Below are 47,052 nucleotides of genomic sequence, written 5' to 3' on the forward strand. Positions count from 1 at the left end.
CCTCCCCCCCTCCCCCCCCCCCCCCCCCCCCCACCGGCCCACAACCCCCCGCCCCCCCCCCCACCCCCGGCCGTCGCCGCGGCGGCCCCCCCCCCCCCCCCCCCTGCCGTTGCTGCTGTGGTGTTGCGCGGCTTGCCGCCGCGCGCTTTTGCAGACTTCGCTGAGGGGGAGCGCGTCACCACGTTAAGCCCGCGATTCCAGAACTGCGACAGCGGGTAGTGTCTTGCCCTCGAGGAACTCGAGGAAGGCGCCGCCGCCCGTCGAAATGTAGCTGACCTTGTCGTGGATGCCGTACTTGGCAATCGCCGCAAGCGTATCGCCGCCGCCTGCAATCGAGAACGCCGACGATTTGGCGATTGCGTCAGCCAGCGTCTTCGTACCGTTGCCGAACTGATCGAATTCGAACACGCCGACCGGACCGTTCCACACGATCGTGCCGGCTTTTTCCAGTTGCGCGGCGAGCACCTTGGCGGTTTCCGGTCCGATGTCGAGGATCATGTCGTCGTCTTCTACATCGGCGACAGCCTTCACTTCAGCCTTGGCAGTCGGCGAGAATTCTTTCGCCGTCACCACGTCGGTCGGGATCGGCACCGAGGCGCCGCGGGCTTTCGCTGCGTCGATGATGGCCTTGGCTTCGGCGACCAGATCGGCTTCGGCGAGCGACTTGCCGATCTTCAGGCCGGCCGCCAGCATGAACGTATTGGCGATGCCGCCGCCGACGATCAGCTGATCGACCTTGTCGGCCAGCGATTTCAGAATGGTCAGCTTGGTGGACACCTTCGAGCCGGCGACGATCGCCACCAGCGGACGCTTCGGCGCGCCCAGCGCCTTGCCGAGCGCTTCGAGCTCTGCCGCCAGCAGCGGGCCGGCGCAAGCGATCGGCGCGTATTTGGCGATGCCGTGCGTGGTGGCTTCGGCGCGGTGCGCAGTGCCGAATGCGTCGTTCACGTAGACGTCGCAGAGCTTCGCCATTTTCTGCGCGAGCTCGTCGGAATCCTTCTTTTCGCCCTTGTTGACGCGGCAGTTTTCCAGCAGCACGAACTGGCCCGGCGCGACGTTCACGCCGTTTTCGACCCAGTTGGCGACCAGCGGCACGTCACGGCCAAGCAGCTCGGCGAGGCGCTTCGCGACCGGCGCGAGCGAATCTTCCGGCTTGAACTCGCCTTCGGTCGGGCGGCCCAGGTGCGACGTGACCATCACGGCGGCGCCTGCGTCCAGCGCGGCCTTGATCGCCGGCACGGAAGCGCGGATGCGGGTGTCTTCGGTGATGTTGCCTTGATCGTCCTGCGGCACGTTCAGATCGGCGCGGATGAACACGCGTTTGCCGGACAGCTTGCCTTCGGCGATCAGATCGGAGAGACGCAATACCTTGTTCATGGGCGTGTATGTGCGAGTTGATGGGAAGGCGGTGGCGGACGACGCGCTGGACCTCAAGCGCGGCAAACTCCAGCGCTTCGGCACGGCAGCGGCTCCACTGAGTCGGGCGCCGGCGGCTAAGCCGCGGCGGTCGCGCCATGCAGCGGCGCGCTTATCCCGGAAACAGCCATTTTAACTTATCCACACGGCCTTCTGACCCGCAACCAGGCGAATGTCCCGTATTTGAAGAATGCGCCGCGCATGTCGCGGTGCAGCATTTTCGATCCAATCAATTACATGAAGAGGCGCAAGAGCGTGAACACGGCCATTCCCACCACAATCGTGCCAAGCATGGTGCGCCGCCACATAAACCACGCCAGACCGGACAGCGTCGCGTAAAACTCGTGATTCGAGGGCGCGAACGAGAGCCCCTCCGGCGTCGCCAGCACATCGGGCAGCACGACGGCGGCAAGCGCCGCAGCCGGCGCATAGCGCAGCATCCGCTGCACGCGCTCCGGCAAAACCGTGCGCTCGCCGCCGATTAGAAACATCGCGCGTGTCACCGCGGTGACGAAGGTCATGCCGATAATGGCCAGCCAGATCTGCGTGGATGTCATTGGGAATCTCCGGCGCTGTTACGGATGCGGCGCAAGTCGGCGCGCTCGACCATCAGGTCGGCCGCGCTGCCGGCGACAATCGCCGCAATTACCGCGAGCGGAAGTGCGAGCCGGTACGGCAGGTCGAAAGCGAGCAGCGACACCAGGCCGGCGATGCTGACCGCGACCAGCGTGGAGCGCGTGGCGATCGCCGACACCATGATGGGCAGCAGCGCCAGCGTGCCTGCCAGTGCGAGGCCCCAGTTGTCCGGAATCAGGCTCGCCAGCAGAATGCCGACGATCGACGAGACCTGCCACGACAACCAACTGCACACCGCCATGCCCCAGAAGTACGCCTCCTTGCCCGGCACGTAACCGGTCTGGAAGCTCTTCTTCTGGAACAGCAGATAGATCACGTCGCCGTTGAAGTAGCCGAGCACGATGCGGCGCCACATCGGCAGATAGGAAAAATGCGGCGCGAGACCGGCGCTGAAGATCACGAAACGCGTATTGACCATCGCGGCGGTGAGCAGCACGGTCCAGATCGGCAGCTTGGCAGCCAGCAACGGCAGCACGGCCAGTTGCGACGATCCGGCGTAGCAGAGCAGCGACATGGTGAGCGCCTGCGGCAGCGTGAGCACGGACTTGCTCATTGCGATGCCGGTGACGAGGCCCCAGGAGAAGATCGCCATCAGCGTGGGCGAATAGTCGCGCGCGCCCTCACGGAAGGAACGGCGATCGGTATCTGACAAGCGAGCGAGCATGAGGCGAAACGCGGGCGCCAAGCGGCGGCGCAACGAAGGGAGGTCGGCGCCAGGTCGTCAAGCACCCGCTGGCGCATCCGGATTTGAATTATGCGTGCGCCGAATTATAGCGCCCGGGATGCGGCCAAATGCCCGTTCCTTGTGCAAAAGACGCTAAAATAACGCTCTTTCACCGCACCGCTGGAGAATCGTATGTCAATGGCCGATCGCGACGGCAAGATCTGGATGGATGGCAAGCTCATCGACTGGCGCGACGCCAAGATCCACGTGCTTACCCACACGTTGCATTACGGCATGGGCGTTTTCGAAGGCGTACGCGCCTACAAGACGGCTGACGGCGGCACGGCGATTTTCCGCCTCCAGGAACACACCAAGCGCCTCTTGAATTCGGCCAAGATTTTCCAGATGGACGTGCCGTTCGACCACGAAACGCTGGCCGCGGCTCAGTGCGAAGTGGTCCGTGAAAACAAGCTGGAATCCTGCTACCTGCGCCCGATCATCTGGGTCGGCTCGGAAAAGCTCGGCGTGTCGGCCAAGGGCAACACGATCCACGTGGCGATCGCCGCCTGGCCGTGGGGCGCTTACCTCGGCGAAGACGGTATCGCCAAGGGCATCCGCGTGAAGACCTCGTCGTTCACGCGCCATCACGTGAACGTGTCGATGGTCCGCGCCAAGGCGTCGGGCTGGTACGTGAACTCGATCCTCGCCAACCAGGAAGCGATTGCCGACGGTTACGACGAAGCGCTGCTGCTGGACGTGGACGGCTATGTGTCGGAAGGCTCCGGCGAGAACTTCTTCCTCGTGAACAACGGCAAGCTGTACACACCGGACCTGGCGTCGTGCCTCGACGGCATCACCCGCGACACGGTCATCACGCTGGCGCGCGACGCGGGCATCCAGGTGATCGAAAAACGCATCACGCGCGACGAGGTCTATACCTGCGACGAAGCGTTCTTCACCGGCACCGCCGCGGAAGTCACGCCGATCCGCGAGCTCGACAACCGCACGATCGGCTCGGGCGCACGCGGCCCGATCACCGAGAAGCTGCAATCCGGCTTCTTCGATATCGTGAATGGCAAGAGCGACAAGTACGCGCACTGGCTCACCAAGATCTAACGCGCGCTGCGCCGGCCTTTGGCCCGAGCCTTTTGTCGGCGCAACGCATGCACCCTGCATACAACGAGAAAGTCCCCATGAGCGAAATCAAGGAAATGCCGCTGGTCGAATTGTCGGCGAAGGATCTGCCGGCGTACTGCCCGAACCCGGCCATGCCGCGCTGGAGCGCGCATCCGCGTGTCTTTATCGACGTCACGCACGGCGAAGCGAAATGCCCGTATTGCAGCACGCGTTACAAGCTGCGCGACGGCGAAGTGGTCAAGGGTCACTGATCTTGAGCACTGCGCACTGAGCGCTGATCGTTTGCGGCGCTGCTTGCGGCCCTCTTTGCTGGCGCGCCTGCTGCCTGATTCGGCATGTGACGGACCGGCTGAGCTTTTGCAGCAGGTGGCGGCAACGCAATCGCTTCGCAGCAACGCCGCAGCCGCGGCGGGACCAGTCATGCCGGATCCGCGCCGCAAGGCTCGCGGCTTTTCCCCTTTTACCCAATCGAACGCCACGCGCATGGTTCGCGCGGCGCTTCGTTTCGACACCGGACACCCACTCTGATGCGTCGCGCGTTGGTTATCGCACCGAACTGGATCGGTGACGCATTGATGGCGCAGCCGCTGTTTGCGCGCCTCGTGAAATTGCATCCGCGCATCGTGATCGACGCGGTCGCGCCCTCGTGGGTCGCGCCCGTGCTCGAACGCATGCCCGAGATCCGCGACGTCTACGCAACGGACCTCGCGCACGGCAAGCTGCAGATGCTGCGCCGCTGGCAGCTCGCGAGCGACTTGCGCGATGTCGGCTACGACGCGGCCTATGTCTTGCCGAATTCGCTCAAGTCGGCGCTGATTCCGTGGATGGCGGGCATTCCGCTGCGCATCGGCTACACCGGCGAGAGCCGCTACGGCTTGCTGAACGTGCGCCACGGGAATCCGCGCAAAGATGAACGCCCGCCGATGGTCGGCCACTACGCCGCCCTCGCCTACGCGCAAGGCGCCAAGGTCCCCGACGACCTGCCGATGCCGCGGCTCGACGCGGATCTGAACGAAGCGTCGCGGGTCTCGGCGCGCTTCAATCTGGATACGCGTGTGCCGCTGCTGGTGTTCTGCCCGGGTGCCGAGTACGGTCCGGCCAAGCGATGGCCGCCCGAGCATTTCGCATCGCTCGCGCAGATCGTCGGCCAGTCGTTCCCCTACACGCAGATCGTCGCGCTCGGCTCGCCGAAAGACGCGCCGCTTGCCCAGGCCATCGCCGAAAAAGCGCCGAACGTGCGTAACCTGTGCGGCCAGACCGCGCTGAGCGAGGCCTGCGCGCTGATCTCGCGGGCCAACGCCGTCGTCACCAACGATTCCGGCCTGATGCACGTGGCCGCCGCGCTGCGCCGGCCGCTGGTGGCCGTGTACGGTTCGACCGATCCGCGCCACACGCCGCCCTTGTCCGAGCTCGCGAAGGTACAATGGCTTCATCTCGAATGCAGCCCCTGTTTTCAGCGCGAGTGTCCGCTCGGGCATCTGAACTGCCTGAAGCAGTTGAGTGCCGAGCAGGTGTTCGGCGATTTGCGCGGCATGTTGCTTGCGCAACGTTGAACCAAACTGATTCGGCTGATACTTGCACGCAACACCGCACGCCCTGAGCGCGTCGCGTCATGTTCGCGCCTTGCGGCGCGGGCATCCTCGCGCTTGGGTGCGATTGTCCGGTGCTCCGGACTGTCCCGCTGACCGCTGCCCCGCAACCGCGCGCCGCGCACAAGAGACTGACGAGCCATGCCACGTTTTGCCCATATCTTCGAAGCCGCCGCCGATACGCTGAACGCCTACTACCAGGCCATCGCCGAGGTGAATATCGACAGCTTGATGGGCCTGTGGATCGACGAGGAATTCGTCAGTTGCATCTGCGCCGACGGCTCCCACCTGCACGGCCTCGACAGCATTCGCGCCGGCTTGCAAATCCAGCTCGAAACCTCGCCCGTTTCGATTGAACCTCTCGACATTCGCGTCTACGACAGCCTTGGCACCGTCGTCTACGCCATTGCCGAAGCGCACCGCCCGGCCGATCCGAAGGCGGCGCCCACGATGGTGTTCACCACTTACGTGATGGTCCACGAGCGCGGCGAATGGCGCATTGCGCATATTCACGCGAGTCCGATGCCGAACGAGGCCGCCAGTCAGTTCGCGACCAAGATGCGGCATGGCCAGGGGTCGCTGCACTGACGCCTGACGGGCGCATTTCGCTTGTTTCACCGGTTCTATCTTTTTGTTTTGACGCTGGCATGAGCACGCCCCGCAGGAAGTCATCCGTCCCGAACGATTCCCACATGGGGGATTGGGAGACGACGCACCATCAATCCGCCTCTGCCGGCGCAGCACGCGCCACGGCCGCCGTCGGGGCCACCGTCGAGCTGCTCTACCGCGCACCGCTCTGGCTGCCGAACCGGCATGTGCAGACCATTGTCCCGGCGCTGTTTGCGCGCCGCCCGGCGATCGCGTTCCGGCGCGAACGCTGGGATACGCCGGATGGCGATTTCATCGATCTCGATTGGGTGGTGCATGACGGCACGCCTGCCTCAGCGCTCGCCCCTGCCACGCCCGCCAGGATTCCTGCAGACGACGCGCCGCTGTTCGTGCTATTTCACGGCCTCGAAGGCAGTTCCATGTCGCACTACGCCGCCACGTTGATGGCGGCCGCGCGCGAGTACGGCTGGCACGGCGTGGTGCCGCACTTTCGTAGCTGCAGCGGGCCATTGAACCGCTTGCCGCGTTTCTATCATCTCGCCGACAGCAACGAAGTCGACTGGATCCTGCGGCGCTTGCGCGCCACGCATCGCGGGCCGATCGTGGCGGCGGGCGTGTCGCTCGGCGGCAATGTGCTGCTGCGCTGGCTCGGCGAGCGGCGCGAAGATGCGTCGCCGGTGCTCGCGGCCGCCGCGGCGATTTCGACGCCGATCGACGTGCACGCCGGCGGCCGCGCGTTGTCGCAGGGCTTCGGCATGATCTACACGCGCAGTTTCCTGAAGACGCTGAAGCAGAAGGCCGAGCAAAAGCTGGCGCAATTTCCGGGACTGTTCGACCGCGACACCATGCTGGCGAGCCGCACAATGTACGACTTCGACAACGTGGTGACAGCGCCGCTGCACGGCTTTCGCGATACTAACGACTACTGGAGCCGCGCGACCACACGACCGTTGCTGCCCGGGATCGCAGTGCCGACTCTGGTGCTGAATGCGCGCAACGACCCGTTCTTGCCGGCCGAAGCGTTACCGGCAAGGCACGAGGTGTCGGCGGCGGTAGAACTCGATCAACCCGAACACGGCGGTCACGCCGGCTTTATGACCGGGCCGTTTCCGGGCCGCATCGACTGGTTGTCGCGGCGCGTGCTCGGCTATCTGGAGCAGTACGTCGATCATGGATGACATCGTCAAGCAGGCCTTGGCCAAATGGCCGAACGTGCCGAGTTGCACGGGATGGTTGATGTTGGACCGGCGCGGTAACTGGCGCATGCGGGATGAGGCCGCCCAGGCCAGCGGTACGCCAGGTACGGCGATCCGGCACGAGGCGTTGCTCGGGTTTATCAACCGGAATTACGACGCCGACGAACGCGGGCAGTGGTTTTTCCAGAACGGCCCGCAACGGGTGTATATCGAGTTGGGCTATACGCCGTGGGTGGTGAGGTTGTCTGCCGATGCCGCTGGCGTGCTTTCCTTGACGGACCAGGCCGGCGGGGCCTTCGAGCCAACGGCCGTGTTTGTCGACGATGAAGGTGGGATTCTGTTCGTCGATGGCTCGACGCCGCCGAGAGTCGCGGTTTTGCACGATCATGACCTCGAGGTTTTTTCCGACCACGCAGCGTTGGGCGATGACTCGATGAGCGGGGCGTTTCGCTGGAACAATGGGGTTGTGTTGCCCTTGCAGGACGTGCAGCGAAGTGAGGTTGCCGCGCGGTTTGGGTTTGTCGATAGTCCGGCGGCACACGTCTAGGTCGTTTGCCTGCTTATTTATCGCCTGGTTCTTTTGCATACCTCGCGTTCCGATCGGATAGCGCAAGCCCGCAACCCCTAACTCTTCTCGTCAAGCCGCTCCTCTTTATAGCGGCTCTCCATTTCATGTAACCGGGCGTCGACGGTCGCAAGATCGTAGTAGCCGATCGTCTTCAGATCCCGCGCTTCCTTCAGTTGCCGGATGGCCGACGGCCACGCCCCCTCGAGCGCGAATTTTTCGGCGAGCGCCCGATGCTGTGTCAACGCATCGCCGCTGCCGGCGCTTGCCTGCGCGAGATACATCCACCAGGCAGGCTGATCGGGCTGTGCACGCGTTTCCTTCCGGGCCAAAGCCTGCGCGTCGGCGAATCGCTTCAAGGTCAGCAAGGTCTGGATATGCATGTCGATTGCGGCATTCGACTGCGGCCAGCGCTTCTGCGCAAACTCGGCCAGCCGTGCCGCCTCGTCATCACGCCCGGCGCGGCGTGCGACGTCGGCCGCCAGCACGTCGAGGCTCGGCGAACTGCGCATGGGCTCGCCTTCACCGCGTTCGCCCGCGACAAATGCCGCACGCGACGAAGCCAGCGACGCCACCGCATCGTCGTAACGCTCGAGCAGCATCTGCCCATACGCAATCCCGTACCAGTTCGCGGCGACGTTCACCGCGGTACGTTCCTCGATTTCGGAGCGCAGGCGCGAAACCTCGTCCGCGTATTCACTGCGCGAGCGGTCCTGCAGCAAGCGCGCCCGAGCCCGCACGAAGCCGTATTCGGAGGTCTGATGCGGTTGCCGGTAAGGCGCGCGGCGCGCACGGTCCTCCATGTCGGCGATCCGCTCGCCGGTCAGCGGGTGGGTACGCGCATAAGCCGGCATGCCGGTGTCGCTCATCGCCGCGCGATCGAGGCGGCCGAAAAACGTCGTCATCGCGTAGGGGTCGTAGCCGGCGCCGGCCAGCAGCAGAAAGCCGACGCGGTCCGCTTCATGCTCGGCGGAGCGCGAGAAACGCAACTGGTTGTCGACCGCATAGGCCTGGCCGCCGATCGCAATCGCGCTGCCAAGGTCGCCGCTGTGGGCGAGCACGCCCGCCAGAATGCCGAACAACAGGCCGGCGAGCGCGGCATAGCCGCTGCGCTCGCCGGTGGTGATCATCCGCGAAATGTGCCGCTGCAAGACGTGCCCCATCTCGTGACCGAGTACGGAGGCGAGTTCGGACTCGGTTTGCGTCGTCACGATCAAACCGGTGTTCACGCCGATAAAACCGCCTGGCAGCGAGAAGGCGTTGATTTGCGTGTCGCGGACCGCGAACAGCTCGAAGTCCGGACGATAGCCGCCGATGTAGAGCGCGCTCGCCGCCGCGGAGAGTTTCGCGGCGACCGAGTTCAGATAGTCGCGCACGAGCCAGTCCTCGAGATAGTCGGGGTCGCGACGCAACTCGCGCATCACGCGTTCGCCGAGCTTGCGCTCGGCTTGCGGCGTCAGCGAGCCGGAGCCGCCATTGCCGAGGTCGGGCAGTTGCTGCGTGACGATCGGGGTGCGCCAGTTGGTGGTCGCGCCTGGGTTGCCGGAGAAGCGGTTCTGCGCGCCGCCATAGACGCCAAATACGCCTTGGGCGATGTCGGGCGGCACGACGGGGTCGGCAAAAGTTTCGACCGGGCCGCTTTCCAACGGCGGTTCGGCGGGCTGTATGTTGAGCGCGAGGGTCGTGCCCGTGTTGGTGTTCGCATTCGATGCGCCACGCGATTGCGGGTACACACCCGGCGGTGCCGCGAGCGCGACAGACAACAACGCAGCAAGAAACCGTTTCGAACGCATCGCGAGCTCGATATGACGAAGTCGAAAAGCGGCGCCCGCCGCTCGGACTAAGATAGCGGGCATACGGTGATTGTAATCATCTCGACTCGCCCAATCACGCTGCTATGATAGGCGCCCTCTGAAGGAGCCCAACCATGCCTGAACTCACTCATTTCGACGCGGCCGGCCAGGCGCATATGGTGGACGTCGGCAGCAAGCAGGAGACCAAGCGCATCGCGATCGCGCGCGGCTCGATTCGCATGCTGCCGGAGACGTTCGCGCTGATCCGTGATGGCAACGCCAAAAAAGGCGACGTGATCGGAATCGCGCGCATCGCCGCGATTCAAGGCTCGAAGCGCACCGCCGATCTGATCCCGCTATGTCACCCGCTCGCGCTGACCCGCGTGAAAGTGGACTTCGAGCTCGATGAAACGTTGCCCGGCGTGCATTGCACGGTGCAAGTGGAAACGCTGGGACGCACGGGCGTGGAGATGGAAGCGCTAACCGCCGTGCAGGTCGGACTGCTGACCGTGTACGACATGTGCAAGGCGGTGGATCGTGGTATGACGATCACCGATGTGAAGGTGCTGGAGAAGCACGGCGGGAAGTCGGGGGATTGGGTGGCGGAGAGTTAAGACATTGTTTTTACAGTCTTAATTCGACGCTTCGCTTGATTCTGCAGCGCAACCATCGCCTGACAGAATCGCTACAAATCTGACTGCTGACATACGAAAACTCGATCTTGCTCCAATCCTGCTCCACTTAGGAACAGGAATGGCCGCTATACACCGCAGAAAAGACAAATGGCAGGTACGCATTCGCCGTAAGGGGTTTCCGGTCGAAGTAAAGACCTTCAACACCCGCGCCGATGCGGAACAGTGGGCGCGATCCGTCGAAACCGAGATGGATCGTGGGAGTTTCGTCAGTCGCAGTGAAGCCGAAGCGAACACGCTCGAAGACATCATTGAGCACTACATCACCGACGTTTGCCCCACAAGGCGCAGCGGTGCGGATGAAATATCGCGGCTTCGCGCTACCTGCCGCACCAAACTCGCGAAACTCAGCATGACCGCGTTGACCCCGAAGGCAGTTGCGGCTTATCGGGACGAACGGCTGAAAAAAGTGAAGCCAGCCACAGTAATTCGGGAACTGGCGTATCTATCGGCGATCATCAATCACGCCCGTCGTGAGTGGGACATCAACATTGCGAACCCGGTCACACTGGTTCGTAAACCGCCTTCGCCGCAAGGTCGAGATCGTGTGCTCACCACCGACGAAGAAACGCGCCTTCTTGTTGCAATGATTCCGACCGAAAGGCGGAGCGTATGGCTGCTTCCGGCAACAATCCTGAGCTTAGAAACGGCAATGAGACGCGGCGAATTGATTGAATTGCGGTGGTCGAACGTCAATCTCGACGCCCAGACCGCGTACTTGCCGATCACGAAGAACGGGACAGCGCGAACCGTCCCGTTGTCCAAGAAGGCAGTAAGCATCTTGGCCGACCTACCGCGTTCCATCGATGGCTGGGTAATTCCGGTCAAAGGCAACACGCTACACGCTGCCTTCAGGAAGGCGTGCAAACGTGCAGGCATCAAGGACTTCCACTGGCACGACCTTCGGCATACGGCCATCACACGATTGGCGCAGAAGTTGCCAAATTTGATTGAACTCGCGGCGGTGTCGGGACACCGGAACTTAGGGATGTTGAAGCGGTACTACCATCCATCCGCAGCCGACTTGGCACGAAAGCTAGGCTGATCCGTCAGTGCACCAGTTCGCCACTGGCTGGCCCTGATCCAGTGTCGGCAGCGGCGGACGCCACACTCGGCACGCCGAAATCGATCAAGCCGTCGTCGTTGTAGGTCTGGACGATGAATGCCAGCAGCGACGCGAACCGATTGACGACGGCGACGAAGTTTCCGGCAATCAGGCCGTGGGCGTAAGGCAGGACGTAGGCCACAGACAGGTCTTCGTCCTGATCGACAGTGAACACCGGCAGGAACACTTCTTCATTCAGCCGCCGCGCCAGTTCGTGCTTCTGGGTGATGGGTGCCTGCCGATTCAGCGGTAGGTACGTGCTGACCCGCACGAACTTCCGGTCCGCCATGAGTGAGATGCGATAGCCGATGCCGTTCTCGGTCCGCAATCAGATGCCGTCAGACTGCACCTTGTAGGGCACCAAGCCGCTATCTCGGAGATGTGAATCAAGGGTTTCGATGGTGATGTCGGATTCAGCGAAGGTTTTCGTCAAATAGGTTCTCCCGTTAGTTTGGAATCTCGTGAAGCGAAAGCACCATGCGGCATGCGCTCATGACATCGCCATGAATTGACGGATCAACGGTTCGCCGATGTCGAAACCCCGCAACTGTTCCAACCATCGCGCCGGAATGCCATCGATGCCGTATTTGTACCGGCCAGACCGCATTGAACGCATATGGAAGCATGGTTCGCGTGACCGATATGGTCAGGGAACTGTTGCAAAAAAGCGTCATCCTTCCGCCGAAAAGAGCCTATAAAACGCCGCTTTTCATCGCACACCGCCCCGGTAGCCTTGCAGAACGGGCGCATCGAAAAAATTACCGATTTCGCCTAAGTTAAGTAGCGTTTTCCCGATTTAAAAAGTCGGCACAATAGGAAGACAGTATCGGAATGGCAAGCGCAATAGTATGAAGAAATGAGCAAGGTGACGCGACCGGGAGAAGTAATTGGCTGAGCTTTTTACTGTTGTGGTTCGGCTCACCGTCGCGTTTGGTTTCGCGGTGGCCCTGATAACTTCATTCGTGCTAGGCGTTGAGGCGCTGCTGTGCATGCTGGGCCGTCGAAATGGGCGCCGCCGCAACCTGCGTCGCTATCGGCGCACCTGACCTTCAGATCGAGATGCCGACTCTCAAATAGACCGGGACGTAACAGACGGGGATGCGCCGCGAAAGCGAACCCGTGATTCTCAACGACAGACTTTATGAGCAGCGGCGTCTCGTCAGCGGAGCGTGACCCGAACCTGTTGTACATGAGCGCGATCCCGAACAATGGTGAATCAGGCGGTGTTCCGCAGCGCTAAAGTCGTGCTTATTGTGTGTGACAAACGCAAACCGCTGGCCAGCACCGCTCATCGTTCGTACACACTCGAAGTACGTTTCGATCTCGCCAGAAACGAAGCAATCAACGGCTCAACAAGGTCGAAGCCCCGAAGCTGTTCAAGCCAACGCTGCGGAACACCAGCTAGGCCAAATTTGATACCGGCCAGACCGCCAGCTACGGCAGCGGTTGTATCGGTATCGTTCCCAAACTGGATCGCAGCACGGATAGAATTTTCAAACGATCCTTCTTCTAGTGCCTTTCGCGCCGACCAGAGTGTATCGAGAACATAGCCGCTGCCACGCGGTGTGTCGGTCTTCGGGAACTGTCGCAGCACGTCCAGTTGCTTCAGGAACGCGGCTCTCTCCTGCTTGTCGGCCCATGTCTCATAAATGACTTCGAGACGACCGTCCGCATGTGACCAAGGGTCTGCGAGCTTCTGCAAATAACCCTTTGCGAGTAGAACATAGAACGCGGATGCGACAAGGGAACGCGGGTGAGCGTGCGTAGGTAACGACTGAAGATGGGCGTCTCGGACCAAGGCTTCGTCAGTCCCCGTGTGCCAAAGTGCTAGCGGGAGCGTTCTCATGATCCCACCATTCCCGTTTTCGAATTTACCCTTTCCGCCCGATTCACCCGGTGACACACCATCGCGAAGCCGGTTCAAACTGGCGGCGGTCTGAATCCCACAGTCGAAAACGTCGCCGTCAACAGCCATGTACCCATCGTCGAACCATCGCAGCAGTCGGTCAGCGAAGTCCGTCAGTGAGAATTTCCCACATCCGAGAAGGCTGGCGAGCAGGCAAAGTGCCTGCGCACCGTCGTCGGAATACGTACCGACCGGCACACCGGCATGTGACCGCCTAAAGCCGACTGGCGTGGTCATCTCAATCTGGTCGCGTGACGGAATCTGTTCCGGCTTCTTGAATTCAAATCCAACGCCAAGCGCATCCCCGACAAGCAGACCGACCAGCCCTGCAATTCGGGCATCAGTGCATCCGCGCAGCCCGATGAACCCCATTTCATTCCCCATTGATTCTCCCCTTCAACAAACGTAGCTACGGCACCGGCTGGCGCGATGGTACGGGCAACGTGCCGATAAAACGAAAAACGGACGACTCGGCATCACCTGCCAAGCAACAGCCGGTCATGCGCGAGTCGTCCGTCCATCACGCGACGGTCATTCAGTCAATGTACCGCCAGTTGTTGTCATACTCCGTTTCACCGACGCTCCACCGCAACTACACAAGGCGAGACGCACCGGTTTGTAGCGCAGGGAACGTACACGCTGTGCTGCATTCCTGCACGCCATATTGATCGATCCCGGCTGTCACTGATGATGTGTACTGCCCTGAAGAAGCAAACGAAGCGGGACCATTCCAAAATCCATTGACTTCGGTTTGCGGTGTAACGCCGGTGCCCGGATTGTCTTGAATCTGGGTAGCCAAGACTAGTGGCGCGATGTTCTGACCGTTAACGATGTTTGACCACGAAAGGCCAACTGACGATTGTCCACTCGCAAGTGCGCCGCTCGGAGTCAAAAAGTCATTTTGCACACTGGTCGCAAGGGTCTGCCATGCAACGCCAGCACCCGCCGCCGCGCTTATCGGTGGCGTGCTATTCACAACGCCGGTCGGCCGGCCGATCTGCGTCCCGGTCGAGTCATAGAACGTGACCGTGTACGTGGCGAACTGCGGCACCGTGGTCAAGTCAACCGGCGACTGCGCATAGAACCCGCGTCTACCGGTCGGCGGGCTGTAAGTGCCAGTCGCACCGGGCAATGCCTGCCATGACCATCGATAGGTGTTCGCATTCGAACTCGACGTGACACCGCCAGTGGGGACACCCGTCTGCACGTTTGTTGTCAGTGCGAGATTGCCGTTCCCCGAACCAGTACGCGGCACAAGATACAAAGTACCGTTGATGCCCCGACCCGTTACCGAAGCGGAAGCAAGGTTCGCAGGATTCGGCCCACCGACCGGAATGCTGATATTCAGGCCAGATTCGTACCGGCTGTACTGCGCGTCATTCGGATCAAGGAACTGCCAGCGGCTCAGATACGATGAGATGGTGACGTTGTATTGCTGCTGGTTTCCGATGATGTCCCAAGCCCCACCGGATGTTTGCTGGACGACGGTCAATTCCGTACCGGCGACGCCACCGGTTGTCGTGTATGGGATCGAAACCAGCGCTTCCTGAACGCCACCTGTACCAGTGAAGAATTCAAGGGTCTGCGGCGTCCCAATCGTCACGCCTGTCGCAGAAATCTTCGGGTGCGCGGTCGCGAAGGTGGTAAAGCCGTTTTCCTTGTAGTTGGCATCAACGGCTTGCGTGCAGGCCGAAGACGTTCCTGCAAGGCACTGCGTGAGCACCGTCATGACTTGCGACAGATACGCCGCTGATGCAGGTGGCGCGGCCAGCGGTGTCGATACCGATGTCGATTGGTTCAACGCAATACCGTTTGACGGTGCCGCCGACGAGATGATCTGTGTGCCGCCGTTCGGCGCAGGAACCACCTGTACAGCATCGATCACTGCATCGGCACCGGTCTGATTCGCCGTGAACATCGTGCCGACTGGATCGAACGAACCCGCCTTGATGCCATTCGCGGGCAGGATGTTGGACAGCGCGGTATTCAACTTGGCGACGGCAGCCGTGACCGAACCGGTCTGCGCCAGCGACGACAGACTGCCGCTGCCCGCCAATTCCAATGCGTTCCCGCTCGTCGTGAGAAGTGCTGCCACGGCTGTGGTCAGTGTCGTGACGTTCCCGATCACAGGCGCTGTCGTGCCCGTAGGGATGCTGGCAACAACTGACGCCAGCGCCGGATGCACACCGGTCGGATCGGACGCGACGATCAACAGCGGCGCGGTCAGCCCCGCCAGAGAGATTGTGTAATTGCCCGATGCGTCACTGGTCGTCGTGACGCTCTTGCCATTGGCGTCGATTACCGTGATGTTTGCACCAGAGATCGCGCCACCGACCGCAACGGTCCCGGCCAACGAACTTGGCGTCGCATTACTCGTAGTGGATGCGGTCGTGCTGGTTGAACCGCCACCACCGCATGCAGCCAAGACGGATACTGCGATAGCTGCCACTGCTGTGAGACGAAGCCCCGATTTCACCTGTCGTTCTGCTCTTTTTTGTTTCATGTAGACCTTTGCTCTCAAGTTGTCTTTATAGGAAACGGCTTACAAACTGAATGCCGACACAAGCAGTGTCGTTACGCACGCTAACGGCAAACATCGGGATTTCTATACCCCGTTGCGGCAGTTGGCGAGAGTTCATAGAATGAATGCTGTGGTGCGGCCATCACCCACAGCATTCGCGATAATCAGCGTGATGTGAAAGACATCTGCGCAGAGGATTCCGGGCACATCGTCGTGAAGCCGGTCCAAAGCACCCGAAATCTGACTTTCACATCGGAACACGTTGCTATCGAACGTAAGGCCGCAATCCCTCTTCGGATCAATGCCACCGAAGATATGCGACGCTGCGTGATGCCGAAATCGGCTCACCTTGCGTATCAATTTCGCCGGTGATGGTTAACCAGATTGGGTCGCCATCGAATGTTGGGCGGTACAGATAGCCTACGATGGACCCCGTAAAGAAAGTCCGGCCTCGATGTTTTGCAAAGTTCTCAGGTACTACCTGTTTCAGATAGGCAAGTTGGTCTTCCCAAGTCCATGCCGATATATCGTCAGGCAGTCCGATGTTGAATCGCTGATTCCCACCAGTGAAGCAAAACATCGTTATCTGGGTCGGGCGTGACAGTTCCGGGATGACCTCGACATGAGGGCGAAAGGACTGTCTTGCTTCATCCTCCTCGCGTCTGGCCACGACCTCACGCTCTCGCTGTAACAAGACATCGTTTTCGGCCATCGCCGCTGTCAGCCGATCTCTGTCTATGGCGAACCGGCTGGATTGAAGTCTTTCAATCAGAAGCTGGTTTCCTTCCCCATATGCAAGCCAGCAATCCAGTCGCTCAAGTGCCTTGGAAAAGTTATTGAAACCAAGTTCAGCAAAGAACTCCTTCGGGGACAATCCCGACTGATCGATCACATGCAGAAGCAGTTTGCCGATGGGATAGTTAGAGTAGCGTGGTTTCATTGCCCAAACCTCCCCTTGGATTCGAACCGTTCATGTTCGGCATACGGAACAAGGGCAGCGAAGAAACTGACGATGTGAGGCAAGTCGTTGGCATACACCGGAAGCAAATCTTCCTTCATCCAGTGCGCGGAGCGAATGATGCGGAACCCGCCTATGACACCGTTGGTGCAACGGGCGCGAATAGCTTCGCGCACTTCGGCACGCGGCTTCGCAAAGAGAAACGAACCGGGACGCACGGTGCCGGGAAGCCCCGTCAGCAGTACGTGGTTCTCAGGCGCATTCAGTTGGAATAGGAAGCCATGAAAAAGGCTGTCCAGTGAGGGCAGAACGCCCAGTAGTGGCTGTGTCATTGACATCTCCCGCCCCGATGGTTCCGGCGATCACCGGCCTTCGGGGTAGAGAGGCATGGCGACGCTTTAGCAGAATTTGTGAGTCGCGCTGCAAGTTGTGCTTTAAATCCGCGACGTGAAACAAAAAACCCGTTCAGCTTGCGCTAAAACGGGTTCTTGTCCGCGCTTTAGCTGTATTTTTAACGCCCCCGCAAGCTGATCTGTCAAATCGGGGCAGCGACAAAGTAGCAAGGCGGTGTGCGAATGTCAACTACTTATGGTGCAATCCGGCGACGGGTATCGTCGCATCGGCCCATCGAACTTTCAATGCCGCAACTACAGGCGAAGCGGTGTATGCGGTTCGCGGCGTCAGGCGGTCTCTTGCTTCACCTGACCGAGTCGTGACAGCGTCGAACGCGAGAAACCGGTCGCCGCGATGATTGAATCCAATTGCAAGGAGAGCGCATCACGTTCTTGACGGCGACGCATGCGGTGATTACCGGTTCGTCATTCAGGCGTGTTCGCTGCCTTCCTGCGCGATGCGCGAAGGTCCGACCAGTCGATCAACGCACAAGGCACACCATCCGGGCCAAGTCTGCCTTGCTCAACAGATTCGTTTTTCTGCGCTCGATGCGGAACGCCGACGCTGACATCCAACTCGGGACTTACCGTCAATCGATCTTCACGAACGCGCATGATGGTCTGACGGCTGGTTTTCATCTCGCGTGCAATCTGCGCAACGGGAAATCCGGCATTCAGCATCTCCACCACGACAGCACGCTGCACTTCCGTCAGCGCCGAAGGTCTGCCGAACGCCTTTCCTTCAGCCTTTGCACGGCGGATACCGGCATGTGTCCGTTCGATAAGCAAGTCACGCTCAAACTCGGCGACGGCGTTAATGACCTGCATCGTCATCTTCCCTGCTGGACTTGTTAGATCAACGCCGCCAAGCGCTAGGCAGTGGACGCGAACGCCGATGGCTTCCAGACGTTCGACAGTTGCGCGAACATCCATCGCGTTGCGCCCAAGACGATCCAGCTTTGTCACGATCAGAACATCGCCGTCTTCCAGTTTGTCGAGCAGCTTGGCAAAGCCCTTGCGTTCGAACGCTGCGACCGAACCGGAAACAGTTTCAGCAACGATGCGCTGCTTGGCGACCGAGAATCCCGCCGCTTCGATTTCTTTTACTTGATTGTCGGTCGTCTGGTCCGTGGTGGAGACGCGGCAATAGGCAAACAGTCGTGACATTCGCACCCCATGTGTCCGAAAGAGATGTACGAATGTTACCAGGTGTCCGATACGTATACAAGCAGAGATTCGGACACGCGAATCTAGGCTGTCCAAATGCGCTCCATTTTGGACACCTTCCGGTACCGACCAACGGTAACGAGGGGTTCCAACGTCCTTTTGCGTATCATGTGAGCTTTCCTGCTACAGACCAAATCACATTAGCAACGGGCACAATCGATGGACATCACCTCAGTCATGACGGTCGCAGAACCCACGCCTACTGAAGAGTTTAGTTTTCGACTGACGGCGTTGAAGTTCAACGATGGGACCAGCCTTCAGATCGGCGAAGACGATTTAGTGGTAATTGTCGGTGGCAACAACACCGGCAAGAGCCGCACCCTGAAGGACATACGTGCGTACTTCTCGACTGATATGTTCGGAAATGCCGAATACGAAGGACTGGTTGTGCGTTCAGTTGAAAATACGCATACGACCAACCTGCAAGCGGTCGAATCATGGCTGCTATCCGAAGACGCGATTACCGATGTTCCCGGAGCGTCTCCGCAACAACCGACCCGTGGTTCGCGGCATCCCCGGAGCACGGCGCTGAGTTGGTTCGCAAGTAACGTAGTATGGCGGAAGAAGATACTCGGCGCACATTGCATCGAACTGTTAGACACAGAGACGCGCCTCAATATAGCCAATCCAGCCACAGCCATTAGTTTTTCTCGCGGCGACGCAATCTCAAATCCGATCCAACAGCTTTATCGAGACGATGATTTAGAGAAGGAAATCTCCAATTACTTTCACGAAGCCTTCAACATGGATGTCGTCGTGAATCGCGGCGATGGCGGAGCCATTCCGCTTCACTGCGGCAACCGACCTGTCCCGCATGAAGGCGAAGACCGCGTGTCAAATGGCTATTTGGAAAGGCTCGTTAAGCTACCGCTGGCGCACGAACAAGGTGATGGGATGCGTAGCTTTCTCGGGTGCCTGTTGCGCGTATTTGTATGGAAGCCGTTCGTGACCTTGCTGGATGAACCCGAGGCATTTCTTCATCCGCCTCAGGCTCGATACCTTGGCGCATTGCTGGCGAACAAGAAGCCGAAAGGCCGTCAAGTCATCGTCTCGACGCACAGCGGCGATTTTCTTCGCGGCGTTTTGGACGCAAATTCGAAAAACGTAAAGATAGTAAGACTCACCCGCGAGGGCAACTCGAACCACGCGATTGAACTCAGCAGCACCGACCTCAATACGTTGTGGAGTGACCCGCTTTTGCGACACTCGAACCTGCTTGACGGGGTATTTCACGACGGAGTAGTGCTTTGCGAGGCCGACACTGATTGCCAGTTTTACTCGGCAGTGCTGGAATCGCTGGTGCGTAATCAACCTAAAGTCCGGCGGCCACACGTACTCTTTGCGCACGTCGGGGGGAAAGATCGCTTCCGCACAATTGTTCCAGCCCTCCGGTGTCTTGGCGTACCTGTTCGAGTAGTTGCTGACTTTGACATCCTCTCTTCGGACCACCCATTGCGAGGCATCGTTGAGGGTCTTGGCGGCGATTGGGTCCGGGTTGAGAAAGACTTCAACATACTGCACGCTGCGATGAAAGGTCAGAAAAAGGAGCTTTCCAAAGCAGATGTCGAGAAAGAGATCGCGGATGTCCTTGCGCAAGCCAAAGAAGTTATCTCCGAAGCCGACGCTGAAAAAATTCGCAATGTTGTAAAACGCGGTTCTCCATGGGCGCTCGCCAAGCTCTCCGGCAAATCGTTCGTCCCGGCAGGAGATGCGACCAAAGCGTATCAACGACTGCACGCATACCTTTTCCAAATCGGGATTCGTGTCGTAGAAGTCGGCGAGATGGAATGCTTCTGCAAGTCGATTGGCGGCCATGGAACGAAATGGGTCAATGAGGCAATGAAGCGAGATTTAGCTACGGACCCGGAGCTTCGTGATGCGCGCGATTTCGTTGCAGGCATCTGGCCCATCGGTTGAACGACTCAGTTGATCGACTGCCCCCTTTGCAAGCGAGCGAATTACCGCCATGCCGATACCCGATTACCAAACCCTGATGCTGCCCGTCCTTCGTGCTGTTGCCGATGGTCAGGAACATCGTTTTCGCAGCATAGTCGAGAAGCTCGCCGACGAATACCAGCTTACCGATGAAGAACGGAACACGCTTCTCCCAAGTGGCACTGCACCGTTATTTGACAATCGGGTGGGCTGGGCGCGAACGTACCTGAAACAAGCGGGCGTGGTTGAGTCCAAAAAGCGCGGCTACTTCAATATCACTGAACGCGGTAAAGCCTTGCTTGCGCAAGGTCCCGCCCGAATTGATAACAGCACACTGGATCGATACCCGGAATTCGCGACATTCCGGCAGAAGAAGACCGGTGACGCGCAAGCCACGGTAACGCCGGTGTCGCAGCCCGGCGTTACCGCGCCTGAAATTGACGGATCAACGCCCGAAGAATCGTTCGCACAGGCATACCAGCGATTACGGGCCAATCTCGAAGCCGAGTTGCTAGACCAAGTCAAATCTGCGACACCTAGCTTCTTCGAAAGATTAGTGATCGACCTGCTGGTCGCGATGGGCTACGGCGGTTCTCGGCAAGATGCGGGAAGCGTCATCGGGCGAAGCGGCGACGGCGGCATCGACGGAACGATCAAGGAAGATAAACTTGGCTTGGATGTTATCTACGTGCAAGCTAAGAAGTGGGAAGGTGCGGTTGGGCGCCCTGAAATCCAGAAATTTGCCGGGGCGCTGCAAGGACAGCGAGCGAACAAAGGCGTTTTCATCACTACGTCCACGTTCACCCGCGAAGCGAAAGAGTACGCGGGCGTCATCGCGTCAAAGATCATCCTTGTGGATGGCGATCAATTGGTCAAGCTTATGGTAGACCACAATGTCGGCGTTTCGACGGTCAGCACCTTCCAGGTGAAGAAGGTCGATTCCGATTACTTCGAAGGTGACGCCTTGTGACCAACTGCCGACCGGTCGCTCGCGCAATTCGCTAACGCATTCTCGGCATCTACGACGAAGAAGAAAAAATCAATGAGCAATCCACGCGCATGGTCCCTACTCGCCGTTGACGGCGCCCGACAATACGGCGGAAACACTGGCTATCAGGACGATCCGTCTCAGGTCTATCGATATGACAGTTTCGTCGCCAACCATCAACAGGTCGCCAAGGACGACGTGGTCATCATCCGTTCACCATCGGGGGTGCTTGGTGTCGCGCAGATCACCGGTATTGAACTCGGAAAGGGCGAGAAGGAGCGACAGCGTTGTCCAATCTGTGGAGTCAGCGACATCAAGCGACGGACGACAATCGAACCGCCGTGGGTCTGCCGAAACCGACATGAGTTCTCAGAACCAGTACGCGAGACGGTAACGGTCGATACGTTCGCGGCGCACTACGGTGAAACGTTCCGGTCAGCGCCGCCCGGTCTGACGCTGGATCGGTTGGCTGCCGCGGTAGTTCGCCCCAATGACCAAATGTCGATTAAAGAAATCGACTTGGCGCGGATCGAACCCTGGTTACGAGATGACCCCGATTGCAACGCGTTAGTGAAAAAATTCGTCATCGGCATCGACATCGATACCGTGAGCACCGCTACGAACGACGATCCTCCGCACTCAGTCATCGAAGCGCGGAGACGAGTGCTTCGGGAATTGAATCAGAGACGTGGGCAGGCGAAGTTTCGAAATCGGCTTATTGCCCGGTACGGTGCCGCCTGTCAGATAAGTCGTTGTGCTTTTCCGGGACTGGTGGAAGCCGCTCACATCCGGCCATACGCCGAGACGAATGACAACGGAGCGCACAACGGACTGCTACTTAGAAGTGACCTGCACACCCTCTTCGATCTCGATCTGTTGGCAATCGATCCGTCAACCCTGACCGTCAAGTTGCATCCCGACGTGTGTGCAGCGGGCTACGAAGCATTCGCCGGCACGCCCCTTTTCCTGAACGGCACGTCTGGCCCCGATCTGGCCGCGCTATCCGACCGATGGGAGTCTTTTCTACTGCGGCAAGCCCCCGAAGATGCATCTAGCCAATCGGTACCAGTGGCCATCCCTGTTTGAGTAGTTCTCGTGATCCGGTTCGGTTAAGGCCGGAAGATCGCGCTTTCCGAACCGGAACCCTACAGGTTCGCTTACGGCACACCCTATTGACCCTGCGAACCGGAACTGCGCGCCGTTGTATTCTTCAGCTTCTACGAATTGATGGGGGAGATTCGCGTGGCGGGGACGAAGCTGATAGCAGCACGGAAAGAACTGGCATTCGCCAAAACGGCGCTTGACAACCTGAAGGTCGCGAGCGGGCCGGACGACGAAGACACTCACTGGAAGGAGTTCATTGGCAGGCTTACCCGATTCTGGAACAAGACGGAATCCGCACTCAAGGGCGATCCCAAGTTCTATAACTCACCCCATGTGAAACGGGTGAAAGCCGCGTTGAAATCGGACGAGTTGATACGTTACTTATCTCAGGCACGCCATGCAGACGAACACCGGCACGATGACACCACGGGCGTGATGCCGGGCGGCTTCGAGAACGTGTCCACTACAGATAGTAGCTTTCGCGTTCGGAATCCGAGGATCACGATCGGCGGCGTGACCGTCGATGTCCCCCCGCCACCCGGTTATCGCAGACGAACAGTCAGGGCAGAGTTGCGCTTGAGAGCGGTGAAGAATCGGGAACAAACATACGATGTGCCGCGCTTACATGCTGGTCAAGACATCTCACTGGCGACGATCCAGATTTATGGCGAATTGGGGTTGGCGTTCTATAAGTCGATATTGGATGGTTTGGAACGAGATGGCTGGGACAGTTAATCGCATCACTCGTATCGTCAAAGAGAAGCGGAAGCCGTCCCTGTTACGGCGATACCGTGAGTCAATGCTCGGCATCTGGACCACGCAGCACCAATCGAACGTAATGTATTGCGCCCTTCGGTCGCGCCGCTTCGCGGTGAACAGGCGTGACCAACAGCACAGAAAAACGGACAGGACGGGCGCAACCATTTCTGTTAGGCCACAGAAGAAGAAAAATTATTTTCTATCCGCACCTATGGACGACGGGCACCCCTTTATAGGGGTGTGTCCTTGTCCGTCCTGATTAGGTCAACGACCAGATCGAAGGACAACTGGTTATTTTTGCCTGTCCGATTGTCCGCCGAAATCACTTCGCCCAAACGTAGTCGCCGTGGCTTCCGACAAGATTGGCCTCGTTCACCAACTGGTCAAAGGCACGATCAAACGCCCGGCGGTTGGCATCGTCGGTCGTACCTGCGCTGATGCCAGCACTGATTGATTCGTCTTTCCACTTCTCTTTCGGAACCACCAGTCCCGGAGCGCCAATGCCAACGGCCTTCTTCAATTCATCGCTTGGAACCAAACCACAGGCATCCGTCATTCTTTTCAGTACAGATAGGCACGTAATTGACGGTGCACGCAGTTTCACACCGGCAGCGTTCTTCGATGGCGTATCGAGCATAACAAGGGCAGCAGACGAAATATTCCCGTCAAGCGGTACGCGCTCGATCCGAAACTGACGATCTTCGCCTTCTTCACCTTCTTTGTTCTTTTTGCAGACCAAAGCACGGGCATCGCCCTTCCGGTCCACGCGATATTCATAGTCCACTGCGCCAGTGAGGCCGGATGCACCACGCAACCGATCTCTGTCACCGTTCCCTGAGTGATGGACGATGACGACCGATGCATTGAAAGGAAGGCGCAGGTGAGTATCAAGCAGATTCATGAGAAGCCCCATGTCCCGATTGCTGTTCTCGTCCGCGTTGCCGATGTTCCGCGCCAGTGTATCAATGACGATCATTCGCGGCGGATTATTCGGGGATGCGACCTTCGCAATCTCAGCAGCAAGCCACTTCACACTTTCGTCACTAGACAGCGGGATCGGAGCCTGCCATAGGTACAGCGGTGCTGTCTGCAACGACACGTTGTTCTTCGTCTGCCATGCCGTCAGCCGTCGTCCAAAGCCCTTCTGACCTTCACCGACGATGTAGAAAACGGCACCCGGCTCGACATCTTGACCATGCCAGTCAGTGCCGGTCACAATACAGCACGACCAGTCAATTGCAACGAAACTTTTGCCGCTGCCCGATGCACCGAACAGCATGCAGGACGTGCCTTGTTCCATGACGCCGTCGATCAGCCATTCAACGGTGTGCGTTTCGGCCATCGCATCGGCAGCGCGAACGAAACCACCAGTACGGACCGCAGCTTCAATTTGTTTCGTTGCGTTCTTGCCGGTCAGCGCCTTGGCGATGGTCATCTGGCCATAGGTCAGGCCGTCAGCCGTATGTGATTTGTCCCACTTCTCAGGCCGGAATAGCTCCGACACCCTAAACAGACGGTCCAGAGTCTCGCCGTCCTGCGTCGCACCGGCCAGCATGTTTGCCAGTGCGAGGTCTGCTTCGGACTGACTTGGGTAGTCGGAGAAATCACCGTAATCAAACAGTTTGCGGAAACGTTGGCCGTTACCGGCTTGAGCCGCATTCGCCAGAATGACTGCGTCATCCACTAATTTGGTGACGCCACCATCGGTAACGGTGGGCAGCTTCGCAGCCGCGGCCGTAGATTTACGGAAATGCGTCTCGTACAGCCAGTCAAGGGCTTCTGCCTGATGGACGATGCCAGCCGCGTTGCTTAACTCATGACCGGTGACGGTGAAGTAGCGACTGCTGCCTTCACGGTAGCATTCGATATTCTTGTGCTCAGTGCCCTTGCCGGATCGCGGAAATGTCCCGAGGGTAAGTATATGAAGACCGTCACCGCTCGGTGACTTCTCCATGTATGCATCACCGAAACGCTCGACGATCTCGGCGGCCAGTGGTGTGACTTCGCCGGATTCGTCGAGAACGTGGTCAAGATCAATGCCGACCAGATCATCACGAAGAACGATACCGACGCCGTCGAAACTACCATCGAGATATGCGCGATGAACTTTATCGAACGTCGTCCACGTATCTGGATCGTTCGTGCGTGCAAACTGGCCATCGGATTGCCGTGGTGGCTTCGTCCAGCGTTCACTTTCACTGTCATAGTGCCATTGCCACAGCACCCAATGCGGGGACTCTTTCAGCGATGACGGGATACCATCGAAGTTGACAGGAAGAGCTTCTGGCTTTTGTTGGAGAAGAAGCGCCGCCATCACTGCATACCCCAACTTTCGGATGACTTCGGGGCTTGACGTTCGAGAAAGTCCGGCAGCCAGTCATGCGCGCGGCCACCTTGGGATTTTGCTACGAACTCACCTACCAGCGAACTGGGACAAGACGGAAACTGAATTCGCTGATCCCATGAAGCGTAGGCCGGATGGATGATTCCACTCAACCGGCAGAACCGAGTCGCAAAATTCATCGCGACCACCTTGAAATACTGTTTGGGTACTGGCGTGCGAAGTGCAACGATCAACTGATAGCTTCCGGTCGGCTGCTCCGACACGCTGTGGTTGTGGGTGCTATACAAGAAGGATGCAAGACCACCAACGCAGGCGAGAATGTCTTCGGCTTGCGTGCAACCTCGGACCTTCTCGAACTTGAATGCGAGAAAGCTGCATTCTCGCGCGTCGTATTCGTGAAAATGACGATGCCTGAACGTGAACGGCGAAAATGTCGCGCCGTCGTTCTTCGCTCTGATCTCTGGTGTGCGGCATCGCATCGCCAATTCTTGGAAGGATTCAGTCGTGCGTTCCGCTACCTTCGTGGTCCGGTTTCTGAACCATGAATACGTCACTGCCGAACCGAACTGATCGTCGGCGCGATGAAATACGTAAAAACCTTTCGCGGTGGGAGCGCGCGTTGAAAGTTGGGTCGTTGCTTGTCGCTGAGTTGTTTGTTGGTTTTGATGTTTCAGGTTCATTTTGGAGGTACTGCGTCTATACGTCAGCATTCCAAGCCTTCGGTCTTACCGCGCACTCATCGACGAGAACGTCGCATGCGCTACGGGAAAACCTTAAAACGCTTGAAAGCCGAATCTTTTGCCAAGGACGTTCCCGGACATCGCTTCGCGCAGACGGCAAAGCACAACCAAGGTTCGCGCAAACGCGACACCGGCTAAGTCAGGGAACTGCTAAGGGAAATTCATATAGACGCGCAACCTAGACGCAGTTGCGGCGTTGCAAGCGTTCGGCATAACTAGCGAACGTCACTCAGTAGAAGACTTCTTAGGATGTTCAACATCCGGTGAACAATTCGCTCACTGAAGAAGCCCACTATAGCAAAAAAGTGGCGTCATTGTCCACCAAAACGGTTGACAGCGTGCGTCTTGTGTCGTACCGCGCCAACACTTCACTGATCCTCCAATCAAATATCGTTACGCAAAGCTTTCATCTGTTCGTACTGCTACGTTCTACCGATTGAAGGAAGCCGTTGTTGCGCAGTGATGGGCGATGGTAGAAATCCGGCCACAGTCGTACCGCTATCCGTGCACATTCACCCGAATGTAGCGGGGGTCGTGACGTTGTGAAGTGCATTGCTACAGTCGCGGCGGCTACAGTCAGCACCATTGGTGGTGCCGCCCTGAATGCAATCGCCATCCGATAATGGTGCCTTACAGTCACCATCAATGCGTCTGACATTCACAGTCCTATGTAATCCGACTGTAGTTGCCATTCGCACAGTCGGACGCACCACCCACAATGCGGTCCCTACAGTCGTGCCACCATCCACAGTGCGCCGTCGCCAACCTACAATAGTCGGCACGGTGCCAATCGGGATCCCTGCATTCGTTGCAACAGTTGGCGAATGGTCGGCCTAGCATCGGCACAGGACTGACAATCGCGCACAGTCCACAGGACCAACAGTCAGCACCAATGTCATACAGTCGGGAGACCAGCATTCACTGGTCAGCCGCACCATTCAGTCCGCCTGCTACCAGTGAAACCAGATCGCGCAACAGTGGTTCAGACAATCGATCTACCATTGAAACAGTGATCCGCTACCAGTGGTCGCCGCGCATGTTGGTCAGTCGTGACCCTTCCAATGAAGACGACCATCAGTCACAACCGCGATTCACGTCACGGAAATCGGCATGGTCCCCACGACTGCCACAGTCGGCGAATGCGCGGCCAATGCACTTTGTGACCTGCGACGATGGCCGACACCGCAACCCGCCCACCCGCAATCGAAACAGCGACACGAAAAAAAGGCCGTCCACATGCGCGACGGCCCCAATACACACGCCGCGTGGAGATCACACGACAGATGCACGCTACTTAACTTGAAAATAACAGTCAAGCAGGCTGGCACTAGGGCAGGTCAGCAAGCCCGCTGGACCGTGTTCTTTGTGAATGCTGTTCAGCATGAATTCTGCCGTCGCACCCGTCATCCATTTCTTCTATGAAGGATTTCGCGACCCGCGTACACAGCCGAGAACACCCCAATTACCATCGAAGCGACAGCCACGGACTCGTCAGTCCGGCCTGCACTATATGTCGTCTCTGCGCAGCACCAAAGACCAATCCCTACGGCTGTCATGAACACACCGAAGACCAGTCCCCATACCGGCCCTGCCGTTTGCGATTGCAATTTGTGAAGTTTCTTCATGGTGCATCCCCGTTCGCTAATGGAAATGTCCTCAGGAAACGCGCTTATGTGGTGCACATTGGACCGTGGACGAAGGTCGATGGCACTTGATAACCATTCTCGTACCGGAAGAAGACATCAACGATTCCTCGCGTTGGTACGCTCGTAGAGAGCGTCGCGATCTTGGTCGGGCTAAACCAATGGCACCGCGTAATCTCGTTGCTAGGACACGGAGACGCGTGCGGAGCAATGTCAGCGCAGAAAACATGGTGCGACTTGCTGAAACCGGCGAACTGAAACAGGTAGGTCAGTTCTGCTTCGACAAGACAGGTTTCCTCTTCGAGTTCGCGCCGCGCCGCGTCAAGTGGTGATTCAGACCGGCGCATCGTGCCGCCCGGTAATGACCACCGTGATCGCGATCTGGCAACCAGAAGAACCCTATCTTCCTGCATGCATACGATTGTCGCTCTCTCTTTCATGCTTTTCGTGCGTGTCTATTCTGTAGGGACGAACTGGCTGCCTTTCTGAACTAGGGCATCTACCTATAAAGAAGCATGCCAGATGCCAATTTAACAAAGTTAGAATAATTTCTCTAAATGAGCAATACATCCGCTCAGTCAGGTACGAGATCGCGCACCAGATTATCCCTGCCTGACAACTGTCAGGCGCTCGAAGAAGCTAACAAAGGAGTGCATGAATGAGCGTTTTCGACCCCGAGCAACTGATCGCAGTGCAGAAGGCCAACTCCGCCACCCTGTTCGCCCTGACAAATCAGGCATTCGAACGCTTCCAGAGACTGGTCCAACTGAATCTGCAAACAGTCCAGTCGGCACTTGCCAAAAGCGAAGCGTACTGGCTGGAAGCGCAGTCCGTTAAGACGCCGGAAGAATTTCTCGCGTGGCGAACCAATCTGATGCAACCAGCCGCAGAACAGGCGCTCTCTTACGGTCGCCAACTGTGCGACATTGCGTCGGGCATCCAAGCGGAATGGATGAACGCTGCCACGGCCCAATATGAACATCACAGCCGTACCACCCAAACGCTTGTAGACAACCTTGCGAAGAACGCGCCAGCCGGTACAGAGATCGCGACGGCCATGACGAAGTCGGTGTTCTCGACCGCCAGTAGTGCGGGCGAGATGGTGCGCAAAGCGGCTGCGCAGGCCATCGAAGCGGCGAAGGGCACTCGCACGGCGAATCGGTAAGTCGATGCTCAGATGTCCAGCCGTCGTCACAACGCCGGACATCTGGTTCAGCACTCAGCCTGTCAGTACGAAGAGAGACCGCTTCGCAAGGAGACACGCATGTTGAGTCCGCATGAATTCGCCACGTTGATGATGGTCAAGGATGCACCGGATCAGATCGAAGCGGACCGTGCGGAGCTTCACACGCTGCTGGAACATCAACTAGTCATCTTTGAACTGCTGGCGTCAGGACACCGGCGACCCCGCATCACGCCGCAGGGCCATGCCGTCCTGAAAGCTGTTGCGCGGATTCGCTAGGCGATGTCCGTCTGTCAGCATAGGACTGATGGGAGCGGACAGTGCGGTGGCCGACAGTCATCCTGCAATCAAGCCAACCGGTCGGCGACTGCCAACCGAACGTAACGAAGGAGCCTGCGATGGGTGAATCGTGGATGGGGATTGTGGTCGGCACGTTCGTGCTGTTGATCGCGGCAATCGCTGTGATCGGACACTATCGCCGCGAATATCGTCGTGAGAAGTCGCTCAGGAACCTGGACGACTGGTGCCGCTGGACCCGATCCCGACACTGACAGTTTCGGGGACTATGAAGCAGTGAAATGGTGCAGGCCGCCAACTGCGTCATATGACCTTTGATCGCGCGCATTCACGGTGCAAGCTTGTCATCTACTACTCGCTGACCGGCGCTATACCCTGTCATGAGAGCATCAGCTTCAGTCGCGAAGGGCCGCTGGTTATCTGCTGTCAGACGTATTGGCGCAACCGTTGGACGAGAAGCGCCCAACCTTCGAATATGAACGACCGCTACGAAGCCGCGTGGTGGCAACAACGTGACGGTCCCGGCAGTTTCCCACACTGGTTCAAGCTCCACGGCGATCTCGAAGCCTTTGTAGGGGTAGATTCTCTTCATTGATGCGCTCGATTCGCGATCTTGCAGGGGTTGCAATTCTATCGCCGATCAGGTCGTCAAAGCAGCGGACACCGTCCTGTTTCTGCCGCGTTGTCGGTTTGGTCCCACCCAATCCGATCACGAAGCATGCACCAGCAACGCCGCCTGAATTCTTGCCAGCGATTCGGCAACATCCCCAGCGCTCAGACTGACGTAGTGCCTGTGCAGTATGTCGCCGCGCTTCGGTGCGTGTCCCAGAATCCGTCGCAAGATGGCGTCCCCGATCTCCAACTGTGCGCCGACGCTTGCGAGAAGTTTTCTCAGATCATGGAGTGTGAATTCTGGCGCTCCTGTATTGCCATCGCGGTTACATGAACCACGAACTCAAACTATCCTGCGACCAGCGTAATCGCGTAAACTTACGACCGGCGTTGGAAGCGCAGATTTTCTTGTTCCAATTCTGCTCCAACACCGCTCCACTCAACCAACTGGATTGGTCGAGATCGAATGTTGCGGCGCTCGCAAGTCATTGATTTATAAGACCGTCACGCAAGGCTACGAACGGCATCCAGACATGTGCAAGGCGGTGGATCGTGGTATGACGATCACCGATGTGAAGGTGCTGGAGAAGCACGGCGGGAAGTCGGGGGATTGGGTGGCGGGTTGATGACTGCGAACGTCATCGCCCCGCTCCATCGTTACAGCTAAAGCTATTGCCACAGAACGACAGCGCGGCTCAATCGTCCTCGCTGTCGTCGTCCTGATTGACGTCGCCTGGCGGCATGCCATAGCGCTTGACCAGTTCCGCCTTGAAGCCGGTCAGCGTCTTCTGCTCGTCGCACAGCTCATACACGTAGGCCAACTGCGACGGCCAGTCATTCAACTCCTGAGCAAAGATCTTGAGACGCTCGACGGTGTCGAACGCTCCCGCTGTATCACCGCTCAGTGCCTGCAGCACCGCATACCGGCGCAGCACGGTTTCCCCTGGCAGCAGCGCAATCGCCTGCTTGTGCATGGCGAGCTTGTGTTGCAAGTTCATCGAATTCATCGGCTCCAACGTCGCAAGGCCGTACTCGCCCCACGCCTGGAACAGGAACGACGGATCCGCACGATACTGCTCGGCAGGCCGCGAACCGTAGTACAACACCTCGGCGCGCGCGTAGTCCTTGTACACCGGATACAACGCGGCCAGCCCGCCGAAAACTACCACCTTGAACGCGCCGAATGACAGGCGGCCCGGCACGAGCCGCAGCGGCCGTGTCTCGAGCAAGCCGAACACGAACATCGCCGGCAGCAGGAAGAACATGTACTGCTGCGGATACTCGACCAGCGCATGCATGACCAGCACGCCGATCAACGCAATGCCGAACACGCGCGCAGCGCTCTGCGGCGCGCGGACCACGCGCACCAGCCACGTAATCAGACCGAACAGCACGATCGCAAGGCCGATCAAACCCGTCTTCGCGAGCAGGTCGATGAAAATGTCGTGCGAATTATTGGCAATCTCGACGCCGCCCAGCGCCTTCGCATACTCGAACTGGTAGCTCGGAAACTCGCCCCAGCCGACACCCAGCAGCGGATGCGCCTTGAACATCGTCCAGCCGTACTTCCACAGCGCCAAGCGCGGCGCGATCTGGCCGGCGTCCTTGAAGCGCTCGGCCGCCGACTGCCCAAGTTCCAGGTGGTAGTGCACATTGGCCCAGCGGATCAATGCATTGATGACGAAGAACAGCACCGCCAACGCGATCGGAATCAGCCATTCGCGATTGCTGCGGCGAAGATGCGGCTGACTGCGCGTCTGCGCGAAGGCCATCCAGAAACCCGCCACCACGATCACGCCCATCTGCAGCCAGGGGCCACGCGACACGGTCAGCGCGAGTCCAACGGCAAAAATCGTCGACACGAGCAGCCAGATGCTGACGGCAATGCGGCGCGTCTGCGCGAGGAACAGCGCACCCGCCATCGCGAATGCGATATAGGTGGCAAGGTGGTTCGCCTGCGCCATATTGCCGAATGGCCGGCGCTCGACGGTCACGTTGTAGGCGACGACCAGCGGCGAGACGCGCACCTCGAGGTGGAACAACTGGATCACCTGGCAAAACACCGCAAACAGGCCACCGATGATCAATGCCCCCGCTGCCCAGCGCAGTGCTGTCTCATTCAGCTTGGCGCGTGTGAAACCGTAGCCGGCGTGCGTCGCCATGAATGCGGCGAGCAGGTAACCGCCGCCGAGCCAGTTCATCGACGGCTGCGAGACCGGCAGCAGCACCGACTGTGCCACCAGCACGAGCCCGAACAGCAACGGCACCAGCGCGACCACCGGTGACGCAAACGTCACGCGCGGCCTCGCCGTCCACACCAGCAGCACGACGCCCGCGCCCGTCAGCAGATACAGCGCGAGCGCCGTGAATTCAGCGTAGAAGGTCGGAATCGGATACGTGTGGTTGGCGACTGCGTAAGGCAGCACCAACGCGAGAGCCAACAGAATGAGAGACAGGTAGCGCGCAAATGGGGTGGGCATCGAGTAACCGGAGGCGTCAGCAACCGGCGCACTATACAAAAAAATTCTCCTGCTGTGCGCCGGCTGGGCTGAAATATCCCGAAAATCAGCGTTTTACGTTCGGATAACAACTCACCCGATCTGCCACCCCATTGCTTACGCGCGGCACTCCGGCGGTGCAAGGTTCGACGGTAAGGAAGGCGTATCGGCTGGTGCGGGCCCGGCACCTGGCGCAGGCAACGAAGAGGCGGTTTTCCCGCCGGCGAAGCATTCCCAGGTGCCCGCGCCCGCCTGTACCGCGCCCTTGCTCAAGGCGATTCGCGCAGTCGGCGCGTCGGCATTGTCCGGCACCGATGGCACCAGAGTCAGCGTGTTCGACCCGGCAGGCGCGACGCGCGTCGCGAAGGCGACCGTGATCTGCCCGGTATCGTCGTCGACGTGAACGGATTCGACGTTGCGGGTGGCGGGCGGCGACGCATAACCACCGCCAAACGCATTGCCGCTCGCGGCGTTTTCGGACACCGCAAGCCGCGCGGATGCAGCCAGTGAGAGACCCTCACCAACGCGGCTGCGGGCCAGATAGTCCTGATACGCCGGAATCGCATAGGCGGCGATCACGCCGACAATTGCCAGCACGATCATCAGCTCGATCAGCGTAAAGCCGAAACCGGAACCGAAACGGCGGCAGGCACGTGCGAGCGGCACGCTCCAGCGCGCTCGTTCGAACGCGTTCCGTGGCGAAGGCGTGGACTGTGAAAAAGGGGAATACGGCAAAGTAACGGTCATCGGCAGGCTCCTGAAACGAAAAACGCCTGCCCCTCGAATCGGGGACAGGCGTTTCAATCGTAGCCAGCGGTGCGCGTTCCACACAGTCAGCCGAATGGCTAACGTTGCGCTGGCACGGTGGTGTTCAGGTCAGATCGGGGCGGCGTACGGTTCGCATTGCGCGGGTCCGCTCATGCCTCAGGTTCGGGTCCAGCCCGCCACGCGGCGTGTGCCGCGACGCTCGACTGAGACTCAGACTCAGGCTCGGAGTCAAGCCGCCGCACGATTCGCGTTGCGACGCTTGAGTAGATAACCGAGGATCACGACGAACAGCGCACCGGCGATGCTCATGCCGTATTCGGCCACCGGCGAATCCAGAACCGGCCAGCGGTCGCCGGCCGGGTCGTTGATGATCAGACCACCCGCGATCCAGCCCAGCAAAGCAGCGCCGAGCGTGATGACGATCGGAAAGCGGTCGAGCAGCTTCAGCACTAGCTGACTGCCCCACACGATCAGCGGAATACTCACCACCAGCCCGAAAATCACCAGCGCAAGGCGATGCTCGGGGTCGGCCGCCTCGGCCGCACCAGCAATCGCGATCACGTTGTCGAGGCTCATCACGGCATCCGCGATGATGATAGTCTTGATCGCCGACATCAGCTTGTCGGCCGGCTTGACGTTCTCGTGGACATCATGCGCGGGCGCCATCAGACGCACACCGATCCACAGCAGCAACAGGCCGCCCGCGAATTTCAGCAACGGCACGTCGAGCAGCGCCACGGCGAACGCAATCAGCGCCACGCGCAGCACGATGGCGCCGGCCGTGCCCCACAGCACGCCTTTCGTACGCTGCGCAGGCGGCAGGTTACGGCAGGCAAGCGCGATCACGACAGCATTGTCACCACCCAGCAGGATGTCGATGACGATGATCTGGATGACTGCGCCCCAATGGAGCGTGGCGAAGAACTCGAGCATGAGCAAAAGAATAAGAAGGAATCGGACGCGCGGGCAATAAAAAAGCGGGGGAGTCTAGACTCCCCCGCTTTTCAGGACTGCCTGCTCACGAAAGGGTTTCGTAAGCGTATCAAAAACGCGCCGTGATTGCGCGCGAATTTCGTTTTTACAGCATCGCCTTCAGAAGACGCGCCATTTCCGACGGGTTCTTCGTAACCTTGATACCGCATGCGTCCATGATTTCCAGCTTGGCTTCGGCCGTGTCCGCACCGCCCGAGATCAGCGCGCCGGCGTGGCCCATGCGCTTGCCCGGAGGCGCCGTGACACCGGCGATAAAGCCAACCACCGGCTTCTTCATGTTGTCCTTGATCCACTCAGCAGCATTCGCTTCGTCCGGACCGCCGATTTCGCCGATCATGATGACGGCGTCCGTTTCCGGATCGTCATTGAACATCTTCATCACGTCGATGTGCTTCAGACCGTTGATCGGGTCGCCGCCGATACCGACTGCCGACGATTGGCCGAGGCCGATTGCCGTCAATTGGCCGACTGCTTCGTACGTCAGCGTGCCCGAACGCGACACGACGCCGATGCGGCCCTTGCGGTGGATGTGACCCGGCATGATGCCGATCTTCAGTTCGTCCGGCGTGATCGTGCCCGGGCAGTTCGGTCCGAGCAGCAGCGTCTTGCTGTTCTTTGCGCGCATGCGTGCCTTGAGCTCGATCATGTCACGGACAGGAATGCCTTCCGTAATACAGATTGCGAGATCCAGGTCGGCTTCGACGGCTTCCCAGATGGCAGCAGCAGCGCCTGCCGGCGGAACGTAAATCACCGACACGGTCGCGCCCGTTTCAGCCTTGGCTTCAGCGACGCTAGCGTAGATAGGAATGCCTTCGAAATCTTCGCCGGCCTTCTTCGGGTTCACGCCTGCAACGTACGCTTCGCGGCCGTTTGCATATTCACGGCAAGCACGCGTATGGAACTGACCGGTCTTGCCGGTAATGCCCTGCGTGATGACCTTGGTGTCTTTGTTAATCAGAATCGACATGTATTGACCTCTGTTCGTTTGGCGTCATGCGGTGGCGCCGCGAAGCGGAATGTTCTCGCCCGCGTCGCTGTTGCGCCACTCACGCGCCGCCATTCGTAATCCTGGTAAACGCGCTCGGGGTTTGGCTTACGCCTTGCCCGCAGCGGCCGCGACGACCTTCTGAGCCGCTTCTTCCATGCTGTCAGCCGCGATGATCGGCAGACCGGATTCAGCGAGCATCTTCTTGCCGAGGTCTTCGTTCGTGCCCTTCATGCGGACGACGAGCGGCACCTTCAGCGACACGGCCTTCGACGCCGCGATCACGCCTTCCGCGATCACGTCGCAGCGCATGATGCCGCCGAAAATGTTGACCAGAATCGCGGTCAGGTTCGGGTTCTTCAGCATGATCTTGAACGCTTCCGTGACCTTCTCGGTCGTGGCGCCACCGCCCACGTCCAGGAAGTTCGCCGGTTCGCCGCCGAACAGCTTGATGGTGTCCATCGTTGCCATTGCGAGGCCAGCGCCGTTCACGAGGCAGCCGATGTTGCCGTCGAGCGAAATGTAGGCGAGGTCGAACTTCGACGCTTCGACTTCAGCCGGATCTTCTTCGTCCAGATCGCGATACGCGACGATTTCCGGATGACGGAACAGTGCGTTCGAATCGAAGTTGAATTTCGCGTCCAACGCGATGACCTTGCCGTCGCCGGTCAGGATCAGCGGGTTGATTTCGGCCAGCGATGCGTCGGTTTCCCAGAATGCCTTGTACAGGCCTTGCAGGATCGCGCGCGCTTGCGGCAGCGAAGCGGCGGGCACGCCGATCTTCGTGGCGAGCTCGTCGGCTTCGGCGTCTTTCAGACCGGTCGACGGGTCGACGGCGATCTTGTGGATCAGCTCAGGCGTCTTTTCCGCGACTTCTTCGACGTCCATGCCGCCTTCGCTCGATGCCATCACGACGATCTTCTGCGAAACGCGATCGATCACGAGGCCGACATACAGTTCCTTCTTGATGTCAGCGCCTTCTTCGATCAGCAGACGATTCACCTTCTGGCCTTCCGGACCGGTCTGGTGCGTGACGAGCTGCATGCCGAGGATCTGGTTCGAGAATTCACGAACCTGTTCCAGCGACTTGGCGACTTTCACGCCGCCGCCCTTGCCACGGCCACCCGCGTGGATCTGAGCCTTCACGACCCATACCGGGCCGCCGAGCTCTTCCGCGGCCTTGACCGCATCATCCACCGAGAAGACCGGCTTGCCGCGCGGTACCGCGACGCCGAATTTCCGCAGGATTTCCTTACCCTGGTACTCGTGAATCTTCATGCGTGATTCCCTTCAGTCTGAGAGTTGGATTGAACTTCGTTTCCGCTGCCGTCGTTCATGCCGGACGCGTTGCCGCCCTCACCTGTCTGGCGGGCTGCCCCGTCGCCTGACGATGCCGCGCGATCCGCTGTATACGGAGCGCGGCCATACCAGCGCGGATAAAACTGTTGCACCGCCTCGCCGTCGAAACGCAGCGCGTGGCAGCGTCCCAACTGGAATGGCGGTTTGTTGTTGGAATGCTCGTCTGTGCTGTCTTTGCTTCTGGACTGCTCGGTCCCGGAACTCGCCGCTGCGCCCGGCGTGTCTTCATTGGTGTTCCACACGTCGCCGGCGAACGCCTGGATTGCGGCGGTCGGCAAAAGCGCGCACAACTCGGTGAGATGCGTGCAGCCGGCCGTGCCGGCCAGCAAACGGGCAGCATCGCGACGGAAGTTGTGGAACAGATTGAGCCCGATGAGGGCACGGTAGGCGGGATTGCTGGCTTGGCACAAGCCTGGATAGGGCACCCAGTCGGACGACGCTTCGGCGTCGACGACGTTGAGCTTGCGATCGATGGTGATGCGAAGCCAGAGTTCATGGATCGGCTGACCATTGGGCCGGACGCCCGACGCAAGCACCACATCGCGCGGTTTTTCGTCGGTCAAGCACGCTTCCACATCCCACAGGCCATCGGCTCGCTCATAGGCTTCCGCTCTGATTGCGCGACGATGGCGCAACTGACGGGATACTGGCGGGGAGAGCGGCATGCGGGAAGGAAAGGCCGGATTGGAAAACCCACGAATTTTAGCATACTGGGTATTTGAGACAGGCCGGAATGCGCAGGGCCGCCCAGCAGGCCGGAGAGCGCGGCAGGTGCTATCTCAAAGTGGGAACCGCACAGGTATCCGGCACGCGCTGTACGTCAAACGGGATAGCGCAGCTAGTCGCCGCTTCACTCCTCGTCGAACCCTTTGAGAATTTTGCCAATCGTAGCGCCCGAGAAACCGCGCGATGCCAGAAAGCGCGCCTGCTTGGCCCGCTCGGCGGCAGTTTCGGGAAGCCGGTCGAATTTTTTCCGCCAAACGGCTTGAGCGCGCGCCAGTTCGGTTTCGCGCAGTTGCGCACTGGCTTCTTCGACCAGCGTTTGGTCCACCGCATGCTGCTTCAATTCGCCGACGATCCGGCTCGCGCCCAAGCGCGACGAGCGCCGATGGATCAGGCTTTCAGCAAACCGCGAGTCGGACAGCCAGTTTTCGGCTTCCAGCGAATCGAGCAAGGTATCGAGCGAATCGGTTTCCTCGACGAACGGCTTAAGCTTGCGCGCCAGTTCGGAGCGGCTGTATTCACGCCGGGACAAATAGCCGAGCGCACGTCCTTTTAGCGAACGGGCCGGGCGTTGGGATTTTTTTGCATCGTCCTGTTCCGGCTTCGCCTCGCCAGGCGTGCGGCGCGAGCGGGTATAGGTGGTTTCGGACGGGTCCGCTTCAGCCTGCGCAGAGGGATCAGACTGCGGCTGGCGACCTGCGGCGCGATCGTGCGCGTCGAACGATTCGAAGGGATCGGCTTCGCCGGCTGCGGCAAAGGAATCGGGATCTGATGCGTATGAGCGGCCAGGGGCAGCATTGCCGGCAGGATCGCGCGGCGAACGTGAAGTGGAACGCCCGAACGAGCTTCCAGAAGATTTGCCGAACGATGAACCGGACGAACGACTAAACGAACTACCGGACGAACTGCTAGACGACTTTCCCGACGACCGCCCAAACGACCGGGTGGACCGGGAAGTCGAAGAGGAGGAAGGCGGCGATGAAGAGGATGACGACGATTCGAACGAATCGTCGCCACCGTCACGCGGGCCGTCCGCGTTGTGTCCAGCGTTGGACGGCGGCCGGCCCTTGCGTATCACGTGCTGGTTACTCTTCTTCGCCCGCGACTTCAGCGGCCGCACCGGTCGCCACTTCCGCCATGGCATTCACGCCCAGCGATTCGCGGATGCGGTTTTCGATCTCACGAGCGATGTCCGGATTTTCGCGCAGGAATTCGCGCGCGTTGTCCTTACCCTGACCAATACGTTCGCCGTTGTAGCTGTACCAGGCGCCGGCCTTGTCGACGATCTTGGCCTGCACGCCGAGGTCGATGACTTCGCCCTGACGGGAAATGCCCTCGCCATACAGAATGTCGAAAATCGCTTCGCGGAACGGCGGCGCAACCTTGTTCTTCACCACCTTCACGCGCGTTTCGTTACCGATCACTTCGTCGTTCTTCTTGATCGAACCGATCCGGCGAATGTCCAGACGCACCGACGCGTAGAACTTCAGCGCGTTACCGCCCGTGGTGGTTTCCGGGTTGCCGAACATCACACCGATCTTCATACGGATCTGGTTGATGAAGATCACGAGGCAGTTGGTACGCTTGATCGTGCCGGTGAGCTTGCGCAGCGCTTGCGACATCAGACGCGCTTGCAGACCCGGCAGCGAGTCGCCCATTTCGCCTTCGATTTCAGCCTTCGGCACGAGTGCCGCGACCGAGTCGATCACGATCATGTCGATCGAGCCCGAGCGCACCAGTGCGTCGGCGATTTCGAGCGCCTGTTCGCCGGTGTCCGGCTGCGAAACCAGCAGGTCGTTGACGTTCACGCCGAGCTTGCCCGCGTACTGGATATCCAGCGCGTGCTCCGCGTCGATAAACGCTGCCGTGCCGCCGAGCTTTTGCATTTCAGCGACGACTTGCAGCGTCAGCGTGGTTTTACCGGACGACTCCGGACCGTAAATTTCGACCACCCGGCCACGCGGCAAACCGCCGACGCCCAGCGCGATATCGAGGCCGAGTGATCCCGTTGAGACCACCTGGATATCTTCGACCGCCTCACCTGCGCCGAGCCGCATGACCGACCCTTTGCCGAACTGCTTTTCGATCTGCGCAAGCGCGGCAGCGAGTGCCTTGCTCTTTTCAGCAGTCAGTCCAGCCGAGCCTTTCTTGCTTTCTTCCATGAATCGTCCTTTGCTATGATGAACGGCGTCTGAGGCAGATGTGCAGCCTAGTTTTGGAGGACAGCACACGAAACTCAGACACTGTATAAAAAAACAGTAGTTTTGGCAAGCGCGATTCTCATGCGAACGCGCATTTTTACCGTCGCGCTGCCCAACTACCCACAATAATTTTCGGAGACCGCTGTGCGCCGGGGGGACACCCCACGGTGCCGGCAAGGCCAGGCTTGCGCACCATGCGAATTCTGATTGCCGAAGACGACAGCATACTCGCGGACGGTCTGGTTCGATCACTCCGCCAATCGGCCTATGCCGTCGATCATGTGAAGAACGGCGTCGAGGCCGACACCGCCCTGTCGATGCAAACTTTCGACCTGCTGATCCTCGATCTGGGCCTGCCCCGCATGTCCGGGCTCGAGGTGCTGCGCCGCCTGCGCGCCCGCAACTCGACCGTGCCGGTGCTCATCCTCACGGCGGCGGACAGCGTGGACGAACGCGTCAAAGGCCTCGATCTCGGCGCCGATGACTACATGGCCAAACCTTTCGCGCTGAACGAACTCGAGGCGCGCGTGCGCGCCCTGACCCGGCGTGGCGCCGGCGGCGGCCCGACGGTGGTGCGGCACGGTTCGCTGTCGTTCGACCAGGTTGGCCGGATCGCCTATGTCAACGAGCAGGTGATCGACCTGTCGGCGCGCGAACTTGGTTTGCTCGAAGTGCTGCTGCAGCGGATCGGCCGGCTGGTGTCGAAGGAACAGCTCGTCGACCATCTGTGCGAATGGGGCGAAGAAGTCAGCAATAACGCGATCGAAGTCTACGTGCATCGGCTGCGCAAGAAGATCGAGCCGAGCGGCGTACGCATCATTACTGTGCGGGGCCTCGGGTACTGCCTCGAGAAAGCCGCCCTGCCGCCAAACGTGAACATGAACGCGAACCAGAGCGCCAACCCGCCCGCCGAATCCGAGCCGCCCTCCTCGCCCTCTTCGTCCCCCTCGGCCGCGATGCCCGCGAGCCATCACTTCAAATAGGGGGCCTCCATGTCCGCACGCGCAGATCGCGCCACGGCGCACGCGGCGGACCTCGACGAGGTGCGCGACGAGCGCTACGCCAATCCGTTCGCCCCGCCCGACGAGACCGAAGCCGCCGCCGAAGCGCGCCCACGCTCGCTGTTCGGCGAAATTCTGGACTGGATGCTGGCGCCGCTTCTGCTGCTTTGGCCGATGAGCCTCGCGGTCACCTACCTGGTCGCCAAGTCGATCGCCAATGGCCCGTTCGACCGCGCGCTCGAAACCGACGCCTACGTGCTCGCCCGCCAGATCCATCCGATCAACGGCGTGGCGGAGCTGTCGCTGCCCGACTCCACCCGCGACTTTCTGCGCACCGACAATGTCGACAGCGTCTTCTATCAGGTGCTCGGCACGCGCGGCGAACTGGTGGGCGGCGAGCGCGACATGCCGTTGCCGCACGAGGAAGACCGGCCGCCGCCTGGCCTCGTGGAATTCCGCGACGACGTGCTGCGCGGCAACGATATCCGCGTCGCCTATACGACCGTCGAGTTTCCGCAAACGCCCGGTGCTCAGCCGGTGCTGGTGCAGGTCGCCGAGACGCTCGACAAACGCAGCCAGCTTGCCAACGACATCATCAAAGGCGTGATCCTGCCGCAGTTCGTGATCCTGCCGCTGGCGATCCTGCTGGTGTGGTTCGGCCTGTCGCGTGGACTCGCGCCGCTGCATGCCCTGCAGGCGCATATTCGCGCGCGCCGCCCGGACGATCTGTCGCCGCTCGAAGCCCGCCGCGCGCCGCCGGAAATCGAGCCGCTGGTGACGTCGTTCAACGATCTGCTGACGCGCCTCGAACAGAACATGGAGTTGCAGAAGCGCTTTATCGCCGACGCCGCGCATCAGATGAAAACGCCGCTTGCCGGTCTGCGCACCCAGGCCGAGCTTGCGCTGCGCCAGGACGCCTCCGAGGAAGTCCACCGCTCGCTCGAACAGATCGCCACCAGTTCGGAGCATGCGGCGCGTCTCGTCACCCAGTTGCTGGCGCTGGCGCGCGCGGAAAATCGCATGTCGGGCCAGATTTTCACGCCGGTTGAGGTGACCGAGGTGGCGCGCAGCGCGGTGCGCGACTGGGTTCAGGCTGCGCTCGCCAAGCAGATGGACCTCGGCTACGAAGCCCCCGAAGAGCCGGTCGAAGTCGACGGCAATCCGGTCATGCTGCGGGAAATGCTGTCGAATCTGATCGACAACGCGATCCGCTACACGCCGGCTGGCGGACGGATCACCGTGCGGGTGCGGCACGACGTGACGGCGCGACTCGTGCATCTGGAAGTAGAAGACACCGGGCTCGGCATTCCGGTGGCCGAGCGCTCGCGGGTGGTCGAGCGTTTTTATCGGATTCTCGGCCGCGAAGGCGACGGCAGCGGCCTTGGGCTTGCGATCGTCCGCGAGATCACGACGATGCACGGCGGGGAGATGACCATCGACGATAACGTCTACCAAACCTCCCCACGGCTTGCCGGAACCCTCGTGCGTGTCAGCTTGCACGTACTCGAACAGGGACGGGACTTACCCTAAGAGCGCAAAAATCGACGCTTGGGCCGGCGCCATATTGAGATACGTTTGTCAAAAATTACAAGAACTTAGGCGTCAATTGCCGCGTTTTGATGGAATTCCCCTCTCTACGCCTGAAACTGCCATTTCACCCCTCCACGTCAGTACGCCGTAAGTTTCCACTCCAATAATCGGTTCCACGGGAACGCCTTTGCCGGCGGACCGCGTGCACATATCAATATTGGAGACGACATATGGCTACCGTTGGCGGGCAAATCTCGCACGTACCGATGACGCGCGATGAGAAGCGGGTGATCTTCGCATCGTCGCTGGGTACGGTTTTCGAGTGGTACGACTTCTATCTGGCCGGCTCACTCGCCATCTTCATCAGCAAGAGCTTCTTCTCCGGCGTCAATCCGACTGCCGCTTTCATCTTTACGCTTCTGAGCTTCGCCGCGGGCTTCGCGGTACGGCCGTTCGGCGCGATCGTATTCGGCCGCCTCGGCGATATGGTCGGGCGCAAATACACGTTCCTCATCACAATCGTGATCATGGGCCTGTCGACCTTCCTGGTCGGCTTCCTGCCCGGTTATGCGTCGATCGGCATTGCGTCGCCGGTGATCTTCATCGCGATGCGCTTGCTGCAAGGTCTTGCACTCGGCGGCGAATACGGCGGTGCGGCCACGTACGTCGCGGAACATGCGCCGGCGGGACGCCGCGGTTTCTACACCGCGTGGATCCAGACCACCGCCACGCTCGGCCTGTTCCTCTCGCTACTGGTGATTCTCGGCGCACGCACGGCCATGGGCGAAGACGCGTTCGGCGCCTGGGGCTGGCGCATTCCGTTCCTCGCGTCGATCTTCCTGCTCGGCGTGTCGGTATGGATTCGCCTGCAACTGAATGAATCGCCGGTGTTCGCGCGCATCAAGGCTGAAGGCAAAACCTCGAAGGCGCCGCTGACTGAAGCATTTGGCCAGTGGAAGAACCTGAAGATCGTGATCCTCGCGCTGATCGGCCTGACCGCCGGCCAGGCCGTGGTCTGGTACACAGGTCAGTTCTACACGCTGTTCTTCCTGACGCAGACGCTGAAAGTCGACGGCGCGACGTCCAACATCCTGATCGCGATCGCGCTCCTGATCGGCACGCCGTTCTTCCTGTTCTTCGGCTCGCTGTCGGACCGCATCGGCCGCAAGCCGATCATCATGGCCGGCCTGCTGATTGCTGCCTGCACGTACTTCCCGCTGTTCAAGGCGCTGACTCACTACACGAACCCGGCGCTGGAAACCGCAACGGCAAAAGCACCGATCGTCGTGATTGCGAACCCGGACGAGTGTTCGTTCCAGTTCAATCCGGTCGGCACGGCGAAGTTCACGAGTTCCTGCGACATCGCCAAGAGCGCGCTCTCGAAGGCCGGCTTGAACTACGAGAACGTCGCGGCGCCGGCGGGCTCGCTGGCGGAGATCAAGGTGGGCGATACGGTGATCAACACGTATGACGGCAAGGCCGCCGACGCCAAGGACCAGGGCAAGGTGTTCGACAAGACCCTGGCGACCACACTGAAGACCGCCGGCTATCCGCCGAAGGCCGATCCGTCGCAGATCAACTGGCCAATGAGCGTGGTGATCCTGACGATCATGATGATCTACGTGACGATGGTCTACGGGCCGATTGCGGCGATGCTGGTGGAGATGTTCCCGACGCGCATCCGCTATACCTCGATGTCGCTGCCGTATCACATCGGCAATGGCTGGTTCGGCGGCTTCCTGCCGGCGACCGCCTTCGCGATCGTAGCGGCCAAGGGCAACATCTACTCGGGGCTGTGGTATCCGATTGTGGTCGCGCTCGTCACGCTCGTGATCGGCATGCTGTTCGTCAGGGAAACCAAGGACTCGGATATTTACGCGAGGGACTGAAACGCCGGATAGCCCGGGCAATTTAAAAAAGTTGCGCGCCGGGGGTTGACAGCCCCCGGCCCTATCCTCATAATCTCGCTTCTTTCGGCGAATTAGCTCAGTTGGTTAGAGCGACGGAATCATAATCCGCAGGTCCGGGGTTCGAGTCCCTGATTCGCCACCAGTTGCAAGAAGAAGCCGCTGATCCACAAGGTCAGCGGCTTTTTTGTTTCCGAACGGGAAAATGCTCCTAAACGGCGCATAACACGCTTCCATTTTAGATTCATCGCGTTACACCCTTGACGCCGGGCGACTACTAAAGCGTCTGTATAGCCAGTAGTCCAATGACCATTTGCCGGCACCCCGACACAGTAAGACCAGCAGCATGGCAGCCCATTGAATGTGCGTGGGCCATGCCTGCGGATACACGAACACCTCAATTACGGTTGTCATGCCGAGCAGGACCACTGCTACGGGTCGCGTCGCCAGGCCGAGCACAAGTAGAACAGGTGTCGTTAGTTCAATTGACACCGCCAGGTAGGCTGCAACCTCGGGAGGAAGCAACGGTAGTCGATAGTCTTCCCTGAATAACTCGAGCGCGGCATTCCAGTCGGCCAGTTTGGTCATCGCCGAGTTCCAGAAGACCGTTGCAACAGCGAGCCTCAGTGGAAGCGCGAGAACTGTATGCGGCACTCGCTCCAACCGCCCAACGGCGCGCAGTGCGCGGTCAATCAGTATTGAACTGCGATGAGCGGATTGAGATTCCGGCATCACGTGACTTGCCTCCCAATAGTTTGGCTGGATGCCTCATTTGATAGGCGGATGTCGACAAAGCATCCTGATGCAAGAAGGTGTGCGAGCCAGACGGATGTCTCCGCGTCCGGCACGTCGACAAGGGCATCATGCAAGGGGCGCCCCGCAATCAAGGCAGCCGTGAACCGGCATTGGCCCTCCGCCATGCGGTTCACCTCCACACCCGAAGGCCCTCGGTGGATATACAAACAGACCCGGTCAGCAGTCAGATTGATGTTTGCCAGTGCGCTGTCGTCCCGTGACAACACTGCGTGCCAGATGGCATCGACGGGAAACGGCGACTCAAGTACCCGCGCGGCCGGGCTCGGCAAAAACCTTACGACGTGCATGTCGGCTGCGTCGAGTTGCTCAAGGCGCCGTAAGTCAAGCGGCTTTGCGTCTGGCGCGTGTAGCGCCTCATTCACCGCCCATTCGAGTCGTGCCGTATCTGGCAGATAGATAAGAGACGCCGCTTCTGGCATCTGTGCCAGGAAATCCGGAAACGTGGCACCGTAGCTGTCTAGCTGTGCGTTCAACGGTGGGTGTTGCTCAATAAAAAGTCGAGCCGCGCCTTCGAAGAATTCGGACCCAACCAGAGCCTGCACGGCTGGATAAGTCAGCCTTAGCGCTGTAAGCAGCGTACTGTTCGCCGTATTTCGATAGATGGCGAGCCGCGCCTGCGGAGCCAGGCCGTCCGGTACCACATACCCGGATGCATCTCCATCGGAAAGCCCAAGCAAGTCCCTGCGGACTGCACATTGCAGCTCAAGCAGCGTGGGCGCACAGGTTGTCATTTCGCTGCCTCTCAATAGCGATCTCTGCAATTGCGGCTTCTTCCATCAGAACCTCAAGCGCCGGCACATCGGTGTCCCATTCGACTAGCGTGGGGACCGGTCCAAAACGCTTGAGTGCCAGCTCGAACAGGTCCCACACGGGAGGCGCGACGCGCGAGCCGTGGTCGTCAATGCGAATTATCTGGCCCTGGTCAAGCTGCCGGATGCTGTGCCCCGCCAGGTGGACCTCGGTAACTGACTCCGGCGGCAAAGCTTCAAGATAGGTCAGCGCATCCCAACCGTGATTGCTGGCACTGACGTAGATATTGTTGACGTCACAGAGGATGCCGCATCCCGTGCGGCGCGCGACCTCCGCAAGGAATTCCCATTCGGGGATGGTTGAGTGGCGGAACCGCAGATAGCTCGATGGGTTTTCTAACGAAATCCGACGCTGCAGGTAGGTTTGGGTCCTGTCGACGTTCGTGCAGACAATGCTCAGCGCTTCTTCCGTCATCGGCAGCGGCAGCAGGTCGGCGAGGTAGACGCCATCGCTTAGGCTCCAGGACAGGTGTTCAGAAACCAGCCCGGGCTCAACACGCTTCATGACATCGCGCACACTCTCGAGATGTCGAACATCGATGCCTTCGGCGCTGCCCAAAGAAAGTCCCACCCCATGGAGCGAGATTGGATAGTCCCGTCGAATGGCGTCGAGATATGCCGGAGCGCTGCCCCCGCCCATGTAATTCTCGGTATGCACCTCGAACCAGGCGGCCACCGGCTGCTCTTCGACAACCTCCTGATGGTGTCGAAAGCGCAGCCCGACCCCGGCGCATGCCGGAATCAGGTCATGCGCAAATTGCGACGCAACGGAAGCAGCATCCATGAAATCCCCGCCTGCTCAAGCTGGCTTCAACTTGCCGCCCTGGATTTTGCTGCAATCCCCGGCGGGCAACAGAACGAACGACTTCGTGTCGCGTGCCTGCGTCGCTTGTCCGGCGCAGGAGTGTGCGCCTTCAGCGCAGTCGTTTTTCGATACGGCGTTGACTCCGTAACACTTCTCCAGTTTGTTTGCCGCCATCCTCGCCATGTTGTCTTTCACAACTTTCGGCATTTCCTTCATGGTCTGGGCCTGGAGCGGTACCGTCTGCATGGCAAGTGCCAGCCCGATTGCCGACGAAAAGGCCGAGGCGGCCATAACACGTTTATTCATCACGTTTCCTCCTGAGGGTTGCGGCCCGGCATTCCGGCCGTCTAATGAAGTTCGGTCAGTCGCCGCAAAAGGTTACGGCCCAATCAAACTTTTTCTGCGTGACAAACTATCGACCGCGCAGCAAAATTTCCTCATGCTCCGGCACCCCCTCCCACCCCCCCCCCCGCGGGAGCCGCCCGGCTCCGCCCGCTGGCGCTAGCTGTTCGCCCCCACCCGCCGATGTAATGCACACCCGTAGCGAAGGTCCAGTCCCCACGCGTAAAGGTCTGGGTGAGGCCGCCGGCCACGCTGTGCTGCTCGAGCACTAGTACCCGTCGTCCCTGACGGGCGAGCGCCGCCG

45 protein-coding genes, 1 tRNA gene, 2 pseudogenes and 1 riboswitch are annotated in these 47,052 nt (G+C 59.7%); of the genes and pseudogenes, 21 read left to right on the top strand and 27 right to left on the bottom strand.

Annotated features, from left to right (window positions below):
* Positions 1–183: 183 nt before the first annotated feature.
* From FSO04_RS05150 to FSO04_RS05160, 3 genes are all read right to left on the bottom strand, one after another.
* Complete coding sequence (locus tag FSO04_RS05150; RefSeq protein ID WP_154558672.1) at positions 184–1,377, bottom strand: phosphoglycerate kinase; 1,194 nt, start codon at positions 1,375–1,377, stop codon at positions 184–186.
* Positions 1,378–1,649: 272 nt separating this feature from the next.
* Positions 1,650–1,973: an AzlD domain-containing protein gene (locus FSO04_RS05155; protein ID WP_154558673.1), complete on the bottom strand. Its 324-nt coding sequence runs from the start codon at positions 1,971–1,973 to the stop codon at positions 1,650–1,652.
* Complete coding sequence (locus FSO04_RS05160) at positions 1,970–2,716, bottom strand: AzlC family ABC transporter permease (protein ID WP_154558674.1); 747 nt, start codon at positions 2,714–2,716, stop codon at positions 1,970–1,972. Before FSO04_RS05160 ends, FSO04_RS05155 begins: the two co-directional genes overlap by 4 nt.
* Before the next feature lie 192 nt (positions 2,717–2,908).
* Between FSO04_RS05160 and FSO04_RS05165 the strand changes: the two genes are divergently transcribed.
* From FSO04_RS05165 to FSO04_RS05190, 6 genes are all read left to right on the top strand, one after another.
* A complete protein-coding gene (locus tag FSO04_RS05165; protein WP_097390330.1) occupies positions 2,909–3,832 on the top strand; it encodes a branched-chain amino acid transaminase in 924 nt (307 codons plus the stop codon).
* Between the two features lie 77 nt (positions 3,833–3,909).
* Positions 3,910–4,104, top strand: a complete 195-nt coding sequence (locus FSO04_RS05170; protein ID WP_007180502.1) for a zinc-finger domain-containing protein — start codon at positions 3,910–3,912, stop codon at positions 4,102–4,104.
* Positions 4,105–4,380: 276 nt separating this feature from the next.
* Entirely contained in the window at positions 4,381–5,406 is a 1,026-nt protein-coding gene (gene waaF, locus FSO04_RS05175) for a lipopolysaccharide heptosyltransferase II (RefSeq protein ID WP_154558675.1), read from the top strand.
* Positions 5,407–5,583: 177 nt separating this feature from the next.
* Positions 5,584–6,030, top strand: coding sequence for a nuclear transport factor 2 family protein (locus FSO04_RS05180; RefSeq protein ID WP_154558676.1), 447 nt, complete (start codon positions 5,584–5,586; stop codon positions 6,028–6,030).
* A gap of 104 nt (positions 6,031–6,134) precedes the next feature.
* Positions 6,135–7,229 carry a hydrolase gene (locus FSO04_RS05185; protein WP_233464748.1) on the top strand — a complete coding sequence of 365 codons (1,095 nt, stop codon included), beginning with the start codon at positions 6,135–6,137 and terminating at the stop codon, positions 7,227–7,229.
* Positions 7,222–7,794, top strand: coding sequence for a DUF2946 family protein (locus tag FSO04_RS05190; RefSeq protein ID WP_154558678.1), 573 nt, complete (start codon positions 7,222–7,224; stop codon positions 7,792–7,794). The genes FSO04_RS05185 and FSO04_RS05190 overlap by 8 nt, the downstream gene beginning before the upstream one ends.
* 77 nt (positions 7,795–7,871) lie before the next feature.
* Here the strand turns inward: FSO04_RS05190 and FSO04_RS05195 are convergent, their stop codons facing one another.
* Positions 7,872–9,605, bottom strand: a complete 1,734-nt coding sequence (locus FSO04_RS05195; protein WP_154558679.1) for a M48 family metalloprotease — start codon at positions 9,603–9,605, stop codon at positions 7,872–7,874.
* A 134-nt stretch (positions 9,606–9,739) separates the two neighbouring features.
* Here FSO04_RS05195 and moaC (FSO04_RS05200) point away from each other — a divergent pair, with 134 nt between their 5' ends.
* Together moaC (FSO04_RS05200) and FSO04_RS05205 are read left to right on the top strand one after the other, a co-directional pair.
* Positions 9,740–10,219 (top strand): cyclic pyranopterin monophosphate synthase MoaC, encoded by a 480-nt coding sequence (gene moaC / locus FSO04_RS05200; RefSeq protein ID WP_154558680.1) that lies wholly within the window; start codon positions 9,740–9,742, stop codon positions 10,217–10,219.
* A gap of 139 nt (positions 10,220–10,358) precedes the next feature.
* Positions 10,359–11,342: a tyrosine-type recombinase/integrase gene (locus FSO04_RS05205; protein ID WP_154558681.1), complete on the top strand. Its 984-nt coding sequence runs from the start codon at positions 10,359–10,361 to the stop codon at positions 11,340–11,342.
* Positions 11,343–11,346: 4 nt separating this feature from the next.
* Here the strand turns inward: FSO04_RS05205 and FSO04_RS05210 are convergent, their stop codons facing one another.
* The 6 genes and pseudogenes from FSO04_RS05210 to FSO04_RS05235 form a co-directional block, all read right to left on the bottom strand.
* Positions 11,347–11,730 carry a YbjN domain-containing protein gene (locus tag FSO04_RS05210; RefSeq protein ID WP_154558682.1) on the bottom strand — a complete coding sequence of 128 codons (384 nt, stop codon included), beginning with the start codon at positions 11,728–11,730 and terminating at the stop codon, positions 11,347–11,349.
* Between the two features lie 960 nt (positions 11,731–12,690).
* Positions 12,691–13,692, bottom strand: a complete 1,002-nt coding sequence (locus tag FSO04_RS05215; RefSeq protein WP_154558683.1) for an ADP-ribosylglycohydrolase family protein — start codon at positions 13,690–13,692, stop codon at positions 12,691–12,693.
* Positions 13,693–13,900: 208 nt separating this feature from the next.
* Positions 13,901–15,661, bottom strand: a complete 1,761-nt coding sequence (locus FSO04_RS05220; RefSeq protein WP_154558684.1) for a hypothetical protein — start codon at positions 15,659–15,661, stop codon at positions 13,901–13,903.
* A 466-nt stretch (positions 15,662–16,127) separates the two neighbouring features.
* Positions 16,128–16,769, bottom strand: a complete 642-nt coding sequence (locus FSO04_RS05225; RefSeq protein ID WP_154558685.1) for a hypothetical protein — start codon at positions 16,767–16,769, stop codon at positions 16,128–16,130.
* On the bottom strand, positions 16,766–17,119 hold the full coding sequence (locus tag FSO04_RS05230; RefSeq protein ID WP_154558686.1) for a hypothetical protein: 354 nt from the start codon (positions 17,117–17,119) through the stop codon (positions 16,766–16,768). The genes FSO04_RS05225 and FSO04_RS05230 overlap by 4 nt, the downstream gene beginning before the upstream one ends.
* A 150-nt stretch (positions 17,120–17,269) precedes the next feature.
* Positions 17,270–17,344, bottom strand: a riboswitch (SAM riboswitch).
* A 435-nt stretch (positions 17,345–17,779) separates the two neighbouring features.
* Positions 17,780–18,346: pseudogene (locus tag FSO04_RS05235) on the bottom strand (recombinase family protein); the annotation flags it as partial.
* Between the two features lie 219 nt (positions 18,347–18,565).
* Here FSO04_RS05235 and FSO04_RS05240 point away from each other — a divergent pair.
* The 4 genes from FSO04_RS05240 (at position 18,566) to FSO04_RS05255 (ending at position 23,168) form a co-directional block, all read left to right on the top strand.
* The gene (locus tag FSO04_RS05240; protein WP_154558688.1) at positions 18,566–20,323 is read left to right on the top strand and encodes an ATP-dependent nuclease; all 1,758 of its coding nucleotides are present in this window, start codon (positions 18,566–18,568) and stop codon (positions 20,321–20,323) included.
* 49 nt (positions 20,324–20,372) lie between these two features.
* Entirely contained in the window at positions 20,373–21,311 is a 939-nt protein-coding gene (locus FSO04_RS05245) for a restriction endonuclease (RefSeq protein ID WP_154558689.1), read from the top strand.
* 72 nt (positions 21,312–21,383) lie between these two features.
* The gene (locus tag FSO04_RS05250; RefSeq protein WP_154558690.1) at positions 21,384–22,415 is read left to right on the top strand and encodes an HNH endonuclease; all 1,032 of its coding nucleotides are present in this window, start codon (positions 21,384–21,386) and stop codon (positions 22,413–22,415) included.
* Between the two features lie 141 nt (positions 22,416–22,556).
* Entirely contained in the window at positions 22,557–23,168 is a 612-nt protein-coding gene (locus FSO04_RS05255) for a hypothetical protein (RefSeq protein ID WP_199203010.1), read from the top strand.
* Positions 23,169–23,514: 346 nt separating this feature from the next.
* Here FSO04_RS05255 and FSO04_RS05260 read toward each other — a convergent pair whose 3' ends face one another.
* Both FSO04_RS05260 and FSO04_RS05265 read right to left on the bottom strand, forming a co-directional pair.
* Positions 23,515–25,506, bottom strand: a complete 1,992-nt coding sequence (locus tag FSO04_RS05260; RefSeq protein ID WP_154558692.1) for a phage NrS-1 polymerase family protein — start codon at positions 25,504–25,506, stop codon at positions 23,515–23,517.
* Positions 25,506–26,216, bottom strand: coding sequence for a hypothetical protein (locus FSO04_RS05265; RefSeq protein ID WP_154558693.1), 711 nt, complete (start codon positions 26,214–26,216; stop codon positions 25,506–25,508). Before FSO04_RS05265 ends, FSO04_RS05260 begins: the two co-directional genes overlap by 1 nt.
* A 75-nt stretch (positions 26,217–26,291) precedes the next feature.
* Between FSO04_RS05265 and FSO04_RS48240 the strand changes: the two genes are divergently transcribed.
* Positions 26,292–26,414 carry a hypothetical protein gene (locus tag FSO04_RS48240; RefSeq protein ID WP_267905011.1) on the top strand — a complete coding sequence of 41 codons (123 nt, stop codon included), beginning with the start codon at positions 26,292–26,294 and terminating at the stop codon, positions 26,412–26,414.
* A gap of 1,531 nt (positions 26,415–27,945) precedes the next feature.
* Here the strand turns inward: FSO04_RS48240 and FSO04_RS05270 are convergent.
* Positions 27,946–28,359, bottom strand: a complete 414-nt coding sequence (locus tag FSO04_RS05270; RefSeq protein ID WP_154558694.1) for an NUDIX hydrolase — start codon at positions 28,357–28,359, stop codon at positions 27,946–27,948.
* A gap of 218 nt (positions 28,360–28,577) precedes the next feature.
* On the opposite strand from FSO04_RS05270, the gene phaP reads away from it, so the two are divergent.
* From phaP to FSO04_RS46265, 3 genes are all read left to right on the top strand, one after another.
* Complete coding sequence (gene phaP, locus FSO04_RS05275; protein WP_154558695.1) at positions 28,578–29,084, top strand: TIGR01841 family phasin; 507 nt, start codon at positions 28,578–28,580, stop codon at positions 29,082–29,084.
* Positions 29,085–29,183: 99 nt separating this feature from the next.
* On the top strand, positions 29,184–29,381 hold the full coding sequence (locus FSO04_RS05280; RefSeq protein ID WP_154558696.1) for a hypothetical protein: 198 nt from the start codon (positions 29,184–29,186) through the stop codon (positions 29,379–29,381).
* 119 nt (positions 29,382–29,500) lie between these two features.
* Positions 29,501–29,653, top strand: coding sequence for a hypothetical protein (locus FSO04_RS46265; protein WP_166618148.1), 153 nt, complete (start codon positions 29,501–29,503; stop codon positions 29,651–29,653).
* A 74-nt stretch (positions 29,654–29,727) separates the two neighbouring features.
* Here FSO04_RS46265 and FSO04_RS05285 read toward each other — a convergent pair whose 3' ends face one another.
* Positions 29,728–29,991 (bottom strand): hypothetical protein, encoded by a 264-nt coding sequence (locus tag FSO04_RS05285; RefSeq protein WP_154558697.1) that lies wholly within the window; start codon positions 29,989–29,991, stop codon positions 29,728–29,730.
* Positions 29,992–30,541: 550 nt separating this feature from the next.
* On the opposite strand from FSO04_RS05285, the pseudogene moaC (FSO04_RS05290) reads away from it, so the two are divergent.
* Positions 30,542–30,637: pseudogene (gene moaC, locus FSO04_RS05290) on the top strand (cyclic pyranopterin monophosphate synthase MoaC); the annotation flags it as partial.
* Positions 30,638–30,706: 69 nt separating this feature from the next.
* Here the strand turns inward: moaC (FSO04_RS05290) and FSO04_RS05295 are convergent.
* From FSO04_RS05295 to recA, 8 genes are all read right to left on the bottom strand, one after another.
* On the bottom strand, positions 30,707–32,491 hold the full coding sequence (locus FSO04_RS05295) for a PglL family O-oligosaccharyltransferase (RefSeq protein WP_154558698.1): 1,785 nt from the start codon (positions 32,489–32,491) through the stop codon (positions 30,707–30,709).
* Positions 32,492–32,626: 135 nt separating this feature from the next.
* Positions 32,627–33,256, bottom strand: coding sequence for a pilin (locus FSO04_RS05300; protein WP_154558699.1), 630 nt, complete (start codon positions 33,254–33,256; stop codon positions 32,627–32,629).
* A gap of 249 nt (positions 33,257–33,505) precedes the next feature.
* On the bottom strand, positions 33,506–34,210 hold the full coding sequence (locus FSO04_RS05305; RefSeq protein ID WP_154558700.1) for a TerC family protein: 705 nt from the start codon (positions 34,208–34,210) through the stop codon (positions 33,506–33,508).
* Positions 34,211–34,355: 145 nt separating this feature from the next.
* Positions 34,356–35,237, bottom strand: coding sequence for a succinate--CoA ligase subunit alpha (gene sucD / locus FSO04_RS05310; protein ID WP_030101039.1), 882 nt, complete (start codon positions 35,235–35,237; stop codon positions 34,356–34,358).
* A gap of 126 nt (positions 35,238–35,363) precedes the next feature.
* Positions 35,364–36,533 (bottom strand): ADP-forming succinate--CoA ligase subunit beta, encoded by a 1,170-nt coding sequence (gene sucC, locus FSO04_RS05315; RefSeq protein ID WP_120303042.1) that lies wholly within the window; start codon positions 36,531–36,533, stop codon positions 35,364–35,366.
* Positions 36,530–37,279: a DUF2889 domain-containing protein gene (locus FSO04_RS05320; protein ID WP_154558701.1), complete on the bottom strand. Its 750-nt coding sequence runs from the start codon at positions 37,277–37,279 to the stop codon at positions 36,530–36,532. Before FSO04_RS05320 ends, sucC begins: the two co-directional genes overlap by 4 nt.
* 185 nt (positions 37,280–37,464) lie before the next feature.
* Complete coding sequence (recX, locus tag FSO04_RS05325) at positions 37,465–38,412, bottom strand: recombination regulator RecX (RefSeq protein WP_168435570.1); 948 nt, start codon at positions 38,410–38,412, stop codon at positions 37,465–37,467.
* A 10-nt stretch (positions 38,413–38,422) separates the two neighbouring features.
* On the bottom strand, positions 38,423–39,499 hold the full coding sequence (recA, locus tag FSO04_RS05330) for a recombinase RecA (RefSeq protein ID WP_054034441.1): 1,077 nt from the start codon (positions 39,497–39,499) through the stop codon (positions 38,423–38,425).
* Between the two features lie 233 nt (positions 39,500–39,732).
* Between recA and FSO04_RS05335 the strand changes: the two genes are divergently transcribed.
* The 4 genes from FSO04_RS05335 (at position 39,733) to FSO04_RS05350 (ending at position 44,121) form a co-directional block, all read left to right on the top strand.
* Entirely contained in the window at positions 39,733–40,521 is a 789-nt protein-coding gene (locus FSO04_RS05335; RefSeq protein ID WP_154558702.1) for a response regulator transcription factor, read from the top strand.
* A gap of 9 nt (positions 40,522–40,530) precedes the next feature.
* A complete protein-coding gene (locus tag FSO04_RS05340) occupies positions 40,531–42,069 on the top strand; it encodes a sensor histidine kinase (RefSeq protein ID WP_154558703.1) in 1,539 nt (512 codons plus the stop codon).
* Between the two features lie 230 nt (positions 42,070–42,299).
* Positions 42,300–43,958 carry an MFS transporter gene (locus FSO04_RS05345; RefSeq protein ID WP_154558704.1) on the top strand — a complete coding sequence of 553 codons (1,659 nt, stop codon included), beginning with the start codon at positions 42,300–42,302 and terminating at the stop codon, positions 43,956–43,958.
* An 86-nt stretch (positions 43,959–44,044) separates the two neighbouring features.
* A tRNA-Met gene (locus tag FSO04_RS05350) sits at positions 44,045–44,121 on the top strand.
* Between the two features lie 107 nt (positions 44,122–44,228).
* On the opposite strand, the gene FSO04_RS05355 is transcribed toward FSO04_RS05350, so the two are convergent.
* The 5 genes from FSO04_RS05355 to FSO04_RS48695 all read right to left on the bottom strand — a co-directional run.
* Positions 44,229–44,708 carry a DoxX family protein gene (locus tag FSO04_RS05355; RefSeq protein ID WP_154558715.1) on the bottom strand — a complete coding sequence of 160 codons (480 nt, stop codon included), beginning with the start codon at positions 44,706–44,708 and terminating at the stop codon, positions 44,229–44,231.
* On the bottom strand, positions 44,708–45,523 hold the full coding sequence (locus FSO04_RS05360) for an HvfC/BufC N-terminal domain-containing protein (RefSeq protein ID WP_154558705.1): 816 nt from the start codon (positions 45,521–45,523) through the stop codon (positions 44,708–44,710). The genes FSO04_RS05355 and FSO04_RS05360 overlap by 1 nt, the downstream gene beginning before the upstream one ends.
* Positions 45,495–46,385 carry an MNIO family bufferin maturase gene (bufB, locus tag FSO04_RS05365; protein WP_154558706.1) on the bottom strand — a complete coding sequence of 297 codons (891 nt, stop codon included), beginning with the start codon at positions 46,383–46,385 and terminating at the stop codon, positions 45,495–45,497. The genes FSO04_RS05360 and bufB overlap by 29 nt, the downstream gene beginning before the upstream one ends.
* Positions 46,386–46,400: 15 nt before the next feature.
* The gene (bufA1, locus tag FSO04_RS05370) at positions 46,401–46,712 is read right to left on the bottom strand and encodes a BufA1 family periplasmic bufferin-type metallophore (protein WP_154558707.1); all 312 of its coding nucleotides are present in this window, start codon (positions 46,710–46,712) and stop codon (positions 46,401–46,403) included.
* 131 nt (positions 46,713–46,843) lie between these two features.
* Positions 46,844–47,052, bottom strand: a 209-nt coding sequence (locus FSO04_RS48695; RefSeq protein ID WP_154558708.1) for an NAD(P)-binding protein, incomplete at its 5' end; no start/stop codon positions are given.

The organism is Paraburkholderia madseniana, from assembly GCF_009690905.1.
GTDB lineage: Bacteria > Pseudomonadota > Gammaproteobacteria > Burkholderiales > Burkholderiaceae > Paraburkholderia > Paraburkholderia madseniana.

Bases quoted from the DNA above. Each gene is read 5' to 3' on its own strand.
- FSO04_RS05150 (WP_154558672.1), bottom strand. From the start codon at position 1,377: ATGAACAAGGTATTGCGTCTCTCCGATCTGATCGCCGAAGGCAAGCTG.
- FSO04_RS05155 (WP_154558673.1), bottom strand. From the start codon at position 1,973: ATGACATCCACGCAGATCTGGCTGGCCATTATCGGCATGACCTTCGTC.
- FSO04_RS05160 (WP_154558674.1), bottom strand. From the start codon at position 2,716: ATGCTCGCTCGCTTGTCAGATACCGATCGCCGTTCCTTCCGTGAGGGC.
- FSO04_RS05165 (WP_097390330.1), top strand. From the start codon at position 2,909: ATGTCAATGGCCGATCGCGACGGCAAGATCTGGATGGATGGCAAGCTC.
- FSO04_RS05170 (WP_007180502.1), top strand. From the start codon at position 3,910: ATGAGCGAAATCAAGGAAATGCCGCTGGTCGAATTGTCGGCGAAGGAT.
- waaF (WP_154558675.1), top strand. From the start codon at position 4,381: ATGCGTCGCGCGTTGGTTATCGCACCGAACTGGATCGGTGACGCATTG.
- FSO04_RS05180 (WP_154558676.1), top strand. From the start codon at position 5,584: ATGCCACGTTTTGCCCATATCTTCGAAGCCGCCGCCGATACGCTGAAC.
- FSO04_RS05185 (WP_233464748.1), top strand. From the start codon at position 6,135: ATGGGGGATTGGGAGACGACGCACCATCAATCCGCCTCTGCCGGCGCA.
- FSO04_RS05190 (WP_154558678.1), top strand. From the start codon at position 7,222: ATGGATGACATCGTCAAGCAGGCCTTGGCCAAATGGCCGAACGTGCCG.
- FSO04_RS05195 (WP_154558679.1), bottom strand. From the start codon at position 9,605: ATGCGTTCGAAACGGTTTCTTGCTGCGTTGTTGTCTGTCGCGCTCGCG.
- moaC (WP_154558680.1), top strand. From the start codon at position 9,740: ATGCCTGAACTCACTCATTTCGACGCGGCCGGCCAGGCGCATATGGTG.
- FSO04_RS05205 (WP_154558681.1), top strand. From the start codon at position 10,359: ATGGCCGCTATACACCGCAGAAAAGACAAATGGCAGGTACGCATTCGC.
- FSO04_RS05215 (WP_154558683.1), bottom strand. From the start codon at position 13,692: ATGGGGAATGAAATGGGGTTCATCGGGCTGCGCGGATGCACTGATGCC.
- FSO04_RS05225 (WP_154558685.1), bottom strand. From the start codon at position 16,769: ATGAAACCACGCTACTCTAACTATCCCATCGGCAAACTGCTTCTGCAT.
- FSO04_RS05230 (WP_154558686.1), bottom strand. From the start codon at position 17,119: ATGACACAGCCACTACTGGGCGTTCTGCCCTCACTGGACAGCCTTTTT.
- FSO04_RS05240 (WP_154558688.1), top strand. From the start codon at position 18,566: ATGGACATCACCTCAGTCATGACGGTCGCAGAACCCACGCCTACTGAA.
- FSO04_RS05245 (WP_154558689.1), top strand. From the start codon at position 20,373: ATGCCGATACCCGATTACCAAACCCTGATGCTGCCCGTCCTTCGTGCT.
- FSO04_RS05250 (WP_154558690.1), top strand. From the start codon at position 21,384: ATGAGCAATCCACGCGCATGGTCCCTACTCGCCGTTGACGGCGCCCGA.
- FSO04_RS05255 (WP_199203010.1), top strand. From the start codon at position 22,557: ATGGGGGAGATTCGCGTGGCGGGGACGAAGCTGATAGCAGCACGGAAA.
- FSO04_RS05260 (WP_154558692.1), bottom strand. From the start codon at position 25,506: ATGGCGGCGCTTCTTCTCCAACAAAAGCCAGAAGCTCTTCCTGTCAAC.
- FSO04_RS05265 (WP_154558693.1), bottom strand. From the start codon at position 26,216: ATGAACCTGAAACATCAAAACCAACAAACAACTCAGCGACAAGCAACG.
- FSO04_RS48240 (WP_267905011.1), top strand. From the start codon at position 26,292: ATGCGCTACGGGAAAACCTTAAAACGCTTGAAAGCCGAATCTTTTGCC.
- FSO04_RS05270 (WP_154558694.1), bottom strand. From the start codon at position 28,359: ATGAAAGAGAGAGCGACAATCGTATGCATGCAGGAAGATAGGGTTCTT.
- phaP (WP_154558695.1), top strand. From the start codon at position 28,578: ATGAGCGTTTTCGACCCCGAGCAACTGATCGCAGTGCAGAAGGCCAAC.
- FSO04_RS05280 (WP_154558696.1), top strand. From the start codon at position 29,184: ATGTTGAGTCCGCATGAATTCGCCACGTTGATGATGGTCAAGGATGCA.
- FSO04_RS46265 (WP_166618148.1), top strand. From the start codon at position 29,501: ATGGGTGAATCGTGGATGGGGATTGTGGTCGGCACGTTCGTGCTGTTG.
- FSO04_RS05285 (WP_154558697.1), bottom strand. From the start codon at position 29,991: ATGAAGAGAATCTACCCCTACAAAGGCTTCGAGATCGCCGTGGAGCTT.
- FSO04_RS05295 (WP_154558698.1), bottom strand. From the start codon at position 32,491: ATGCCCACCCCATTTGCGCGCTACCTGTCTCTCATTCTGTTGGCTCTC.
- FSO04_RS05300 (WP_154558699.1), bottom strand. From the start codon at position 33,256: ATGACCGTTACTTTGCCGTATTCCCCTTTTTCACAGTCCACGCCTTCG.
- FSO04_RS05305 (WP_154558700.1), bottom strand. From the start codon at position 34,210: ATGCTCGAGTTCTTCGCCACGCTCCATTGGGGCGCAGTCATCCAGATC.
- sucD (WP_030101039.1), bottom strand. From the start codon at position 35,237: ATGTCGATTCTGATTAACAAAGACACCAAGGTCATCACGCAGGGCATT.
- sucC (WP_120303042.1), bottom strand. From the start codon at position 36,533: ATGAAGATTCACGAGTACCAGGGTAAGGAAATCCTGCGGAAATTCGGC.
- FSO04_RS05320 (WP_154558701.1), bottom strand. From the start codon at position 37,279: ATGCCGCTCTCCCCGCCAGTATCCCGTCAGTTGCGCCATCGTCGCGCA.
- recA (WP_054034441.1), bottom strand. From the start codon at position 39,499: ATGGAAGAAAGCAAGAAAGGCTCGGCTGGACTGACTGCTGAAAAGAGC.
- FSO04_RS05335 (WP_154558702.1), top strand. From the start codon at position 39,733: ATGCGAATTCTGATTGCCGAAGACGACAGCATACTCGCGGACGGTCTG.
- FSO04_RS05340 (WP_154558703.1), top strand. From the start codon at position 40,531: ATGTCCGCACGCGCAGATCGCGCCACGGCGCACGCGGCGGACCTCGAC.
- FSO04_RS05345 (WP_154558704.1), top strand. From the start codon at position 42,300: ATGGCTACCGTTGGCGGGCAAATCTCGCACGTACCGATGACGCGCGAT.
- FSO04_RS05355 (WP_154558715.1), bottom strand. From the start codon at position 44,708: ATGCCGGAATCTCAATCCGCTCATCGCAGTTCAATACTGATTGACCGC.
- FSO04_RS05360 (WP_154558705.1), bottom strand. From the start codon at position 45,523: ATGACAACCTGTGCGCCCACGCTGCTTGAGCTGCAATGTGCAGTCCGC.
- bufB (WP_154558706.1), bottom strand. From the start codon at position 46,385: ATGGATGCTGCTTCCGTTGCGTCGCAATTTGCGCATGACCTGATTCCG.
- bufA1 (WP_154558707.1), bottom strand. From the start codon at position 46,712: ATGAATAAACGTGTTATGGCCGCCTCGGCCTTTTCGTCGGCAATCGGG.